Below are 45,241 nucleotides of genomic sequence, written 5' to 3'. Positions count from 1 at the left end.
CACTTCTGCCGGAGGCGCCTACACCGACGAGACCGAGGAACTGCGGTGGAGCATCAACCTCGGTGAGCCCGTCACCACCGCCGAAGCCCTCGCCGTCATCGCTGCCAGGAGGTCCAACCGATGAACACCCCTACGAATGAAACGCCTGACGAGATTCCGGACGACAGCAGCCTGGAGTCCTACTACCTCACCGACCAGGCGGGGCATATGCAGGAACTGACCTGGGGAGAGCTCAAGCGGCTGGCCGCTGACCAGCCGGACGCTGCCAAGGTCGTCCTGTCCTCTGACCCCGAAGGCAATCGCTTCGTCCCGCTCGGCATGGTGAGCCCGAACGCCCACTTCGTGCCCAGCCCGGACGGCTGGGACAACGAGGTGATCGGGAAGGCCCGCCCCGGCAGCACGCCCTGCCTGCTGCTGTGGCCGCTGTGATCGACCCGCTGGTGTACGGCGACCCCGCCGCCTTCGTCCTCGACCACGAGCTGCCGGCCGACGACGAGCTGGCCATCCCGTGCCAGCCCGGCTGCGGCGCCGACGAGGGCGAGCCCTGCAGGCAGCCCTGCCCACCCCCGACCCGATCCCGTGAGGACGCATGACCACCACCACCCTCCCGTCGCTTGCCGACATCTACTCCGGCGCAGCCGAGATCCTGCGCACTCTCGGCTGGGTCCAGGAGGTCTATGTCGCCGACATCTACCCGCCCGAGCGGCCCACCGAGGAGTGCCCGGTGTGCCTGATCGAGGCCATCTTCCGCGCCGCTGGGCTGCCGCCGAAGTCGTGGCCGGACGGTCACGACGACTCCGAGGACCAGGAGGCGCGCTGGAACCTGGCCGAGGCTGCGGCGGAGGCCCTGGCCGCCCGGCTGGGCTACGACCGCGACAAGACGCCCGACGCCGACAAGCCCGACAAGCCGTACTGGCTGGTCGCCTGGAACGACGCCGAGGCTCGCACGCTCGCCGAGGTCCTGGCCGCGCTCGACGAGGCCGCCCGCGAGGCGGCCGACCCAGAAGCTTCTGCTCCCGCCGAGGAGCAGGGGAACCACCCAACCCCCTCTGAAAGGGAAACAGCATGACGATCCTCGTCAACCACAAACTCGCCGACGACGTCCGCGCCCTGGCCGACCGGCTCGGCGAGGTCCGCTTCCGCAGCGTCACCCGCAGGGCGTTTCCCGGTCTGGTCCACTTCCGGATCCACCCGATGGCCAGTACCCTCACGGCGGCCGAGATCTACCTCGACACCGATGACGGGCAGCTCCTCGGCACCGTCCTGCCCAAGGAAGGCAAGGAGGCATGGGGCGAGGCCGACGCCCTGACCCTGCTCGCCACCCTCCTGCCGGAGGAGGCCGCACCGGTCAAGCCGAAGACCACGCCGGCGAAGTCCACACCGGCCAAGGCCAAGGACCCGGCCAAGCCCGCCCAGGCGAAGACACGCCGCACGACTGGCCGCACCTCCTAAACCCACCCAGTTCGCCGCCTAGGTAAGTGCTTACACTTACCTAGGCGGCGCCCCTCAAGGAGATCCCATGGACTTCACCGAAATGTGCCGTGAGCGCACAGGCCACACCCCCGAGGCGCTGGCCGAAGCCCTGCGAGCCCACGGCCCCATCAGCGCGCTGATGGGCTCTGCCTTCCTGTCCGCCTACTGGCACTGGCAGGGCATAGACCTGGAATACGGTCGTGCCCTCGCAGCCGCCCGCCGCGCCCTGCACGAGCAGGGCGACGCTGGGAAAGGTGAGATGCGCGCCAGCAACCTGAACGGCGTGCTGCAGAACTACGGCCTCCGCGTGGACATCCTGTCCGCCCGCTGCGAGGACGCCCGCAACCGGCTGACCGGCATGCTGTCCCAGGCCGCCGAGACGCTGACGCTGCCCGAGGTGAACGCGTCGGCCCGCAAGGAGCTGGCAGAGCTGGTCGCGGCCTTCCGCGCCGCGCACCAAGACGTCCGCGACAGCGAGCACGACGACGCGCACGCCCTGGCCGACGCCGTCGAAGCTTTGCTGCTGGGCGAACGGACATGAGGCACAAGCACGTAATCCAGATGTCGGGCGGCGCCGGGTCCTTCCTCGCGGCGGAGCGGGTCAAGGCGCAGCACGGCACCCACGACATGGTGCTGCTGTTCGCCGACACCGGGACCGAGGACCCGGACCTGTACCGCTTCCTGGACGACGCCTGCGCTCACCTCGGCGTGCCCCTGACGGTCGTCAAGGACGGCCGGACGCCCTGGCAGGTGTTCTTCGATGAGCACTTCCTGGGCAACAGCCGGCTCGCACCCTGCTCGAAGCGGCTCAAGCAGATCCCCTGCAGGAAGTGGCTGGAAGCCCACTGCGACCCGGCCACCACCACGGTGTACGTCGGCATCGACGCGTCCGAGAAGCGACGACTGCCCGGCGTGATCAAGGGATGGGAGGGCTGGCGCGTCGAGTTCCCGATGTGCGACGAGCCCCACCTGACGAAGGCGGAGATGCTCGACGAACTCCGCAAGCTCGACATCGCCGTGCCGCTCCTGTACCGGGTCGGCCTGGAACACAACAACTGCGCTGGCCTCTGCGTCCGTGCCGGCCAGCGCCAGTGGCTCCTCACCCTCCAGGCTTTCCCGGACCGCTACGCCTTCGCCGAGCGCCAGGAGCAGGAGTTCCGAGCGCAGTTCGGCAGGGACGTCGCGATTCTGACCGAGACACGGCGCGGCGTGAAGCGGCCCCTGACGCTGGCCGAGCTGCGCCGCCGCTTCGAGGACGGGACCGTGCGCGTGCCGGTGCCCGTGCCGACCTCGGCCACCTGACCAAGACCACCTGACCACACCACCACGGCGGCGGCCGGTCGGCCGCCGCCCATCCCCTCATGAAAGGCACGACGTGTCCCCTGAAGACCTGCGCCACCTGGCATTCGCCCGCAAGCTGGGCAGCGCAACCAAGTACCCGTCCATCCCGACCTACCACCAGGAAGGCCCGCGCGGCATGCTCCTGGAGGAGCTGCTGACGCCGTTCCCGGAGGGCAGCGTGGTGCGGCTGGAGGAGAAGCTGAACGGTTGGAACTGCCGCGTCGTCCTCGGCCGGGGCTGGTGGGCCATCGGCAGCCGGAAGGACTGGGTGGCTGTCTCCGCCGAGGACAGCTACAGCTCGGAGGGCGGCCTCGTAGAGGCGCTGAAGCCCGCCGTCAAACGCATCGACTATGACGCCCTGCTCGCCGAGGTCTGCGAGGATGTCCCCTCGAGCTGGGATCCGATCGTCACCCTGTATGTCGAGGTGTACGGACGCGAGGGGTCGGTGAAGGGCTGGCAGAGCTACGGCGACGGCAGCAAGGCCGGTGTGCGCCTGTTCGACGTGGCGCTGACCGACCCGCTGATCCTCGGCTGGGACATCGAGCGCATCGCCTCCTGGCGGCAGAACGGCGGGCAGGTGTTCATGCCGAGCCCGGTCGTGGACTGTGTCGCGAAGGTCACGAAGATCCGGCGGGTGCCGCTCCTGGCGACGATCGACACCAGAAAGCTGCCGACCACGGTCGACGACATGGCGTTCATGCTCAGGTACTACGGCACGACCCTGGCGCGCGTCACCAGCGGCGGCTCCCTCGTGGCGGAGGGCGTCATCATGCGGACCCTGACCCGCAGCATCATCGCCAAGGCGCACCTGGCCCGCTACGAGCGGACCCAGCGCCTGCGCGCCGAGGACAAGCGGCTCGCCGCGAAGAAGGCGGCCAGGGCATGAGCCTCGATCCCGTCGACGTCGTTCGGGCTGCGCTCATAGCGGAGAGCTCGTCGTGGAGCTCAAGCACGGAGTTCGACGACGCCGGCAACGCCGAGATCGTTTACCAGCTCGATCCGGACGAGGCCGCTTCGAAAGTGGTGGCGGAGCTCCGCCGGACGGGCCATCTTCCTGCTTAACCCCCTTGTGCTGGGCGCGAGTCGTAACGGGGGCGGCTCGCGCCCAGCAGTCGCGGCAGGCGTTAGGGCGGTGCGTGCCAGCACTACGCCAACAGTAAATGATCTTGATAGTTGAGTATGATCCGGAGTATGAGCGGAGACAGGAAAGCCCGGATCAGCATCACCGTGGACCCCGACGTCGTCGAATACGCCGAACACCTGGTCGCCATCGGCAAAGCCGCCAGCGTGGCCGCCGTCTTCAATGACGCCATCGCAACCAAGCGCCTCGCAGACCAGCGCGCACTCGCGCTGCTCCGCGAACGAGCCCGAAACGCCGACCGAGCCAAGGTCCAGCGCATGATGGCGCACGTGAACCGCCAACTCGCCGAGCACGGCTTCCCGAAGGCCGCCGGTGAGTGATTTCACACCTACGCCGCACATCCTTGACACGAGCGTCCTGGCTGACGTCGCTCGCGGTGACGCCGACCTGATCGGGTTCCTGCAGGACTTCGACCGGGCAGGCCAGGCCCTGGTCATTCCGTCGCTGGCAGCCGCGGGAGCCCTGCTGCACAGCCAGGGCCTCCCTGACGCGCAGGCGCTGCTCACCGGCCTGGCCGCGTTCGAGCGCGCCACTGTGGCGCCACTGGACGGCGTCCACCAGGCGGCCAAGCTCGCCGAAGTCATGGCGGTCACAGGGCTCGACGTTCACGACGCGCACGTGGCCGCCATCGCCGACGTGGCCGTCTGCCCCATCCTCACCCTGCAGGGCGACAAGTGGCAGGGACCAGCTCGTGCTCTGGAGCAGCCCCTCCACGTGATCGAAATCTCTGACCCACCCGAGTAGTGCCCGGGCCACTCGCGCCTGGGCGAAGGAGACACAGCATGACCTCCCCTGAACCTCAGGACGCGGCCGAGTGGCCGTACTACATTGATGACCCGCTGGTCGACCGCGCCGCGCACCGGCTCGAGCTCCACTCCGACTTCGAAGGCGGGCTCGGGTACTGCTTCGGCACGTGTTCGTGTGGCGAGTTCACCACCCCGACATGGGACGAGCACGCTGTGTCCGAGGCGTACGACCGGCACATGGGCCAGGTCCAGTACAGCGCACACGCCGCCGCCGCAGAGAAGGGCTCCCAGCAGTGACAGAGGAGCAGCAGCATCCGTACCGCGTGGCTGACGACGAAGGCGAGGGCTGGCTGCAGCACCCGCCGTTCGGCGACCGGGACGAGTACTACGACACCTACCCGCGCCGCGACCTCGGCGAGCTGTCATACGAGCAGCTCGCCGAGCAGCGCGGCCCGCTCCGCGAGGTGGGACTTCCCACGGATGAGGATGTGGCGCGGCTGGAGGAGGCGCTCACCACGGCCGGTCGCAAGGCGGCCACCACGGTCGCCGTGGCGCTGCTGAACGTCGCGATGGCCGCGGCCGAGCGGAATCGCGAGAAGTACGGCCACGGCCAGAGCAACCTCCTGACGGCCGGCCGCCCTGGCTCGTGGGAAGCCTCCACCCTCAATAGCGTCACCTGGAGCCTCGGACCGAACATCAAGGCAACCCGAGTCCACCCGGAAGCGCTCCAGACGATCGAGGAAGTTCTGCGCGGCTGGGTACTCGACCGGCCCGTGGTCGTCGAGGTCGCCGAGAACCTCGCAGCCGTGATCAGCCGCGTGGCTGACGACCACGGCGGCTGGGAGGCTATCGCGGACCGGTGGCTCGTCGCGCACGAAGGCGCCGAGACCGTACGCAACTGGATGTGCTCCCGGGCGTTCCGCACCCTCACCGAGTACGACGCCGTGTTCCTGGCCGAACGCAATCCCGAGAGCCTTCGCCAGCAGGTCGCCGAGGAACAGAAGTGGTGGCTTGAGGACGAGGGCCGCCGCACGAAGAGCAACCCGGCCGGGTTCGCCAACTTCTCCCGCATCATGAGCACGCACGTGCCCCTCACCCCGGAGAAGGCATCAGCCGACGAGGGCACATAAGGCGCACCACTGAAGGCGGCTCCACCTATCCCGGTGGGGCCGCTGCTTTTTGCCCGCCGCTGGTGTATCGTCGCCACTGCTGATGCTCCAGCCCCCGCTATCGCGGGGATCCCGAGCCGTCCCGCCCACGCAGGGACCGGCGCCGATCGGGGTAGCGGTGCTAACGACGAGCGGCGATCCTCCCCCTTCCCATACTGCACGAGCGCGTACGTGTCTCTCGACCCGGGCGGGGCCAGAGCGTGGGCAGAGCCGCCGCCGGATGAGGACGAGACATGGCCGACCGTGACCTCCAGCGCGTCGCCCGCCGTCGCCAGAACGCCACCGGCGAGGACTACCAGGTGGCCCTGAACACCACCCGAGCAGCCTGGCAGCGCCTCGACAACCAGCTCCGCTACACACTCTCCGACGACGTGACAGCGTTCATGCGAGGCGAGGGCTGGCGCGGCATCACTCTCGACGACGTCGAGGACATGCGCACCTGGCTCGCCCACCGCAAGCCCACCTACGAGTGTGACTGGTGCGACGGCGACGGCGACGTCCGCCGCGAGGACACCAGCCTCCAGCTCATCGTTGCCGCATACGATCCGGACCTGAGTCCGGTCACCGCCATGCTCGGCTCCCGCCGCTATCACGCCCGCTGCCGGCCGTCCAAGGTCACGTGGGCCGACAAGGTGGACATTCCGCGTGGGCCTCGAGCCGCTGCGCTGCCGGCGAGCGCCCGGCCGGAGATCGAGGCCGAGATCGCCGTCACCGCGCAGGCGGTCTGGGTGCCGGCGTTGCTGGACTTCGAACCGCAGGACGCCCCCTATGCCGCCAGCGAACCTGCGCTGCTGATCAGCGTGGAGGTGGCCGACGACCGGGGGCAAGGAGCCGGACCGTGGCTGACGGAGCTGGAGCTGGCACTGTGGCGGCCGAGCGGTTTCGACGAGATCATGGCTAACAAGACAGCCGAATCCGGCTGGTCGGTGCGTGTTGTTGACGGCTACCCCTCATCGGCCGCGCCGCAGTGGGTGGCGGTCCGGATGAGCGCGCCAGAGGACGGGGCGATGCCGGATCACCTGTACCTCGGGGCCCTCGATATCCAGGAGGAATGGAGGATGGCCCTGGACGGCCGCAAGCGGCTGCTGGTGGTGGTCGGCCCCCTGCAGGTAGGCGGGGCGGCGCCGGAGATCCCGGGACAGCCCGACGCGGATCAGCTCGCGGAACTCCTCGAAGAGGGCGTGCTGCTGGCGGCGTACATGCCGGTGGAGCTGGACGCACGAGGCGGCACGCCGGAGCCGGAGTCCCGGTGAGATACGGCCTCACGGCATTCAGGCCCGGGTACACCCGCAGCCCACGTCGGCGGCACTACTACTGGGGTGACGGCACCTCGAAGTGCGGGAAGCGTCTGGTCGAGAAGACCGAGGACATGTCGATCCCGCTGTGCCGCCTGTGCGACGTCTCGATGCGCCGTCTGGAACGAGAGCAGGACCGGCGGGCCGCCTGACATGCCGAGGGCGCGTGCCGTGCGGCACGCGCCCTTCAGTAAATGATCTTGTCACACGCGTGTGACAAGATCATTTACTGAGGCTTCGGCTCAAGCGCGCGACGGGCCCGCAGTTCCGCCAACTGTTCCTCATCAACGTCGGACGCGAGCTCGTTCAACGCGGCCCGGTACGTCTCGACCACGTCTTGCATATCCAGCACCAGACCGGCCGCGCCCTCCGGGTAGTGCTGCGCGACCTGCGCCAGCTTCCTGCGGTCGCCATCGGTGCGAAGCTTGAACTGCTGCGCCGCCTTCACCGCCGCATCCGCTGCGCTCTGGTACCGCCTGAACGCCGACTGGACCCGGGCCGGGGCCACGACGCCGGTCAGTACCTTCCCGTCGTCCTTTTCGGCGCCCAGCCCGAGCATCGCCTGCGCCGTCTTCAGCCCGCGCTCACTCGTGTCGCCGGTCTCGACAGCCTTCTCCCAGATAGCCCTCGCCTTATCCGGGCCGACCGCCTGGTCCTTGATCAGGCCAGCCATGACAGCCGCCTGCCGATACGACCAGTCCACTTCCAGGTCCGGCCACGTGTTCACGACCAGGCCGAGGTCCATCATCCGATACAGGTGCTGGCGGGCGTAGTCCCAGCGCTCCTTGGCGTGCGCCTCCAAGTTCGCCACCAGGCCCTCGGCCCTGATCTGGAGCAGTGCCATGCCGATCGTCGCGCCGACGTAATTCCGCATCCGCTTCGCGACGTCGTCAACGACGTTTCGGGCCTCATCGATGATGTTCTCGTAGTCGGCGAGCCGGTCCTTGGGATGAGTCTTCGACGACACGGCGAACTGCGGAGCTGCCGCGAACACCGCCTTGCGTGCGTTCTCGGCGATGGCTGGAAGGTCGGCCTCCGTGAACGCCGGCGTGGTGTCCGGGCTCTCGAAAGTCTCCTGAGACGTGCCGGGCGCCTCGTCCAGGTCCTGATGCTGTTTTGCTTCCTCCCATGTGGTGTGGGCGAGCGGCGAGACCGGCGGCGTATGGTCCTCGACCGCGCCTCTCCTACCGATAGTGCGCCTCTTCTTTTCCTGAGGGGGCCGACGCCGCTGTGGTTGCTCCGTCATGCCGCCACCTCAACTCGGTACTTCATGAGCAGCTCGTCGCCGATGTCTTCGTACTCGGCGAGGTCATCCAGCGGCTTGGTGGACTTCCCCGACTTGCGGTACCACTTCCAGTTCGACGCCTGCGCCGTGAACACGCCGAACCCCATTTCGGCGATCTCGTCGCGTGCTTCCGGCCCCTCATTGGAGTTGGGCACCTTCGTGAGGAGCACGCGGACATCGATCTCCCGGGACAGGTTTCTCGCTGCCTCCTCGGCCGCCTCGAAGGACGGCTCCAGCCGCTCCATCTCCAGCTCCGTGGGCGCGCACGCGATGACCAGCTCGTGAGCCTCCTTCACCGCGGCCTTGAAGATCTCCGCACTCTCGCCGCCGGTGTCGACGACGATGACGTCGTACTTACCGGATTCGATGTTGTCCTGGATGCAGTCGTCGATGTGCTTGGAGGGGAACGAAACCAGGTCGAACGGCCAGCTCCAGTCTGGGTCTTCCTTCCGCATCTCCCTCCACACGTAGCGGTACCACGAGTAGGCCGACTGAGAGAGCGGGTCGCCGTCGATCAGCAGCACCCGGAGGCCGTAGACGATGTAGAAGAACGCGGCGAGGAAGAAGGCGGAGGTCGTCTTGGCGGCCCCGCCCTTCAGGTTGCCCACCATCACTACGAACGTTCTGGGAAGCCGGAGTACTGGCTTGCCTGGCCATTCCGGCGTCGGCCGGTGGATGGAGAACCCATCGTCGGGCAGAGCTGGTGCGGTGTCGGGCGTGAGGCCGGCGGCATCGGCAAGGGTCATGCCGACCACCCGCCCGCGTCGGATCTCGTCATTCGTCTATCTCCTGCAGTGTCGTGCGCGCCGGGGGCGGCACGCGACACCAATCCTAGAGACACAACGCGGAAAAGGCCCGAAACAAGAGCTTCCGAGGCGCGGAGAGCCACGGATCGGTGCCCGAGAACGCCTCGCATGGAATGAGCCCCAGACCGTAGCCTGATGGTGTCGAGGCATCAGGAGGTATGGGGCTTATGGACAACGGTACCAACGATCCCGCTCCGGTGGTATTGACCGTCGGGCAGCGCATTCGCTACTGGCGCGAGCGCCGCGGTATGAGCCAGGAGACGCTGGCCGGGCTGATCGGCCGATCGACCTCGTGGGTCAGGCACGCGGAGGCCGACCGGCGGCCGGCTGACTCTCTGTCGGTGCTGCTCCGTATCGCCGATGTGCTTCGGATCCGCAATCTCACTGATCTCATTGGCGTGCAGTCTCCGCCGGTGAGGATGTTCGTCGGCCCTGGCCATCCTGCTCTGGCGGCAGTGAGAGCTGCGATCAATACCTCGCCGCTGCTGATTCCGCGCGGCGAGGTTCAGCCCTTGGCCACTCTCCGGGCCAGGCTTGACGCGGCCTGGCGTACCCGGCACACCTCGCCGGACCACCGGACCGCGCTGGGGATGATCCTCCCGGACCTGATTCGCGACGCGCAGCTCGCCGCCGCCATGTATGGCGGCGCGGACCGGCGCCGCGCCCAGGCCCTCCTGGCGGAGACCTACGGGCTCGTGCAGATGTTCGTCGCCTACCAGCCTGCGGCGGACCTTCTGTGGCGTGTGGCCGACCGGGCGCTGCTGGCCGCCCAGGAGTCAGAAGACCCGATGGCGCTGTCGTGCGCCGTCTGGTTCCTCGCCCAAGCTCACCGGGACACCGGGGACTACGACGCCGCCCGGGACATCAACGAGCAGGGCATGCAGGCCATTCAGCCGCACCTCGACGACAACCCCACTGTCGGGCTGAGGGCCATGTGGGGAGCGCTGGCCTTCGAGCTGGCCTACACTGCGGCCCGCCTCGGCGATGTAGGAGAGGCGTGGCGGCAGTGGAGCGAGGCGCAGCGCGTTGCGGAAGGGCTTCCCGCGGACTACTACCAGCCGTGGACCTCGTTCTCCCGCGTCATCATGAAAGCTCACGCCGTGACGGTCGCGGTCGAGCTTCATCAGGGCGGAGAGTCGGCACGCCAGGCTTCCAGCGCGGAAAGCATCCCCATCCCTTCGCAGCCCCGGCGCGGCCGGCACCTGATCGAGGTCGCACGCGCTCATCACCTGCAGCGCGACTTCGACGCAGTGCTAGGCGCCCTGCAGCTCGCGCAGCAGACTGCTCCCGAGACCATCAAATACAACGGGTATGCGAAGAGGATGACGTACGAACTGGTGACCGATGGCCCCTCTTACCTGCGCGTTCCGGCACATCAGCTCGCTGACGGAATCGGCCTTATGGTGTGACCGAAAGTAGGCGTCACAAATGTGTCCCTTGCTCGGCTAGCAGCGACTTACAGTCGCCGCATGACACCGACAGTGGCGATGAGTCAGCTGCGAGCTGCACTGGCCATGCGTGGAGTCAGTACCCGCGATGACGACGTGCGGGAGCTGCGCGGCGGCTACAACAGCATCCTGAACCTGCAGGGCCTCGTTATTACCTGCGGGCCCGAATGGATCCGGTGGTTTCTTGCTGCCGACAGGTTGTGGGGATGGCACAGGGCGACCGACCCGGTCGGCGCTGCTCACCGGCTGGCGCGCACCCTGTCGGAGCGTGCCAGCGGCTCTGTCGCCCCCCGGCTTTGTGTCGGCGTCAGTCGTGTTCCCGTGGCGTCGCCAACCAGGACACGAGGCCGGCGATGAGCACTCCCAACCCAGACACACAGATCGATCCCCCACCTGGAGAGCGGTGGGACGCGGCCGAGACGTCGCCCGCAGCTACGTACGCCGCGCTGCGCGGCAGCAAGGGCGCCCTGCCTGCCGCCCGAGCCGCCGGTGACCAGCTGAACGAGGCGCTCGGCAGGGTCGATCTCGTCACCCTGGAGAACGCCCACGCCCTCGGCCGCGCCGTCCGGTACGCCGCCGAGCGGGGCTTCACGCAGTTCGCGGACCTCGGAGGCGGCATCCCCCTCCAGGAGGCGGACAGCTGGAAGATGCCGGACCTCTGCAGCATCGCCATGGAGATCCACCCCGGCCGCCTGCGATGGCTGTTGGTGGACTCCGACGAGCTCGCCCTCACGTACGGGCGCGCGTTCATCGGCAAGCACCCCAACGTCCGGGTCGAGCAGGCTGACCTTCGCCACACCACCAACACCGTGGACCTGCTCCACCAGCACCTGAACATGACGCAGCCGGTCGTCTGCGTCCTGGGCGCGGTGCTGCACTTCATGACCGACCGGGAGGTCACCTCCCTGCTGGCCGCCCTGCACGAGCACCTCGCGGCAGGCAGCCTGGTCATCGTCACGCACGTGACCAGCACCGGCCTGCCATCAGAGCAGGTGGCTCACGGCCGAGCGGTCTACGAGCGCATCCACAAGGTGCGCATCTACCCCCGCACCATCAAAGAGATCACCGACATGGCCGGCCCGTTCAAGCTCCTCGGCCTAGGAGTCGTCCGGACCGTCGACTTCATGCCGCCGCAAGGCCCAGAGCCCGTGGACGCGCCGCACTTCCTCATGTGGATGGCAGAGCGGGCCGCCAACGATCCCCAACGGAGACAACCGTGAACGAGCGATTGACCTGGGAGCAAGCACCGGCCGTCCTCGTGAAGGCCGTAGAGAGCAAGCTCGGCCCGATCAGGAAGGCCGACACCGTCCTCGGACGCCGGCCCGGATTGGCCGCCCGCGTCTACGGCGCGGACGACGACGCCTTCATCAAGGCCATCCCGCTCGGCACGCCGGCCGCCTGGTTCTATCAGCGCGAGCAGCAGGCCACCACGCTGATGCAGTCCTGGAGTCCCGCGCCGATCCTCATGTGGGAGTTGATGACAGACGACTGGCTCCTCCTCGCCATCGAACTCGTCAACGACCACGCCCGCCACGTGGACCTGCGGCCCGGCAGCGCCGACATCGACCCGACGCTGAACGCCTTGCATGAGCTGAGCATCCCGCTTCCCGAGCCGCGCCCGCAGACGGCGGCCGAGTGGTACCGCGCGAAGTGGGCGAAGGCAGAGCACATGCTGAACCTGTCGGCCGATAAGGTGCCCAGCCGCAACCTGTACGAGCAGGCGGTCGAAGGCTTCGACTTCAAGCGGCTGGAGACCGAAGCGCCAACCCTCATCCACGCAGACCTCAGCCGCCGCAACCTGCTCATCAAAGACCGCCGGGTCGTCGCCGTCGACTGGTCGACGTGGTGCATCGGCGCGTGGTGGATCATGCCCGCCACGATGGCCCCGGCCTTCATCGCCGAAGGGCACCAGCCCTGGGAGGTGGACGTGCTGCTGGGCGGCGTCTCCACGCTGTGGCGCTCGGTCCCGGCCGCGGAGGTGGCCGGGCTGGCGGCGGTACAGGGCCTGCTCCACCTGGAGCGGGCGATGTTCGGTCCTGCCGAACGCCAGGCGGACTTCCGGCTTCTCGCAGAGGCCAGCCGGAAGTGGATGACCTACCGGCTCGGCTGACAAGGAACAGATGACGTGGCGTGGCATCCAGCGCTCGACGCAGCCGACACCGCTGCGCTGCCACGCCGCCGATGGGCGGCCCGGTGTCGACTTCCCCGCCGCCCCGCACCGATGACGCAGGCCGGGGGCGGGCGTACGCGGATCCCCCTCGGCCTGCGTCATCGCCAACCAACGAACCTGGTACGACAAGGAGCGATCATGGGCACTCCGGATGCTGACGCGCTGGCCGACGCCACGGGGAGGGCGTTCGTGAAGGAGTGGGGACCCCGGATGCGCCTGTGGTATCTCATGTACTCCCCTCACCGGCGCAGATGCGTGGCGTTCTTCCAGGGCGTCTGTCCGCCGCCGGGCCTCATCGTCGAAGACTCGAACCCGCAAGTGCTGCTGCAGCGCATGGATCAGGAGGTCCGCTCGTTGCAGCGGCACGCAGCGGTGCCTGCTGGAGGCCCTCCATACCAGGGGACATCATGAACGGCCTGTTCTACGCTGCGATGGCCAATCCGGCCCTGCGGCGCCTGCTCGGATATGGCCCAGCGTCCATCCGGAGGCCGGCCACTCCTGACTCCGATCCGCCCGCCGGCGACGACGGCGCAGACGAACCAGCGGCAGGGGAGGACTCTTGAACCGGGATGGCCGCGATCACTCCAACGAGCCTCCGCGCTTGCGCCGTTCATGAAGCCAGGGCGTCGCTGGGCCGCGCAGGGTCAGGGGATTGCGCGGCCCAACGGTGTCGCTGTCCACGCGCTGCTGGCGACCGTCTCTCTGCGCCGGCAGCCCGTCCGTCCCAGGGTTCCCCCGTGCCCTGGGGCGTAAGGGCCGCGGAGCTGACCCCTCCGCCTCACCCCGCACCGGGGTAGCTCCGCGGCCCTCCACCCCCGTCCTGGACAGCCCCCGACCGGCAGCCCCAGGCACCTCCCGCGTTCCGCGCCACCCCCGGCGGAACCGCCAGCGAAGGGCAGGCGTGATGGTGACTCCCGACGGCGGCTACTACGGCCACGCGCTCGGCCTGGACGGGCCGCCGAGGTTCCGCTGGCTGGCGGCCTTGTTGCGGTGGCTCGACGTGGACACCGCTGAGACCGCGCTCAAGCAGCGCCCGCACCAGTCGCGGCAGCGTCTCCGGCGCGCGAACGCCGCAGCTCGCTGCGTCAGTCGGAGACGCGCGAGGGGAGCCGCAGGTGATTGAAGAAGGCGTCCAGTGCGTCCGCCGTCCATGACGACATGGTGACCTGCCGCGCGTCGTCGTCGAGGTCGCCGTTGAGGTCCTCGATATCTCGCCTGATCTGGTCCATAAGGTCGGGGTCGCGCATCTGAACGCTGATGCGCGGCGTGGTGTCCCCCTCCACGTAGGGAACGTCGTCGATCACAGCGTTAATCTGGCTGGCGCGCAGCGGCTTCGGATACAGGCCGATGCCGAGCCGTCCCATCGCTGCCTTCGTGACGGCGTCCTTGACGCCGTACCCGGTGATCGCGCAGTACAGCGACAGCCTCCACTGGGTGTCGAAGCTGATCACGGACGACAGCGTCTCGTGGCCGACCTTGCGGGCTCGTTTCTTACGTTCGTGCGGCGTCTTGGCTGAGGCGGCGCTCGGCGTCCGGGAGGCCGGCGTGCTGCCGGGGCTCTTGGTGGCCTGGGCCAGGCTGAGACCGGCCTCCGTGGGATCGGGCTCGTGAAACAACACCATGGGGTCGGTGCTCATGCGCCTGCCTTCAGTGAACTCGCGGTCGATGCACTAGTTTCCCTCAATGCGCTCGATTCGCAAAGTGCTTGCACTTATCCCCAGGTCAAGGACCCATGCGAGACCTTCAGCCCGTACGCTTAGCCCTGGCGTGCCAGGAGGGGGAACTGGAGATGCCGGAAACACCAACGGGGGAGCAGCCGCTGTGCGTGGCTACGTGGTGCGGGGGAGACATGGGGCCGCGGCCGGCCTCCACCGGCCTGCTGTGCCGGTGGCACGCTGAACGGCTGGCGCGCGACGTCGCCGTGACGCCGCTGCTGACGCGCTGGCTCGGCATGCACACCGCGGCCGCGGGCGGCGGCCACGCCGAGCCGGTGTCCGGCAGCCGCGAGCGGGGCACGCCGGTCCGGCTGGACGTCATGTCGATGCTGCTGCCCGGCGCCGTTCATGCGCCGGCCGGCGACGAGGACCAGACCGGCCCGCCGTCGATCCCGTCGACCCTCGCGGCCTGGGCATGGCAGGTGTGCGAGGAGCGCGGACTGGCCGGGCCGAGCCGGTGGGACGACGTCGAGGAGCTGGAGCGCTGGCTGACCCCGCACCTCGGCTGGTGCGCCGGCCGCCCGTGGATTGATCAGATGTGCGAGGACCTGTCCGCGCTGCGGCGGTGGGCGCACAGCCTGGTGCCGTGGAAGATCCACCGCGCGGACAAACCGGTGCCGTGCCCGGACCCGGCCTGCGACATGATGGCGCTCGTCCAGGTCGCCGGTGAGCCCTACGTGGAGTGCGACGAGAGCGTGGGCGGCTGCGGCAAGCTGCTGACCATCAGCGAGTACGCCGCCTACGTGGCCGTGCTCGCCAGCCACCACGCCGCGGCCTGAACATGGGAATCGGCCAGGCCCCCGGGCGCGGCGGGGCCTGACCGACGACCTAGGAGGTCACGCCGCCGGCGGGGCCAGCAGCTGCGGAACCCACAGCTGAGACAGCATGTGCGTGCCCAGCGACTGCAGCGACGCGGCGACCTCCGGCGAGATGGAGTGCTCCGGCACGCGGATGGTCGTCACGCCGTCACCGGTCACTTCAGGCCTGACGAGGCGGTGCTGCAGCGGCATGCCACGCCTGCGCTCGATCCGGAACTCACCGATGTCCGGAGCGATGCCCAGGGGAGTGACCACGCCGGCCAGCTTCTCCAGCACTTCGACGCTGACGTGACCGATCATGTCGATGAGCTGCTTGTCCATCTGCCGCTCATCGATGAGGCCACGCACCGTGGTGCCCTCCACCAGCGCGAACACCGGGCCCATGCCAGGAGGGATCAGATGGGGGTCCACCCCCAGATACCTACAATCGATCATTGCCACCTCAGCTCAGCCAGTGTTTCGTTGCGTAGTGCACGAGCTGCGGCCGGGTCTTCACACCGGCCAGCGCGCACATTCGAGTGACCCGCCGCTGGACCGTGCTGCGGGAGCAGCGCAACGACCGGGCGATGCTGTCGAGCTTCTCCCCTGCGATCACCAGCTGCAGAGCCACCAAATCCTCAGGTTCCAGCTCGCGGGGCACCGCCGAGGCGTGAGACGTTTCGAGGTCCAGCGGCGTCGCCGCCTCCCAGTCCGCCTCGAACTGGGCGAGGAGCCCAATCAAGATCGCCGGCGAGGTCGTGCGCAGCATCGGCAGCGGGGTCCGGGGCTCCTCGGGCGTCAGCGCGATCCGCCGGTCGCTGATGACCAGCTTGGTCGGCACCGCCTCAGCGATGCGGATGCGGGCGCCCCAGGCGGCGGCGTTGCGGATGCTGGCCAGCCCCCCCGGGCTGGCCAGGATGCCGCGCTCGTAGATCATGCGGCGCAGGGGAAGCGTCGAGGGGTCGTGGTCCGGCGGCGGAGGGGTGAAAGGAGGCAAATGCTCGAACGGGGTGGTGAAGACCTGCATCCACTCCACCTGCGTGCGCCGGTCCAGCTTCTCGTAGACCTTGCGGAGTTCCTCGCGGGTCGTGATGCGCTCGACGATGGGGGAGCTGGTGTAGGCGGGGTTGGCCTTCCAGCGGTCCTGCATGGTCTCGACGTGGATCTCCAGCGCCTCCACCCGGCTGCGGGCCGCCTCCAGGAGCGGTCCAAAGGCGCGCTCGGGCGCCCGGGCTGCCGGCGGCTTGCCGATGACGAACCCTGCCTCGCGTAGTTCCGCGAGCGTGTCGTCCACGTCGGGGCCGAGTTTCTTCCGCAGGTCCGCGACGGGGGTGGGGCCGTTGTCGACCAGGTAGCCGTACAGCTCCGATGCTGCGGCGTCGAGACCCATGCGCTTCACGTGCTGTCCTCTTCGGCGTTGTCTTTCGGTCGGAGGGGAACGGAGAGCCTTAGACACCACCGCCGACCGAGTTGTTCGTATCGGACTTGGCCGGCACCGTGGTGACGGTCACCGTGGACGTCGTCTCGGTCACGGTCTTGGTGATGACCTTGGACCCGTCAGGCTTGGTGACGGTCTGCACGGACTCCGTCTTGGTGGTGGTGACCGTGGGGGCGGACGTCGTTGGGTCCGCCAGCGGCGGTGTCGTCGGGTCGTCCGCCGGAGGGGTGGACGGTGCCGGGGTGGGGTTCGTGGTCGACGTCGCGGTGGGGGTGGGGGAGGGGGTGGCCTCGGGCTCGTCTGCGTGCGCCGCGGTGGTCATGCCGGCCAGCAGGACGGCGGTCAGGACGAGGGCGGGCAGGCGCAGGCGCCGGATCGTGGGCAACAGGACTCTCCTGGTGTTCTGGACGTGAAAGGAGACCTCGATTCGCGGCAAAGTGGACACACCCCCGCAACGGCCGCGAAGCGAAGTCGAGAGACTGTTGTAAAGGACGGGGTTATGGTCTGTCCACTATCTGAGCCATGACGGCTTTGACCAATAAGAGTCATGACCGAATGTGGTCAGAAGCGGTCGCTGTCGGGCGATAACGATCGGATACCGAGCGGGTTTGCATCAGGGAACCAGGTAATCCTGAACGACCGGATAGGCGTCTGTGGCGCTGCGTGAGAGGGCTGGCATGCCCGCTGATCACTGGATTATGGCCTCCGCCAGGGAAGCGCGATCGGCGTTTCGGGCATTGCGCCGGGCCTGAAGCAGGAACAGGCGGCCCCACGCCGGTGAGGCCGCCTGACTCGCGACTCAGGACGAGCTATGTAGCTGTGCGTAAATGTATTTAAGTAGTGCCGTAATTACTGCCCGTTCAAGATTCAATCACCAGTGGGCGTCCGGTGGCGCTTCATCAGCTCGGCGAACGACTCGAGGTTCGCCATCGCCAGGTCGCGCTCCGCCGGCGTCAGGTCGGACATCATCTTCAGGAAGTCCTGAGCCGTGCGGCGCAGCCGGTCGCGCTCTCGCGGCGGCATGTCCTGGGAGACGGAGATCAGCAGCCGGGCGGTGTTCTCGCCGTGGACCTCCAAGACCTCACGGTAGGCGGTACGCAACGTCCGGAGCTCCTCGGCCGCGTCCTTCCGCCCGGCCGCCTCCAGTTCCTCGGGGGTGCCGTTGCACACTACGCCGACAGCGGCGAGCCGCCAGGCCGGTGCGAGCGAGGCCGGTCGGCCGGCGAGCATGTTGCGCAGGGTGGACTCTGGTATCCGGAAGTCGTGCTCGGTGCTCATCAGGCGCTCGCTCAGGTCGGACAGGGCGCTGGCCGCCCGCCGCACGGTGAGGCTGGCTCGTTCGATCCACTGGCGGAGTAGTAAGGACTCGGGGGGCAGGTGGGCGGTGTCCTGCGGCGGAGTGTGGTGCATGGGGAAGGTCTCCTCGCGGGGTGTGTGTGTACCTCCCATCGTTCCCGTTGCGCACGTGTTGCGCAACGAGAACGACTGATCTTGTGAGCGTTTTCCCAGGAAATCGCGCTTTTCACATCTTGACCGTTTGTCAACAACGCCCGTTGGCCCTTGTTTTGCGCGCAAAGCCCCCGGTAATCTTTGCAATGTGATCTTTGCAATTGATGATCATGATCTTGGGAAACTTGATCATCGAGCCCTGGCGGACCTCGCCCAGCGCGTCAACACCCTGCTCGCCGCCCGCATCGAGGCAGCCGAGACGGACTTCGACGCCCTCGACACGCTCGGCGTCGTCGAGGCGGCGCGCATCATGCGCATCACCGCCCAGGCCGTACGCAAGCTATGCCGCGAGAAGCGGCTACCGCACTACCGCCACCCCGAGCGGGGCGGCTACTTCATCCCCCGCAGCGCGGCCCTCGCCTACCGCGAAGCCCGCCTGCCCGAGTACGTCGCGGCGGCCACCACCCACACCGCCGCATAACCCCGAAGGACAGCCATGATCACCACGCTCAACCCCGAGACCAGAACGCTAACCACGGCCCACAACCAGATCACCATCGCCTACGCCGACAAGACCCGCCAGGGCCGCCCCGGCGTGATCCTCGCGCACGTCCCCGACGACGGCAGCGCCACCCGCTACACCGTCCACACCCACCACGCGCTCGGCTGGATCCAGATCAGCAGCAGCGCCATCCTGGAGCCGGGCGCCGCCAAGACGCTGCTCAAGAGCGACTATGAGGTAAGTGCTACCACTCACTTTCAAGCCTGGCAGCCGATGCTCGACCTGCTCAACCTCGCGCTCCCCACGACCGCGAAGCAGGTCGCATGACCACACCGGCTCCCGCACCGGCCCTCGACCACACGTTCGTCGACCGGCTGCTCGACCGGATCGCCCTGCACGTCATCTCCGAGCAGATCAACGGCGAGACCTCCTGCGAGGCCGTGCTCCGCGATCTGCTCCGGATGGTACGGCTGCACCAGGAGCCCGACGTCCGCCTGGGACCGCTGTTCACATGGGCCGAGGAAGAAGCCGCCCGGCGCGTCCGCGACCAGCGCACCCAACACCCGCACGGAATCTACGGATGACCAGCACAGCCATCGCCATCACCGCGCCCGGCGTCTACGACATCGACGCCGAGGCGTACCACGCCGACCCGGTGCCGGGCGGCAGCCTGTCCTCCAGCGGAGCCCGCAAGCTCATGCCGCCAGGCTGCCCCGCCCTGTTCCAGTACGAGCGCGACCACCCGCCAGCCCCCAAGCGCGAGTTCGACCTCGGCCACGCCGCCCACCTGATGGTGCTCGGCATCGGCCCCAAGCTCGTCGTGCTCGAGCACGACGACTACCGCACCAAAGACGCCCAAGACGAGCGCGACGAGGCCCACGCCGCAGGAGCCGTCCCGCTCCTGCGATGGGAGTACGCCAAGGTCAAGGAAATGGCCGCCGCGCTGCGCAAGCACCCGCTCGCCAGCGCGCTGCTCCAGCCCGGTCAGGGCGCGGCCGAAAAGACACTCGTCTGGCGCGACCAGGAGACCGGCGTCTGGCGCAGGGCCCGCCCCGACTGGCTGCCGCACCCACGCACCGGCCGGCTGATCGTGCCCGACTACAAGACCACGTCCCAGCCCGACCCCCGCAGCGCCCTGCGAGCCATCTTCCGCTACGGCTACCACCAGCAGGGCGCGTGGTACCTCGACGGGCTCCGAGCCCTCGGCCTCGCCGACGAACGGGCCGCCTTCGCCCTGATCTTCCAGGGAGTGAAGCCGCCCTACCTGGTGCACGTACAGCAGCTCGACGCCGACTCCGAGCGTCTCGGCCGCATCCGCAACCGCCGCGCGCTCGAGATCTACGCCGAGTGCGTCGCCACCGGCACCTGGCCCGGCTACGGCGACGACGCGACCATCACCCGCCCGCCCGCGTGGGTGGAAACCCAGCTCTACGAGGAGATCTAGTGGCAAAGACCCAAGCCGTCGAACACTCCGCGCCGCCCCTGCCCATGGGCGGCGTGATGAGCCAGGCCACCACCATCGAAGCGTCCCGCGCGGTCGCCGAGGTCGCAGGCGCGATCAGGGTGGCCCAGGAGGTGCCCCGCAACATGCAGGTCGCCACCACCATGATGCGCGAGGCGACTTCTCAGATGGGCCTGGCCGAGCGGGCCTTCTACAAGTACCCGCGCGGCGGCCAGTCGGTCACCGGCGCCAGTATCCACCTGGCGCGGGAGCTGGCCAGATGCTTCGGCAATGTCGACTACGGCATCGTCGAGCTGTCGCGCGACGAGGAGAGGGGCCGCAGCGAGGTCAAGGCGTGGGCGTGGGACATGCAGACCAACGCCCGCACCAGCAACACCTTCATCGCGCCGCACATGCGTGACGTCCGTGGCGGCGCGCAGAAGATCACCGACCTGCGCGACGTCTACGAGAACAACGCCAACCTCGGCGCGAGACGGCTCCGCGAAATGATCTTCGCGATTCTGCCGTCCTGGTTCGTCGAGGAGGCCAAGGAACGCTGCGCCGCCACCCTCGCCCACGGCGGCGGAGTCCCGCTGGCCAAGCGCATCGCCGACGCCATCGCCGGATTCAACGCGATAGGCGTCACCGTCGACCGGCTCGAGAAGAAGGTCGGCCGCCCCAACGCCCAGTGGACCGACTTCGACGTCGCCAACCTCGGCGTCACCTACAAGAGCATCCAGCGCGGCGAGGTCACCATCGCCGCAGAGTTCCCCGACCAGCCGGTCACCGCCGATGAGGTCCTGCAGGGCGCCGCCACGCCGCCCCCACCCGCTGTCGAACCGCCCACGACCAGCCCCGCCACCGGGACCGCCGCTGGGCCCGCGGCCGACGCCGCCGGCGACGACGGCTGGCCCGAGGTCGCCAAGCCCGGCAGCGGACGCGCCAGGAACGCCTGACCCCTGATCTCCGCCTGGTGTCCGCCGTGCTGCGGCGGCGGCCACCAGGCGGCCCCACCTGCTGAACCTGAAGGAGAACGCCATGACCAAGCCCGCCGAGCAGCCCTCCGCCAACCCCGCGACGATGCCCGACGAGGTGATCGACGCCAACCGCCAGCAGTACGTGGCCTGCATGGGCAGAGCGGCAGAACACGACCGCCAAGCCCACGAGGCCGTCAAGCGCCTGAACGTGAAGATGGCCGAGAGCGCCCGGGTGCGCGAAGCCCTCGCCAAGATCGAATCCGACATCGCGGCGACCGAGGACTACCGGCGCGACCAGGCGGAGGCCGCACGCCAGCAACGCGACCTCGCCGCAGGCTACGGCCGCGTGGTCACCACCTTCGGCGGCGAACTCCCCCCTACCCCGATCGCCACCGGCGACCCGCTCGACCCGAACACCCCCATCCCCAGCACCCTCCACGGCCAGCGACCGACGCTCGTGCCGGTCAGCAACGCCGGATGAGCCTCCTCGCCCCCATCACGCTCCGCCTGCGGGCACTCGCCCGCAGGCGGCACCGCCGACCGAAGCACCGGAAGGACACCCGTTGAACAAGGCCCAGTTCACCGCCGCCTACGCCCAGCGCCGAGGCCGCGACCCCAAGGACGCCAAGCAGGACGTCCAGGCGTTCCTCGACCAGCTCGTCGAAAGCCTCGCCGACGGCCATCGCGTCACCTTCAAGGGCTACTTCGCCCTCCGCACGCAGAAGCGCCGCGCCACCAGGACCCACAGCTTCGGCATCCGCCAGGTCGACGTGCCCGAACAGATCACCGTGAAGTGGCGGACCGGCACCAATCTGCGCGCGGCCGTCCAGCAGCTTCTCGCCGACAGGCAGGAGGCCGCCTGATGGAATACCGGTTCGCCACCACCATCCACATGGAGATCACCGCAGCCTGGGACCAGGGGCTGGAGTCGTTCCGCGCCTCCGGCCAGACCCGAGGCGGCGAGCTGAAGTTCGAGATCGGCGGCCCCCGCCACTACCCGACCTTTCCCGCCTTCCAGGCCGCGCTGCGACGCAAGGGCATCACGGTCGCCAGCGTCGACGCCAACCGGCTCCTGGAGGACCAGGCAGCCGCGCAGGCCGCCGCCGCACGCGAGGCCGCCCTCCGCGACACCAACGCCGCATAGACCAGAAAGAACCCATGTACGACACCCCCCACTCCTGGCGCCCCGCCGACGCGCCAGGCGACGACACCCCCACCCCCTGGGAGCCGCTCTGGAACTTCCTGTGCTTCGTCGGCGGAGCGGCCATCCCCTGCCTGCTGGTCGCGATCCTCTGGTTCGCCACCCGAAACATCTGAGGTAAGTGCTCGCACTCACGCTGGGCGGCTGCCCACCCACAGCCGCCCGGCCAGCATCACCCCGAGAGGACCCACGCCCCATGCACACCTGCGCCAGCCCCGCCTGCCGCAAATCGATCCAGCCAGGCCAGCGCCGCCGACCAGGCCCTGACGGACAGACCATCTGCAACCCCTGCTACATCCGCTGGCACAAGGCGGGCCGCCCCGCCGACGTGCCGCCCCCGCCCGAGATGTCCACCGGCCACGCCCGGGGCCTGCAGCGCCATGCCGAAGCCGCCGCCCGCGCCGAGCAGGCGCGCACGCTCGCGCTGGTGTACAGCCCGGAGGAGATCGCCGCCGAGATGGGTCTCACGGTGACCACCGTCAACGGATACCTGCGGTCGCGGCCGGAGATGGCGTGCTGATCAGGCACCACGGGATCGACAGCTTCGGCGTGTTCGATCAGTTCTCCGGCGGTGGCGGCGCCACCTACGCCTGCCACCAGGTGCCGCACATCGACCCGCACGAGGCGTTCGGCGCGAACCACAGCCTCCCCGCGATCGAGACGTGGCTGGCCAACAACCCGCTGGCCCGCTGGTGGCACGGCGACATCCAAGCCCCCGACGCCGTGGGCAACTTCCCCTACCGGCCGATCATGTGGAGCTCGCCCGCCTGTCCCGCCTGGACGAACGCCAACGGGGAGAAGGTCTACTTCGACCGCGAGAACCAGCTCGCCTTGTGGGTGCGCCCCGAGGAGCTGACCCAGGCCCAGGCGGAACGCATCCGCAGCCGCGCCCTCATGGAAGAGGTCATCCGCTATCTGAGGCACTGCATCGAGGTCTACGGCCGGCCGGTGCTCGCCGGATGCGTCGAGAACGTGTGGCAGGTCAGCAAGTGGGCGTACTGGCGGCGCTGGCTCGACGAGCTGCGCAAGCTCGGCTACGTCGTCAAGGTGATCGCGCTCAACTCGATGCACGCCGAGCCGCGCGCCACCCTCAGGGCGCCCCAGTCCCGCAACCGCGCCTACATCGCGATCATCCACGAAAGCGTCGGCCGCACCCCCTACTGGGACAAATGGCTGCGCCCGAAGGCGTACTGCCCCCGCCACGACGGCTGGATCCGCGCCCTGCAGGTCTTCAAGCGGCCGGGCGTCGAGATGGGCGTCTACGGCATCAAGACCGGCCAGTACGTCTACCGCTGCCCGCTGCACGCCTGCCGCGGGCAGATCGTCGAACCGCCGGTGCTGCCCGCCAGCACCTGCATCGACCCTGACGACCCGGGCACGCCGATCGGCGACCGGCCCAGAACCGACGATCGGCCGTACGGGCTGGAGGAGTCGACGCTCGACCGGATCGTCGCCGGGATCACCAAACGCTGGACGAACGGCCAGACGCCGCCATTGATCCTGCCCATGCGCGGCGGCGGCGACAAGCTCCGCTCCCGCCTGGCCGACGTCGACCCCGCGCACACCGTCTCGGCCGGAGGCTTCCACCACGGCCTGGTGTCCGGGCTGCTCGTGCCGTACTACGGCAACGGCAACGCCATCACCGTCGACGACCCCATCGGCACCATCCCGACCCGTGACCGGTGGAGCCTCGTTAACCTCGCCCCCGGCCTCACCGTCCACCTCGACCAGGTCCTGTTCCGGATGCTCAAGGTGCCCGAGCTGCAGCGGGCGATGAGCTTCCCGGCCGACTACATCCTCACCCCGACCAGCCAGGCCGGGCAGCTCCGCCTGCTCGGCAACGCGGTCACACCCCCGGCGGCCGAGGTCATCATGTGCGCCCTCATGGAGGCGCTTGTCGGCACCGACATCAGCCGGTACGCCCTCGGCCTCGCCGCATAACCCCTCACGAAAGGAACACCGCCATGTCCACCACCCTCCCCGCGGCCGCCCTGCGCGGCCGGGACCTGTACGACCGCGTTCTGCAGGAACTCGACCGCGAGCAGACCCTCGGCTACGACCACAAGTTCTGGAACCAGAACTCCTGGCGCTCGCTCCACCCCAGCCAGTTCTCCCACTACGACCAGCGGGCCTGGAACCCCGGCCGGGGACGGAACGGCACCATGATGTGCTTCGGCGCGCTCGCTTGCGACCTCGCCGGTGGGCGCTGGCTGGTCGACGTCACCGACAGCGGGCCCACCGTCAACGGCAAGCAGCTGGACCTGCTCCACTTCCGGTGGGCAGACCTGGAGCTGCTGCACGCCGAGCCCGACGACCACCCCAGCCACATCACCACCCTGTACGACCACCGGGTCATCGACGTTGAGTACCGCGCCCACCGCCTCCTCCAGGTCAAGCACCTGACGCCCTTCTACGAGCGGCGCGACCTCGACCTGCTGCGCGCCAAGCGCGACGAAATCTACAGCTGACCACCCCTGACCAGCGGGAGCCGTACCCCGTACGGCTCCCGCTCCCATACCCGGAAGGGACGCCATGGACTACTACGAGCAACTCAGGCGCATCGACCGCCAGCGCCGCAGAACCAACGCCGTCCTGCTGGGCACCGGCGTGGCGATCGTCGCGGGCCTCATCACGGTCGCCCACCTAACCGACGACGACGTCGAGGAGGTCACCGCCGTCTGCGTAACCCCCAGCCCCGCCCTGGACGGCTCCTACCAGATCGTGGACGACCGCTTCTGCGAAGGCGGCAGCCACCACACCTACATCTACTACTACGGCGGCACCACGACGAGCGGCTCCGTACGAGGCGGCACAACGGTCCGCCCGTCCCACGCCCAGATCGTCACCCGCTCCGGCAAGGTCGTCCAGCGCGGCGGCTTCGGCGGCCGGGGACGGAGCGGCAGCTGATGGCCTCGATCCGCTTCTTCGGCATGACGCACCAGACCTGGCAGAGCGACGTCCTGCAGGAGGTCTGCCAGGACCCGCGGCTGCCCGACATGCTGCGCTGGCTCGCCGACGCCGGCCTCGAGGTGGCGCTGAGCCGCTACAAGGGCCACCACACCGTGATCCTGCGCAGCCCCACCATGCAGCCCGGCAAGGCGTTCCGTGCCGCCACCTGGTACGACGCCGCCGCCCGCGCCCTGCTCTACGTCACCACCCCGGCCACCTGAAGGGACACGATGCGCCAGTCCACCATCACCGAAGCGCCGTACGACTCGCACGGCAACCTCTGCCACTACCCCTCCGGAGTGGCCGAGATGAGGAAGATCGAGAAGTTCCTCGCCATCCTCACCCTCGACGGCAAGTACGGCAGCGCCTGGTACTTCACCGGCGACGACGGCCGCAAATGGCCTATGTTCGACTGCCACTTCCAGGAGCTGGTCCAGGCGGTCACCCTCGTCAAGGGCGTCACCCCTCGCGCCGTGTGGACCATCCGCAAGATGGGCCGCAACTACGGCATCCGATTCGTGCGCGAGGCCACGGCATGACCAAGCACGAGATCAAGCTCCGCGTCCTGGCCAACCCCGACACCCTCGGCGGCTGGCTGCTCGCGTCATGCACCTGCGGCACCTGGCGCACCTCGCAGGTCTTCACCAGCCGCGCCACGCTCCCCGACGCCGTCAACACCGCAAAGACCCTGGCCCAACGGCACCACCTCATCGCCGACCACACGATCACGATTACGAACGACCCTCACCCCGTGCAGGGCGGCAACGTCTGGGGCTCCTGCTCCTGCCTCGGCTGGGGCACCGTCCAGGGCTACGTCCGCAATCTCGGCCAAGGCGTCGCCGAGCGGCTCGTACGCCACCACGCAGACGAACACCTGAAGGAGATCGCGAACCGATGACTGCGACAAGCGCCGACGCACTCGCCCGCGAGAACGCCGCCCTCAGAGGCGGGCTCTTGGGCCCGCGCGTCTCCGCCAGCGAAGCGCTCGCCGAGGTCAAGGAGCGGCAGAGCCGATGACCGCGCCCACCAACCGCTTCGGCGTGCTCAGGACCAGCCTGGTCACTGTGTGGTTCATCCACCTCTACCTCGCCGCGCAAGCAACGGTCGAAGGCTGGGACGCCGCCGTCCTGCCCCTCTTCATGCTCGCCGTCATCACCGGCGCGCTGGGCACGACCATCCACCCCGACCCCGCCCTCAACCATGAGGAGGACGCCGATGCCCACTGACCGGTCGCCGGGGCGGCCGAGATGAGCCGCAGCGACATCGACAAGGTCATCGCCGCCGCCAAAAACCTCAAGCTCGACATCCAGCGGTGCGGCGGCTCCCGCATCACCGTCCGGAACCCGCGCACCCGCCACAAGCACAACCTGTCGGTCGGCACCGCCGGTAGCTCCCTGGACAACGCCCTGACCACCGTGCGGCAGCTCAGCCGCGGCACCTCGCCCGCCCCACCACCCACGACCGAAGGAACCGACATGCCACGCGAGACCTGGTGGCCGCCCCGCGAGCTGCTGATGCGGGCACGCCGCGCCGGCGTCGTCGTCTGGCTCAACGGCGGTGTTCTGCAGACCTCGGCCGGCCCTGACGCTGACTACCTGGTCCGGCGCTTGCACGACCGCGCCGACGAGATCATCCCCCTGCTCACCCCCAACGCACCCACGACCCCGCCCGCCGAGGAAGAAGCCACGACCATGCCCACGATCGGCGAAACCGCCAAGATCACCCACGCCGCCAAGAAGCGGCCTGGCGCCCCCGCCAGCCGCCGATGGGACGTGCCCGAGCACGCCCGGCTCGTCTGGGACTTTGTCCGTGAGGAGGCCCGAGAACAGGGCAACCGGGCGTTCGTCTGCGACGGCCGCCAGGGTGTGCTGTGGGAAGGCAGTCTCCGCACCGTCTGCGCCGAGCTCAACCGCCACCAGCGCGACGACGTCTCCCGCTACCTCGCCCAAACGCTGAACATGCGTTGCCACAGCCAGAACGCCAAGCCGCTCCCGCGCTGGTGGGTCGCCGACGAGTGGAACAGCGGAGACCTCACCGTCACCGCGGCGGCACCAGCACCCAGCCCCGCCGAGGAGGCCCGGCCTGCGCGACCGCAGGACACGCCGCCGGCACCCTCGGGCAGCGCGCTGGAGGTGCTCACGATGTGGACCGAGCGCACGGCCCGGCTCACCAAGGAGCGCGACGAGGCGCTCGAGCGCGCCCGCAAGGCCGAGCAGCGGCTGACCGAGGCGGAGAAGGCACGCGACGAGGCGATCGCCGAACGCGACGAGCTGCGCGCCTACAAGGAGAACATCGACGCGGCGTTCGCGCAGATCAAGAGCACCCTGCAATGACCCCCGAAACCAGCACCAATCCCCGCACCACTCACCCAATGGAGACCGCCATGCCGACCACCAAGGTCATCAACATCAGCAACCACCGGATCGAGCACCCGACGCTGGCCGACGTGTGGACCCAGTACGTTCACATCACCCCAGCCCTGGCCGAAAAGATGCTCGAGGTCAACACGCGCAACCGCAACCTGCGCGAGCGCACCCGCGACGCCTACGCCCGCGACATGCACGCCGACAACTGGCTGTTCAACGGCGACACCTTGTGCTTCGGCCGCGACGGCGACGTGCTGGACGCCGTCCTCCTCGACGGCCAGCACCGGCTGAACGGCGTGATCGCCAGCGGCGCCAGCATGTGGATGCTGGTGGTGTACGGGCTGGAGGTCGCCACCCAGGAAACGATGGACAACAACGTCGTCCGCCAGGTCGCCGACCACCTCCGCATCAACGGCGTCCCCAACGGCAACCACGTGGCCGCGCTCGCCCGCAAGGTGATGCTGTGGGAGTTCGGCGTCTACACCCTCAAGGGCAGCATCAAGTGGACGACCACCGAGCTGCTCGACCTGATCGACGAAGACGACCGGATCGTCACCAGCGCCGCCTGGGCGAACAGCAACGCCCGTTACATCGACGCGCCCGCCTCGATCGTGTCGCTCGCCCACTGGCTGCTCCACCAGCGAGACGCCGAGCAGGCCCACTGGTTCATGCACCGGCTGGCAGATGGCGTGATGCTGGAGGAGGACCACCCGGTGCGCAGGCTGCGGCAGCGGCTCGGCAAGGACGCCCGCCTCAGCGACGCCGAGGTGCTCGCGCTCATCATCTCCGCCTGGAACGCCTACCGGGCGGGGGAGAGCCGCAAGCGGCTGCAGCTCCCGAACCCGATCACCAACGACACGATGCCGAGGCCGGCGTGATCCCGGCGAGCGGGCTGGCGAACCACCATGACGAGGCGGAGGAGAAGGACTTGATGACCAGGAAGCCGAGCCCGGAGGGGCTGACGGCGGCGGAGAACACGCTCGGCGGCGCGCTGCGGACGGGCTCGCCCCTCCGGCTCGCCGAGTACGTGCGAATCGCGCTCGAGGCGGCCCAGCCGTACGAGGACGAGGCCCGCAACCAGGAGCTCGCGGACCGGCTCGAAGGGCAAGGGCTTCGGGTAAGTGCTTCTACGCATTTCCACCCTGTCGCAGATGGGCTGGCAACGGCCATCCAGGAAGCGATGAACAAGGAGATCGACGCTGGGGAGATCCCGATCGGGACGCTGCTCGCGCAGGTCGCCTATCTGACGATCGCGCAGATGCTGCGTGAGGGTCGTCTGTAGCAAGACGGGCAGGGGCGTCCTAGTCTCATAGGGCGCCCCTCGCCCTATTTGTACGACCCGGAGGGGGCTGGGTGGCGGAAAGTCTGGTGGGGGAGGTCGCGGCCTGGCTGGGCACGCCGATCGCTCAGGGCCTCACTGACAAGGAGCGCGTCGTGCTGTTCGTGGTGGCGGAGCGCTGCCATCGGAGGACGCGCCGGATGTTGTGGCACCGCGGCGACCGGTTCGCGGACGGCAGCCCGATGACGCTGTCGGACCTGATATGCGAGCGGGCTGGCATGACGGCGCGGACGCTCACGGACGTGTGCCAGCGGCTCGCCGGCAGGGGGGTCGAGGTGCGGGTGGAGATCGGGCGGGACTCGCTCGGGCGGCCGGTGTTCGCGCACCGGGGGCGGGCGGTGGACTACTGGCTGCCGCCGCTGCCGCCGTCCGTGAGGCTCCCCGACCGACGCTGAAAGGGTACGGCCGCCGCCGTACCCTTTCGCCGCTTGCGGGGGCTGTGGATAACCCGTGTTGATCTTGGTCGCTCGCCCGTAATGGGTACGGTCTCCACGGAGAATGGGTACGCCCCAGACCGTAGCCAAACCCCCGAATGGGTACGGTCAGGACCGTACCCCCACTCCCTTACGGTCTTTCCCTTCAACAACATCCTGCGTCTCATCCCACCGACCACCTACAGGTGGAAGGCCGCCACCAGCGCGCGCCGGGCATGTGGACAAGCAAGGCATCATGATCCGCATGAACCTCATCTCCAACCTCCTCGGGCTCGCCACGGCGTACGCCATCGGCTTCTACGCCACCGTCCGAGCCGCCCACGCCCTCGACACCCGCCACCACTTCCTGCGCAAGGACGACGACTGGACCCTCGCCAGCGTCTGGCCGGCCACCCTCCTCGTCGTCGTCATCGCCGGGCCCGCCGTCATGCTCTACCGGCTCGCCACCCGCGACCTACGCTGACCCGCACCCCGACAGCCACCCCGGCAGACTGATCTACGCTGACGCCATGACCGAGAAAGACGAGATCGTCCCCCAATACGACCTCCTCGTCCAGCTCGCCGTCGCCACCCGCCGGAGCTGGACCGAGGACGACGTACGCGCCGCCATCGCAGGCGCCCAAGCCACCGGCCGCGGCTGGCGCGGCATCCTCGCCGCCCTCCAGGTGTGCATGAACGACCCCAAAGCCAAACCGCGCGACATCAGCCCCCTCGCCGCACGCCGCGCCGCCAGACGCACGCCGGCCGACCCCGACCTCGCCCACCGCCAAGCCCAGCTCGCCCGCGAGCAATGGCCCAACCTACGCGCCCGCCGCGACCCCAACCAGTAAGTGGTTGCACTCATGAACCGGCCGGGAAGCCCCCCAGGCGCCCCGCTAGGGGGTCTCTCGCGCGTAAACACCGGCCCGCCGGATAAAGGGGCCCCGGGCGGGGGGTAAACCGGCGAGAGGGGCCTTTACGGGCCGTCTGGCCCAACGAAGATCATTAACCAGCGTCAGAGGACGCCCCAGACGCCCCCCTAGCCTCCACCCGCCGCAACCACTTCCGCACCGTATCCACCGTCACACGCCACGGACCAGCAGCCCGCTCCGCCAACGCCTCCCGCTCCACCCGGCCACGCGGCGCCCCCTCCGACCGCTCACGCAACCGCAACACCAGCGGCTCCAACTCCTCCAACACCCGCCGCTCCTCATCGCGGATCCGGCCCAGCTCATCCACCAGCGCCCCGAACCGCTCCAACTCGCCAGCCGTGCCGGCCGACTCCGACAACTCCACCGCCGCCGCCCAACGCGGACGCGCCTGCTGCTTAGCCATCCCCAGATCGTATGGGAAACACATCCCGTAGCGACAGGAAACCAGTCACATCAAAAGGGCCTCAAGGCTTCCCCACAAGGTCGGCGAACGGGAAAGCCCTTTCCAGCGGCGATGGGGCAGTCCACCCTCCGCGATTGATTCATCACAGTGAGTATCTGACGGCCTGGTGATCATGTTATGAGACCGTGACCAGATCATAGGAAAGATGTCCCATGATCATGGGATGCTTTTCCCATGACGAGAACACGACAGAGAGCCCCCGCCATAGCGGCGCTTGTCATGGCGCTGCTCATGACGGGGGCACCCGTGACCGCCGCCGCCATGGCGGATGACCCCACGCCGATACCCGAGACCACGGTTACCGAGACGGTCACGGCCACGCCGCCCACGGTCACGCAGACAGTCACGGAGACCCCGGCACCGCAGACGGTCACAGCCACCCCGCCGCCGCCCGCGACGGTCACAGCCACGCCGCCCGCGACGCCCGGCCCAACCGTCACCGTCACGACCCCAGGGCCGACCACGACCCGGACGGTTGAGGCCACGGTCACCACGACCGCCCCGGCCCCGGCTCCACAGGTGCCCGCCGCCATCCCAGACGGGCAGGCCATGAGCACCGCCAACCCGTGGCTATGGATGTTCCCCACGCCGACGCCCACCCCACCGGGAGCGGCCACCCCCGTGAAGACACCCGACGTAGCCGCGCCGGAACCGGAGGACCCGCCCCCGGCTCAGCAGGTAGCCGCAACCGAGCGTGACCCGCTCTTGCTGCCCCTGGTCGGAGCCGTGATCCTCCTGCTAGCCCTAGCCCTCTTTCCCAAGGGCCGCCGCCTATACCGGTGGATTCACCGGATAGCCCGCAGGGCAGCCCCGGCCAAGCCCACCACCCAGACCAACACCACCCAGACCGACGACACCGAAACCGTCGTAATCCCGAAGGAGAACACCACCGATGAGCACCAGCCGCAGCAGGAAGACGACGCCGCCGCCCGCCGAGCCGAGCGAGCAGCCCACGCCGCCCGCCGAGACGGTCACCCCCGCCGCCCCGCCCGCTGACGAGACCATGACTGACGCGCCCGTCCCCGCCGACCTCATCAAGGCCGCCGCCGCCAACGCGCTGGAGATGTTGAAGGGGCACACCGACAACAGCGCCTACCACCTCGCGACCAAGAACGCGCCGGAGTGGGCCCCGTCCATGGGCGAGTACATCGGTGCCCAGGTGGACGGAACGAAGCTCTACACGGGCCCCGTCCGCCCCGAGCTGGAGGGCGAGCCCGGCAAGTGGGAGACCACCAACCTCTTGCCCAAGACCGCGCCCGCCGACGTGCGAGCGAAGTACGCCACCCTTCCCCGCCTGGAGGCAGCCGCCCGGCACGCGCAAGGATGCGCCGCCATGGGGCTGGAGACCAGCGACCCCGCCATGACGTTCCAGCCCGACCGGACCGCCCTCTACGAGATCAGCGTCTCAGAGTCGCCCATCGCGACCGCCCGACGTCTCGCGGGCAAGGCCGCCGTATCCATCAGCGGCGTTGCCACCGCCGACGGCTTGACCCGCAAGCAGAAGTCCGAGCTTGACACGCTCATGAGGGCAGTGCTCAAGAAGGCCGAGAAGGCGCACAACGGCGGAACGGCATGGCACGCCCTGTTGTTGGCCGCCGCCGAGGAGTACGGCGACAAGGCCGCCGTTGCGATCCTCGCGAGCGTGGAGCGGATCACGAAGGGTCGCGCCGACAGCGGCAAGTGGATCGCCGCGTTCGCGAAGGTCCTCCGACGTGGCGAGGAGAAGCCCGCTGCCGAGGCGAATCCGGAGGAGACCGCGCCCGCCGACAACGCCGCCGACCAGAAGTAGCCGCCCATCGGAGCTAGGTAAGTGCTTCCACTTACCTAGCTCCACTCCCGGAGAGGACCACCGCCATGGATGACCGTGTCCACTGCTTGACCTATGCCGAACTTGCCCTACTCAACGCGTTCGCAGCCGGGGAGATCACACTCGCTGACGTTGAGCGCGAGGTCAGGCGCATGGACGAGCAGGGAGACGAGTACCCGCATGCCTAGGACCGCGCACATGCCCGATCTCGCCACCACTTACCGGATCACCGCCAACGCGATCCAGGACGGGCTACGCGGTCGCGGGATTCACTTCCCGGTGGCCGCCGTCTACAAGGGTGACCCCGGCATCATGTACGTCCCCGCCGCCTACGCCGCCGCCAGGACCAGCGCCGCCCGGTTGCGCGACGGACAGCACCGCGCACAGGCCATGCAACTACTCATCACCGCCCGTCACGCTTGTGACGCCACCCTGCTTACCCGAGGAGAAGCCGAGGAGTTCCGACTGTTCGCCGCCTACCGATTCGCGGCCCGCGCGCTCTCGTGGTTCCTAGTGATCTACCCGGATAGCCCGATGAGCATCCAGCACGACATCTATAGCGACCTGATCAGATAGTCCGACGCGAGCGCCCGTTCCCCAGCCGCCGGGGGACGGGCGCTTTCGCGTGCGTGGACCGGCAAGAGCGATTTCTAGAACGGCGTTCGGAGATGGACCGGCATGAACGGGATTTTAGAATCGCATTCCAGGAATGAGCCGGCGGTGCGTTATGTCCGATATGCCTATTATGTCCAATTTTGCGCTGATTAGGAGTTCACTCTGTTCACGCGCCCTGATTGGTCGGCGCTAGCGCACCGACGTGTAGGGGGTACCCCCCTACCACCCCCTCAGGGCGAATGGAGTTGGGGTCGCCTTCTCGGCGAACCTAAATGATCTTGTTCCGTGCATGGGGTGGCAGGAGGCATGCTGGTGGGCATGCGGATCAATGGGTGGGTTGATGTGCAGGGCGCGGCGGAGCGTGTGCGGGTGTCGGAGGACGCGGTGCGGCGCTGGTTGCGCGCGGGGGAGTTCGAGCGGGTGTTGGAGCCGGTGCGTGGCCGCCGGTTTGTGACGGTGGCGGAGCTGCTGGTGGTGGAGCGGCGGATGCGGGCTCGCCGGTGTAATCGTGGGGGCCGCGCGCCTGGCGTTAGCTGATTCCCTGCCTTTTGAAAACGCACCAGTACCAGGTGGTGAAGTTCCTGCCGAGGCTGCTTTCGTGGTACTCCAGGTGGACAAGTTCCCAGCTTTGCTGGCCCAGTTCGTTGAGCTGCTCCTCCACGTGTGGGCCGTCCAGCCTGGCGGTCTTGTACTCCCAGAAGCTCGGGTTGATCACGGTCACTCCTTCACGAGGCGGACGCCGGCGGGGATGATCGGGTCGATGGCGCGCACGGTGGCGGCGGCGAGGAGGGCGCGCTGCCGGTCGTCCATGAGGTGGAACTTGAAGCGGTCCTCGCCGAGTGCGATGGCGTAGTCGAGGATGGCGCGCTCGGTGGTGGAGCTCTTGTCGAACGCGCCGTTGTCGAACGCGTCGCGGGCGCCGCGCCAGTTGATGTACGCGCGGTCGTTGTTCTCGTACACGCACATGGCGGTGAACGTCTCGTTGTCGAGCCACCGGCTGTGGTCGTCGGCGATGAGGAGTTCGAGGGCGGCTTGCCGGTGTGGCTCGTGGTCGGCTGCTCCGGCGCGGAGGCGGTCGGCGAGGGCGTTCGTGGCGAGGTGGCGAGTGATCTTGCCCCAGTCGGCCCTGGCGTTGGGTTGCGGGTCGTGGTCCATGTCGCGATTGTTTCACCGCGCTGCGCGCCGGGATGGCGTTTCCGGGCGCGCGTTCATGATCGTTAATTCTATGTGTCAATGTCCCTTATCACATAAGATCATTATGGTAAGATGATCAAAGATCAACACTCAAAGTTGATCATGATCGGGGCCACGGCCGAGCGGGATGACGACCCCCGGCCACCGCGCCCCCTCTCGCGAAAGGAAGACGATGGGAAACGCTCCCAAAGTAAGTGAAGCCACTTACCGCCGCCCGATCTGGGCGACCCGCCACAACAACCGCGTCGAGCCGTTCTACGCGAGCGAGGCCGCCGCCTGGGCGCGCGGCCGGGAACTCGGCGGCGACTCCGTTACGCTCCTCCGCCACGAGGGCACCAGCTGGGTCGAGCACGAGACCGGCGAGCGCCCGGCGACGGACTGGCCCCAGCTCTGGACCCTCACCTATGAGGGCGGCCGGGGCATGGACGAGCACACCTTCGCCAGCGCGGCCGAGGCCATCGGCACGCTGGTGGCCGAGGCTCGTGAGGGCTGGCACCAGCTTAAGGACCTCGGCCGCGACTACCTCCCAGCCGAGCCTCCCGCCGACGACGTCGAGGCGATCGTGGTCTTCCACACCGCGCTCGACATCAGGTTCTCCCTCGACGTGAAGAAGGCTCGTATGACGCGCGACGAGCTGCACGCCTGGCAGGACAGCAGGAAGGTCGGCGACCAGGTCTGGTGGGCCTCGGACAACATGACCGGCTACGGCCCAGGTGTCATCGCCGGGCGCCGCTCCGAGACGATAGGCCAGGGGAACGAAGCCTGGGAGCACGTGCAGTACCAGATCAGCGCAGACGCCTGGGCCGAGCCAGACCGGCTGATCCCGGAAATCTGGGTGGACGCGCAGGACATCCGCCCCTTCTCCGAGACCACGTACGAGCTGAGCGGCGAGGAACAGGCCGAGCTGGACCGGCTCACCGCCAGCATGCTTGCCCAGGATGGTGGGGCGTGACCAAACCCCTCGTCCCTGCCGACGCTGACGACCCGCACGAGATCATCGTCATGGTCGTGCCAGCGCTGCCCCCCGACGTCATCTCGGAACACTTCACCCTGGACACCGGCAGTGACAGCACTCTCATCGGTCCTGGCCAGGGGACACCGCCAGGACCGGAAGAGATCGCGACCGAGCTGGCCAGGCTCGTCCGCTCCCATCCGGGCCACATCTTCACCATGACGCTCAGAAACACGATCACGGGTCGCCTGATTACCCGAGGTATGGAGTAATCCCCTTGCCTGGCCGGTCAGCCGGACCGGCCAGGCCGCCCCACCCCACCCCCCACCCCCCTGTGGGGCGACCCCCCCACCGGATTTGCGGTCGGCTTCCCACTGCTCGCAAAACCCCCAAACGATCTAGAAGGACGCACATGACTCCCCACGGCTTCGCCTACCAGACGTTACGGATCGACGCCATGCCTTACGAGGTGGCCGCCTACCTCGACGCCAGCCCTCGCTGGGAGATCATCCCCGACCCGGATGAGAAGCTGGACCACCTCGCCGCCACCCACACCACTGGCAACCTCGTCCACGTCCCCTACACCACCCACGAGACCGCTGAGCGCGAGCAGCTCCTGGCGGCCGTGATGCACATCGCCGCGCACGAGGTGGCCTGGGCTCCCGACGCCACCGACCGCGACCGCGCCGCCGTGATCGTCTACCTCACCGGCATCATGCAGGAACTGCGCCCCGAGCCCCCGACCCGGCGGCGTCGGCCCAGCGAGCGCGCCGAGGGCAGCACTGTCAGCGAGGACCGCGCCACGGCGGGCGTCAGCGACTACCCGCTGCACCTGGCGCTCGCCTACATTCGCGCCCTGACTCGTATGGAGCCCACGCCCGCGGAGCGTGAGGCCGCCGAGCGGCGCAGCTACCCCGCCATGATGGCTTGCTACACCTGCGCGTACGACGGGATCGAAGTCGAACGCCCTGTGGCCGCTCTCGGCGACATCGTCAATCCGGCCGACCCGACGCAGACGTACCGCCTGGCCTGCGGCCACACCACCTTCTGATGCATCTCGCCTGGGCCGGTGCTGATCGGCCCAGGCCACACCCACCCATCCGCCGGCCTCTGGTGATGACGCGCCAGCGTCCGGAACCTCTCGCGAAAGGCAACACGATGACCGATACCCCTGAGACGCCTGCCCGCCCGTTCAGGTCGTCGGGATGCGCCCTCGACGCGGACGGCTGGTGCCGCATCCACCAGTGGGACTGCGCGGACTACGGCATGGACCGCGTCGTTGATGAGGGTGAGCGAGACTTCCTCACCACGGAGGAGCTCGCCGCAAGGCTCGGGATCGACCTCGACACCGAGGGAGACGACGCCTGATGGGCCGCTACCTGAGCAGGCCCTTCCCCGGGCTCGACTACTACGAGATCTTCTCCACCGTGGTCATGGGCACGGTGTTCGAGGGCACCCGCGCCGAGCTGGAGGAGTTCTACGCCGCCCCCGACCATCGCGGCGGCCCGCTCGACCCCGACACCGTGGCGCAGCTGATCGCCGAGGCCGACGCCAAGGCCGGGACGGAGGAGTCCTGATGGGCTGGCAGTCCCCGGTGTGGGTCATGCCTGACGAGTACGAGGCGACGCATGGCTACCTCGCCCTCTACAGCCACAAGGGCGAGGACGGCGACCGTTGGGCGTCGCCTTCGCTGGAGGTCGGCGACTGGGCGTTTTCCCTCGACGACGACGGCACCCGGCGGTTCGTGGAGCTGCTCAACGGGCTGCTGGCGGAGGTGCTGTTCGAGCCGGTCACGTTCCACCTGGACGGCGACCTGGCCGACCTCGGACGAGGCGGCGGCCCGCTGGAGGTCCGGGTGGAGCTGGCGCACGAAGGCGTCCAGGTCGACCTGTTCCAGCTCGGCCAGCACACGGGGGCGGGTGCGACGATCCCGACTGGCCTGGTCGCGGAGGTTGCCGCGGCGGCCTCGAAGGCGCTGAACAGATGAAGGAGCGGCTCGGCCGGCGGCTGGACCGGCCGGGCCCTCCCCCCACCCCCCTGTGGGGAGGCCCCCGGGGTCGGATTTCCGGGCCTTCCCTCAGTGGGCTGGCCTTATTCATCGGATGAGCGGAGGAATTGGGATGGACCTGGACGACCTGTTCCCGCCGAAGGGGAACTTCGAGGCGCGGATGGACGCGCTCGCTATGGTGGCGGACACGGAGGTGCGGAACCTCCTGGAACGGGCGGTGTTTGCACTGAAGATCGGTGCGCCGACGCTCGTGGAGATCTTCTTGGACGAGGCGGAGGAGCTGGTAGCGGATGGCCAGTGACCTGGCGGTCGCGGCCGAGGTGCTGTCCGGAGAGGTCATCGCGCCTGGCGGTGGCCCGCCCGTCCCCGTTCGAGGCACGCCGGCGGCGAGCGATCCCGACGAGTTGAAGGCGTTGATGCGTTCGGTCGGCATGGACGAGCTGGCCGTTGCGGGAGTGGACGGCTGGCTCGCCTCGGAGCGGCGCACCTCACCTTCGACCAAGCGCGGTTACGTCAAGGACGCGTCGTGGTGGTGGGTGTGGGTCGCCGCGCGGGGCCTGGACCCCAAGGATGTCGCGCCCATGGAGGCGGATCTCTACATGGAGGCGCTGCGGGAGTCGGGTTTGTCTCCCGCGACCAGGCAGCGGCGGTTTTCGGCAGTGAACACGCTGCTGAAGTACCTCGTGGGGCGAGTGGGCGCTATCAAGCGGAACCCGTTCGAAGGCATGGAGGCGCCGAGAGGGTCTAAGCAGTCGAAGACGCGCGGCCTGTCGAAGGCGCAGCTTGACGCGATGCTGGCGTGGGCGAAGAGAGACGCGCAGACCAGGCGGCAGAGGTACGAGGAGGGGCGCGGCTCACGGTCCTGGGCGGCGTCGTCGGCGCGCACGTACGCGATGTTGTGTCTGCTGGTCGTGACGGCTGCGCGCGTCGGCGGTGTCACCCAGGTCGAGCTGGGCGGCCTCGGCTGGGACGACGGGCACCGGGTGATCGACCTGCCGGTGAAGGGGCCGGATGGGGCGTGGCTGCGGTTCCCCGTGCCGCCGTACGCGTGGGCGGCGATCAACGCCTATCTGGATTTCCGGGGGTACGAGGCGGGGCCGCTGTTCCAGACAGATTCGGGCAAGCCGGTGTCACAGCAGGCCATGTTCGGCACCATCCAGCGGATCGGGCGCCAGGCCGGCGTGCCGCACTGGAACAAGATCTCCACGCACGCCCTGCGGGGCGCGGTGGCCACGCATGCGCTGCGCTCGGGGATGCCCTTGCACAAGGTCCAGGAGCTGCTCGGCCACGCGGACCCGCGGACCACGATCCGGTACCTGCGCAAGCTCGGGCTGCTGGACGAGTCGCTGGTCTACAAGCTGGCGGAGGACTTCGCGGTGGGTGAGGCCGAGCTGCTCGAGCCGTACGAGGAGGACGAGGAGTTGTAGTCCCAGCGAACTCCCAGCATCTCCCAGCGTTGGGAGTTGGGCCCCGAGCCGCCAGGTTCGGGGCCTTACTGCTGATAGATGCCCTCGCGCTTGTTGTCGAGGTGGGTGGAGTGGGCAGCCAGGAGGGCGGCGGCTTCGAGGGCGAGGAGCAGGTACTGCTGGGCGTCGGTGAGGTTGAGATGGTCGGGGAAGAAATAGTTGCGGGCGAGGGTGCCGAGCGCCCAGACGGCGACCACCATGGCGGCGATCGGCCGGAACGCCTTCAGCTCGGCGATGTCCTCGGGCGCGATCCGGACTTTCATCGGGGCTCCTTTCACGGCGGTTTGAGCGCGTGGTGTGTGCCGAGTTGCACGATTTAGGGAACCGTGCGTACTCTATACGCCAGATTGGGTCACGTGCGCTTCGGGGGGTAAGCGCGGCGAGGCCCTTTCTGCTTTCCGGGGTTGGCTGCGGTTCGCCCGGCGACGGGCGCGCTCAGGTGTAGATGGCCAACAGCGGGTGGGGCGGCAATCACCCGCACATGATCACACGACGGCGGCGCCGTAGGCCGCGCCAGGCCCCTTTTCCCTCGGAGGTGTCATGATCGCCCGCCTGCTCGACCGTCTGTGGGGGCCCGTGGAAACCCGGCGCGAGCTGCACGACGGCCCCACGTACGGCTGGATCCACACCAACGACGGCGTCACGCAGGTCCTGCTCACCCTGTACCGGGTGACGAGCCGCCGGCCCCGCGGAGGGCGCCGCCAGGTGACGTCGTGGGAGGTGGAGTGGGAGACCGACCTGGCCACCGAGACGTTCGCGCCGATCAAGGGCGACGCGCTGCCGGTCAGCGAGGACGCGGTCCGCTGGGGCACCTGGGACATCCTGGCCTGCGTGTTGCTGCGGCACGAGATGTCGCTCAACCCTGCCCGGTATGGCCTGCCCGAGGCCGCGTGAGGACCCTCATCATCGCCCTGAACGCCCGTGACGCGGAACGGATCCGCCACGACCTCGGCCTGCGGCGCGAAGAGGCGCTCTACGTGCGTGACGCGATGGACCTGCGGGGCCTCGGCCCCTGCGAGGTCGTCTACAGCAGCCGCGCCCACCTGCGGTCCGACTTCCGGCAGCTGATGGCCATGCTCCAGGCCCGGCTGACGTCGTGGAACGCCAGCCAATACTCATATCAGCTTCCGGAGGTCACCGCTGATGAACGTCCGCGAGAGGATCGCCGCCGCCTTCCACGCGGCGTACGAGGGCCTGTCCGGGATGTACGGCTACCGCACCCGCGCTGACAGCGCCGTGCCGTGGGCCGACGTGCCGGCCGCGAACAAGGACCTGATGATCGCCACGGTGGGGCAGCTGCTGCAGCAAGGCGTGATCCGGCCCGGCGACCCGATCGGCGCGCGGACGGTGTACGTCAGCATCGGCAACAGCGACGACAAGCTGCCCCAGGCGGAGTGGGCCGACTTCGTGACCCAGGTCGGCTACCTCATGCACAAGTACTGCCGTGTGATGCACGGCTTCTGGCTGTCGCCCTCGGACTGGCGCTGGCAGAACGCCTGCTGGTGCATCGAGGTGACCCCGGCCACGGCGGCGCAGCTGCGTGCGCAGCTGTCCGACCTGTGCCGGCGCTTCCGCCAAGACAGCATCGCCTGGGCCGAGGCCACCACGGATTTCATCAACCCCGAGTAAGTGCAACCACTTACTTCCGCATCGGGCGGCTTCGCTCGAGGTCGCACGCCGCCTGCAAGATCTTGGCGGCCCGGCCTGTCCGTTCGAGCTGCTCGTTCGGCATGGCCTGAAGCGTCTCGGCGAGCGTCTGGTAGTCGCCGTTGTAGGCGAGCCCGAGCGCCCCTTGTGCCCTCCACCCTGTGACGACCTTGTTGAGGGCTTTCCCCAAGTTCTCGATCGCCGCCTGGATCGCCTGGGCGGACGGGTCGATCGTCCCCGGCTGCTGCTGATCAGTCATACCGCTCATTCTGGCCCCTCCCGGAGGTTCCTTTGGCGCGCAAGAAGGCGCAACAGCCACCCCAGACGGTGCTGCAGTCCTACGCGACGATCCCGATCGACCTGCTGGAGCCCCACCCGGACAACCCGCACAAGGGCGACAGCGACGTGATCGCCGAGTCGATCGGCGCGAACGGCTTCTACGGCGCCGTCATCGCCCAGGCCAGCACGAAGAGGATCATCGCCGGTCACCACCGCGTGGAGGCCGCTCGTAAGGAAGGGCTCGCCGAGGTGCCGGTGCTGCTGCTCGACGTCGACGACACGACCGCCAAGCGGATCATGCTGGCGGACAACCGCACGGCCGAGTACGGGCACTACGACGACGCCGAGCTGGCGGCGGTGCTGTCCACGCTGGACGACCTGCAGGGCACCGGCTGGACGCCGGACGACTTCGCTGACCTGGACGCGGCCCTCGCCATCGACGCCAGCATGCTGGAGGAGCCGCTCGCTCCCCCGCGGCCGCGGGTGCCCGACCCGCTGACCAGCGAGCCAAACCGGCCGGCCGACCCGGGCGCGGAGTTCGACGACTCGTTCGCTGACGGCCCGCAAGAGAGCGAGGACGACGACGAGGAAGGCAGCGTCGGCGGCGGCGTGGTCGCGGCTGGCATCCAGCGCGCGTGGGCGGTCATCGTCTCGTGCGAGTCGCAGGAGCAGCGCGACGAGCTGGCCGCGCGGCTCGAGGACGAGGGCCTGACGGTCCGCTCGATCGGCTGACGGTGGGGGCCTGGTATGAGCCGCCGCCGCCGGACTGGACGGTGGAGCTGCCGCCCGGCCTGACGCTGCTCAACAGCAATCAGCGGCCCCACCCGATGGTGCGGGCCAAGGTGACACGTGCGCTGCGCGAGGCCGGTCGGCGTTCCGCCGCGGTGGCGGGCATCCCGCACCTGACACGGGCGTACGTGATTTGCGAGCTGCGGCCGACCGACCGGCGGCGCCGCGACCCGGGCAACTGGTATCCGGCCGCGAAGGGCGTCGTGGACGGCCTGGTGGACGCCGGTGTGCTCGACGACGACGACCACACGCGCCTGATCGGCCCCGACATGCGGCTCGGCGAGGTCGTGCGCGGCAGCCAGCTCGTCCTGCACATCTGGGGCATCGCGGGAGGTGGTGACCCGTGACGGTCAGTAGGGCCCGCCAGATCGAGATTGCTGAACGGCGCACGAAGGCCACGCAGATGCGGCTGGCCGGCATGAGTCTGCAGATGATCGCCGACCAGCTCGGCTACACCAGCGCCGGCGCGGTCTCCAAGGACCTGACCCGGGCGATGCGCGCGGCGTCGAAGGCCCAGCAGCTCAACAGCGAGGAGCTGCTGCAGATCGAGATCGACCGGCTGGACCGCATGATGGCGGGCCTGTGGTCCAAGGCCATCACCGGCGACACCAAGGCCGTCGAGGTCGTCGAGAAGATCATCTACCGCAGGTGTCAGCTGCTCGGCCTGGACCTCATCAACCGCAACGGTGTCCAGGACGGCGACGTGGTCAGCCTGCTGGGCGCGCTTTTCCAGCAGATCCAGGGCCGCCACCAGGAGATCACGGTGGACGCCGAGGTCGTGCACGAGCTGGAGCCGGAGCCCGATGAGGAGGCCGCCGCGTGACGCCAGCCCCGTACTGGAGCCGAGGCGGCCTGACGCTGTACCACGGCGACTCCCGCGAGATCCTGCCGCAGCTCGGCGTACAGGCCGACCTGGTGCTCACCGACCCGCCGTACGGCGACACGGACCTGGCGTGGGACGTGTGGCCGGAGGGCTGGGTCGCCGCCGCGGCGACCGTCAGCTCGAGCATGTGGTGCTTCGGGTCGATGCGCATGTTCCTCAAGCACACGGCCGAGTTCGAGGCCGCGGGCTGGAAGTTCAGCCAGGACCTGATCTGGCAGAAGAACACCGGCACCAACCCGATGGTCGATCGCTTCCGGCGGATCCACGAGCACGCGCTGCACTTCTATCGCGGCCGGTGGGACGGCATCCGGCACGCCACCCCGCGCGTCCTGCGGCAGGGCCCGTCGATCGGTGTCGCCCGCCAGCGCGGTGGCCGCGCCGGGCACCTCGGCTACTACGGGCCGAGCGTGTACGTCGACGACGGTACCCGGCTGCACTCCAGTGTGATCTACCACCCCAACCTGCTCGGCAAGGGCATCCACGTCACCCAGAAGCCCGTTAAGGTGCTGCAGCCGCTGCTCATGTACGGCTGCCCGCCCGGGGGGCTGGTGGTCGACCCGTTCGCCGGCAGCGCGACCACGCTGTGGACCGCCGCCCAGCTCGGCCGCCGCGCGATCGGGATCGAGGGCAGCGAGGAGATCCTGCAGCGCGCCGTGGCGGCGCTCGAGGCCGCCCGATGGTGACGCAGCTGCGGATCGGGTCGCTGTTCACCGGCATCGGCGCGCTCGACCTGGCGGTGGAGGCCGTCTACGGCGGCCGGGTCGTGTGGCAGTCCGAGGTCGACGTCGACGCCTGCCGGGTGCTGAGCGAGCGGTTCCCCGGCGTGCCCAATCTGGGAGACATCACCGCCATCGACTGGGCCGACGTGCCCGAGATCGACGTCCTGTGCGGCGGTTTTCCCTGCACCGACACCTCCCAAGCAGGCAAGAAGGAGGGCATCGGTGGCGCGAGATCGGGACTGTGGACGTACATGGCCGCGGCCGTTCGCGCGCTACGACCCCGCCTTGTCGTGGTGGAGAACGTGGCTGGCCTCCGGCACCGGGGCCTCGACCAGGTACTGCGGGACCTGGCCGAAGTCGGGTTTGATGCTAGCTGGACGAGTTTACGAGCTTCCGACGTCGGCGCCCCCCACGCGCGCGAGCGTATCTTCCTCCTCGCCTGGCCTGCTGCCGACACCCCGAGCGACGGATGGCAGCAAGGGCGGGCCGAACCAGCGGGGCAGCAAGGGCGACCTGATGCTGCCCTCGGCGGTGGTGCGGCTGCTGCCGACACCGACCGCCGCTCTGGCGGAGGGCGGCCAGATGACCAGGGGCGGGGATCGCTCCGGGGAGCTGCTGCTGGGCGGGATCGCCCGCAGGGCGCTCCTAGCGACCCCGACCTCGAATCTTGGGACGAGGGGCGGATCGCAGCCGCCGGCGAAGCGGCGGGCGGGTGGCCACTCGGTTTCCCTCGCTGACCAGGTCGAACACCAGGGCCCTGCTGCCGACGCCCACGGTCCAGTCGTACGGCGGGCCGAGTCTGGGCAGCAGGGGCGGCGGCCTGGATCTGCAGACGGCGATCATGCTGCTGCACGGGTGGACTGGGGCAAGTACGCGACGGCGATCGCCGTCTGGGAGGCCCTGAACGGGCCGGCCCCGGCGCCGGTCGAGCCGGGCGCGCGGACCGGGCTGCGGCTCTCGCCGCGGTTCGTGGAGTGGATGCAGGGCCTGCGCAGCGGCTGGGCGACCTCCCTGGAGGGCATGAGCCGCCGGGGCGTCTTCCGGCTGCTGGGCAACACCGTGGTGCCGCAGCAGTCGGTCGCCGCGCTGCAGCTGCTCGACGCGCGCCGCCGGAAGGCGGTGAGCCGGTGACCCCGACGCCGGCGGCCTCCTCGGCCGAGGGCCGCAAGATGGGCCCGGTCGTCTCGCTGTCCCGCGCGCAGGAGAACAGCATCGCGAATTCTACCGCTCGCATCAATTTGTGGTCCGGTAGTGTGCGCTCGGGAAAACGATAGCCAGTCTGCTGCGTTGGCTCATGTATGTGGCCACGGCACCGCGCGGCGGCAGTCTGGTGATTGTCGGAAAAACAGCCGACACCATTTACAGAAATGTTTTCGAGCCGCTTATGGATCCCTCTTTGACGGGGCCGGTGGCTCGGAGGGTTTTTCACACGCGCGGTGCTCCCACAGCGAATATTTTGGGCCGCCGGATCGAGATCGTGTCCGCCGCCGACGTCCGCTCGGAGTCACGCCTACGTGGTATGACCTGCGCGGGCGCGTACGTGGACGAGGCGTCGCTGATACCGGAAGGGTTCTGGGACCAGCTGCTGGCCCGTCTTTCCGTCCCGGGCGCGCAGCTATTTGCGACGACGAACCCGGACGCGCCTAATCACTGGCTTCGTAAGCGTTTCATCCTGCGCGTGAACGAGCTGGACATGCGTTACTTTCATTTCACGTTGGATGACAACCCGGCGCTGGATCCGGTTTATGTCGCCAACCTGAAATCGGAATATACGGGCCTGTGGTACAGGCGATTCATCCTCGGCGAATGGTGCATGGCCGAGGGCGCGATTTACGACATGTGGGATCCCGACCGCATGATCATCGACGCGCTTCCGCAGATCGAGAAGTGGATCGGGGTCGGCGTCGACTACGGCACCGTCAACCCCCTGTCCGCGATCTTGGCCGGTGTGTCCACGCCGGACCAGCTCGGGCAGCGCCGCCTCATCCTGGCCAGCGAGTGGCGCTGGGACAGCAAGGCCGAACGC

The 45,241-nt window shown here is 68.8% G+C and carries 75 protein-coding genes (1 of these 75 only partly in view); 64 read left to right on the top strand and 11 right to left on the bottom strand.

Annotation, left to right across the window (positions count from 1 at the left end):
* Positions 1-120 precede the first annotated feature (120 nt).
* The 14 genes from AB0K18_RS43235 to AB0K18_RS43170 all read left to right on the top strand — a co-directional run bounded on the left by AB0K18_RS43235 (position 121) and on the right by AB0K18_RS43170 (position 7,317).
* Entirely contained in the window at positions 121-429 is a 309-nt protein-coding gene (locus tag AB0K18_RS43235; protein WP_364926811.1) for a hypothetical protein, read from the top strand.
* Positions 417-593, top strand: a complete 177-nt coding sequence (locus AB0K18_RS43230; protein ID WP_364926809.1) for a hypothetical protein — start codon at positions 417-419, stop codon at positions 591-593. Before AB0K18_RS43235 ends, AB0K18_RS43230 begins: the two co-directional genes overlap by 13 nt.
* Positions 590-1,069 (top strand): hypothetical protein, encoded by a 480-nt coding sequence (locus tag AB0K18_RS43225; protein WP_364926807.1) that lies wholly within the window; start codon positions 590-592, stop codon positions 1,067-1,069. The genes AB0K18_RS43230 and AB0K18_RS43225 overlap by 4 nt, the downstream gene beginning before the upstream one ends.
* Entirely contained in the window at positions 1,066-1,452 is a 387-nt protein-coding gene (locus AB0K18_RS43220) for a hypothetical protein (protein WP_364926805.1), read from the top strand. Before AB0K18_RS43225 ends, AB0K18_RS43220 begins: the two co-directional genes overlap by 4 nt.
* Positions 1,453-1,519: 67 nt before the next feature.
* Positions 1,520-2,014, top strand: a complete 495-nt coding sequence (locus AB0K18_RS43215; protein ID WP_364926803.1) for a hypothetical protein — start codon at positions 1,520-1,522, stop codon at positions 2,012-2,014.
* Positions 2,011-2,775: a hypothetical protein gene (locus AB0K18_RS43210; RefSeq protein WP_364926801.1), complete on the top strand. Its 765-nt coding sequence runs from the start codon at positions 2,011-2,013 to the stop codon at positions 2,773-2,775. Before AB0K18_RS43215 ends, AB0K18_RS43210 begins: the two co-directional genes overlap by 4 nt.
* Before the next feature lie 73 nt (positions 2,776-2,848).
* Positions 2,849-3,700: an RNA ligase family protein gene (locus tag AB0K18_RS43205; RefSeq protein ID WP_364926799.1), complete on the top strand. Its 852-nt coding sequence runs from the start codon at positions 2,849-2,851 to the stop codon at positions 3,698-3,700.
* Positions 3,697-3,876, top strand: a complete 180-nt coding sequence (locus tag AB0K18_RS43200; RefSeq protein WP_364926797.1) for a hypothetical protein — start codon at positions 3,697-3,699, stop codon at positions 3,874-3,876. Before AB0K18_RS43205 ends, AB0K18_RS43200 begins: the two co-directional genes overlap by 4 nt.
* 129 nt (positions 3,877-4,005) lie before the next feature.
* Positions 4,006-4,275, top strand: coding sequence for a hypothetical protein (locus tag AB0K18_RS43195; protein WP_364926795.1), 270 nt, complete (start codon positions 4,006-4,008; stop codon positions 4,273-4,275).
* On the top strand, positions 4,268-4,699 hold the full coding sequence (locus AB0K18_RS43190; protein WP_364926793.1) for a hypothetical protein: 432 nt from the start codon (positions 4,268-4,270) through the stop codon (positions 4,697-4,699). The genes AB0K18_RS43195 and AB0K18_RS43190 overlap by 8 nt, the downstream gene beginning before the upstream one ends.
* Positions 4,700-4,737: 38 nt before the next feature.
* On the top strand, positions 4,738-4,998 hold the full coding sequence (locus AB0K18_RS43185; protein WP_364926791.1) for a hypothetical protein: 261 nt from the start codon (positions 4,738-4,740) through the stop codon (positions 4,996-4,998).
* Between the two features lie 26 nt (positions 4,999-5,024).
* Positions 5,025-5,831: a hypothetical protein gene (locus AB0K18_RS43180; RefSeq protein WP_364926789.1), complete on the top strand. Its 807-nt coding sequence runs from the start codon at positions 5,025-5,027 to the stop codon at positions 5,829-5,831.
* Between the two features lie 272 nt (positions 5,832-6,103).
* Positions 6,104-7,123, top strand: coding sequence for a hypothetical protein (locus tag AB0K18_RS43175; protein WP_364926787.1), 1,020 nt, complete (start codon positions 6,104-6,106; stop codon positions 7,121-7,123).
* Positions 7,120-7,317 carry a hypothetical protein gene (locus AB0K18_RS43170; protein WP_364926786.1) on the top strand — a complete coding sequence of 66 codons (198 nt, stop codon included), beginning with the start codon at positions 7,120-7,122 and terminating at the stop codon, positions 7,315-7,317. The genes AB0K18_RS43175 and AB0K18_RS43170 overlap by 4 nt, the downstream gene beginning before the upstream one ends.
* Before the next feature lie 74 nt (positions 7,318-7,391).
* Here AB0K18_RS43170 and AB0K18_RS43165 read toward each other — a convergent pair whose 3' ends face one another.
* Together AB0K18_RS43165 and AB0K18_RS43160 are read right to left on the bottom strand one after the other, a co-directional pair.
* A complete protein-coding gene (locus AB0K18_RS43165; protein WP_364926784.1) occupies positions 7,392-8,411 on the bottom strand; it encodes a hypothetical protein in 1,020 nt (339 codons plus the stop codon).
* Positions 8,408-9,196 carry a ParA family protein gene (locus AB0K18_RS43160; protein WP_364926782.1) on the bottom strand — a complete coding sequence of 263 codons (789 nt, stop codon included), beginning with the start codon at positions 9,194-9,196 and terminating at the stop codon, positions 8,408-8,410. Before AB0K18_RS43160 ends, AB0K18_RS43165 begins: the two co-directional genes overlap by 4 nt.
* A 227-nt stretch (positions 9,197-9,423) precedes the next feature.
* Here AB0K18_RS43160 and AB0K18_RS43155 point away from each other — a divergent pair, with 227 nt between their 5' ends.
* Genes AB0K18_RS43155 through AB0K18_RS43140 form a run of 4 tightly spaced genes read left to right on the top strand, consistent with a single transcriptional unit; the run spans position 9,424 to position 12,814 of the window.
* On the top strand, positions 9,424-10,665 hold the full coding sequence (locus AB0K18_RS43155) for a helix-turn-helix domain-containing protein (protein WP_364926780.1): 1,242 nt from the start codon (positions 9,424-9,426) through the stop codon (positions 10,663-10,665).
* 60 nt (positions 10,666-10,725) lie between these two features.
* On the top strand, positions 10,726-11,061 hold the full coding sequence (locus AB0K18_RS43150; RefSeq protein WP_364926778.1) for a hypothetical protein: 336 nt from the start codon (positions 10,726-10,728) through the stop codon (positions 11,059-11,061).
* Complete coding sequence (locus AB0K18_RS43145; protein WP_364926776.1) at positions 11,058-11,924, top strand: SAM-dependent methyltransferase; 867 nt, start codon at positions 11,058-11,060, stop codon at positions 11,922-11,924. Before AB0K18_RS43150 ends, AB0K18_RS43145 begins: the two co-directional genes overlap by 4 nt.
* Entirely contained in the window at positions 11,921-12,814 is an 894-nt protein-coding gene (locus tag AB0K18_RS43140) for a phosphotransferase (protein WP_364926775.1), read from the top strand. Before AB0K18_RS43145 ends, AB0K18_RS43140 begins: the two co-directional genes overlap by 4 nt.
* A 1,145-nt stretch (positions 12,815-13,959) precedes the next feature.
* Here AB0K18_RS43140 and AB0K18_RS43135 read toward each other — a convergent pair.
* Positions 13,960-14,511, bottom strand: coding sequence for a hypothetical protein (locus AB0K18_RS43135; RefSeq protein WP_364926773.1), 552 nt, complete (start codon positions 14,509-14,511; stop codon positions 13,960-13,962).
* A gap of 212 nt (positions 14,512-14,723) precedes the next feature.
* Between AB0K18_RS43135 and AB0K18_RS43130 the strand changes: the two genes are divergently transcribed.
* Positions 14,724-15,368, top strand: coding sequence for a hypothetical protein (locus AB0K18_RS43130; protein WP_364926771.1), 645 nt, complete (start codon positions 14,724-14,726; stop codon positions 15,366-15,368).
* Between the two features lie 57 nt (positions 15,369-15,425).
* On the opposite strand, the gene AB0K18_RS43125 is transcribed toward AB0K18_RS43130, so the two are convergent.
* The 4 genes from AB0K18_RS43125 to AB0K18_RS43110 all read right to left on the bottom strand — a co-directional run bounded on the left by AB0K18_RS43125 (position 15,426) and on the right by AB0K18_RS43110 (position 18,234).
* Positions 15,426-15,848, bottom strand: coding sequence for a hypothetical protein (locus AB0K18_RS43125; protein WP_364926769.1), 423 nt, complete (start codon positions 15,846-15,848; stop codon positions 15,426-15,428).
* Position 15,849: 1 nt separating this feature from the next.
* Entirely contained in the window at positions 15,850-16,785 is a 936-nt protein-coding gene (locus tag AB0K18_RS43120; RefSeq protein ID WP_364926767.1) for a hypothetical protein, read from the bottom strand.
* 49 nt (positions 16,786-16,834) lie between these two features.
* Positions 16,835-17,209, bottom strand: coding sequence for a hypothetical protein (locus tag AB0K18_RS43115; RefSeq protein ID WP_364926765.1), 375 nt, complete (start codon positions 17,207-17,209; stop codon positions 16,835-16,837).
* Positions 17,210-17,691: 482 nt separating this feature from the next.
* On the bottom strand, positions 17,692-18,234 hold the full coding sequence (locus AB0K18_RS43110) for a hypothetical protein (protein WP_364926763.1): 543 nt from the start codon (positions 18,232-18,234) through the stop codon (positions 17,692-17,694).
* Positions 18,235-18,421: 187 nt separating this feature from the next.
* Here AB0K18_RS43110 and AB0K18_RS43105 point away from each other — a divergent pair, with 187 nt between their 5' ends.
* From AB0K18_RS43105 to AB0K18_RS42970, 28 genes are all read left to right on the top strand, one after another.
* Positions 18,422-18,754, top strand: coding sequence for a helix-turn-helix domain-containing protein (locus tag AB0K18_RS43105; RefSeq protein ID WP_364926761.1), 333 nt, complete (start codon positions 18,422-18,424; stop codon positions 18,752-18,754).
* Positions 18,755-18,769: 15 nt separating this feature from the next.
* Positions 18,770-19,102: a hypothetical protein gene (locus AB0K18_RS43100; RefSeq protein ID WP_364926760.1), complete on the top strand. Its 333-nt coding sequence runs from the start codon at positions 18,770-18,772 to the stop codon at positions 19,100-19,102.
* Positions 19,099-19,359, top strand: a complete 261-nt coding sequence (locus AB0K18_RS43095) for a hypothetical protein (protein ID WP_364926758.1) — start codon at positions 19,099-19,101, stop codon at positions 19,357-19,359. Before AB0K18_RS43100 ends, AB0K18_RS43095 begins: the two co-directional genes overlap by 4 nt.
* Positions 19,356-20,219: a PD-(D/E)XK nuclease-like domain-containing protein gene (locus AB0K18_RS43090; RefSeq protein ID WP_364926757.1), complete on the top strand. Its 864-nt coding sequence runs from the start codon at positions 19,356-19,358 to the stop codon at positions 20,217-20,219. The genes AB0K18_RS43095 and AB0K18_RS43090 overlap by 4 nt, the downstream gene beginning before the upstream one ends.
* Entirely contained in the window at positions 20,219-21,172 is a 954-nt protein-coding gene (locus tag AB0K18_RS43085; RefSeq protein WP_364926755.1) for a hypothetical protein, read from the top strand. The genes AB0K18_RS43090 and AB0K18_RS43085 overlap by 1 nt, the downstream gene beginning before the upstream one ends.
* An 82-nt stretch (positions 21,173-21,254) precedes the next feature.
* Positions 21,255-21,674 carry a hypothetical protein gene (locus tag AB0K18_RS43080; RefSeq protein WP_364926753.1) on the top strand — a complete coding sequence of 140 codons (420 nt, stop codon included), beginning with the start codon at positions 21,255-21,257 and terminating at the stop codon, positions 21,672-21,674.
* Between the two features lie 82 nt (positions 21,675-21,756).
* Positions 21,757-22,056 (top strand): HU family DNA-binding protein, encoded by a 300-nt coding sequence (locus AB0K18_RS43075; RefSeq protein ID WP_364926751.1) that lies wholly within the window; start codon positions 21,757-21,759, stop codon positions 22,054-22,056.
* On the top strand, positions 22,056-22,337 hold the full coding sequence (locus AB0K18_RS43070; RefSeq protein ID WP_364926750.1) for a hypothetical protein: 282 nt from the start codon (positions 22,056-22,058) through the stop codon (positions 22,335-22,337). The genes AB0K18_RS43075 and AB0K18_RS43070 overlap by 1 nt, the downstream gene beginning before the upstream one ends.
* A 14-nt stretch (positions 22,338-22,351) precedes the next feature.
* Positions 22,352-22,510: a hypothetical protein gene (locus AB0K18_RS43065; RefSeq protein WP_364926748.1), complete on the top strand. Its 159-nt coding sequence runs from the start codon at positions 22,352-22,354 to the stop codon at positions 22,508-22,510.
* An 80-nt stretch (positions 22,511-22,590) separates the two neighbouring features.
* Positions 22,591-22,914 carry a hypothetical protein gene (locus tag AB0K18_RS43060; protein WP_364926746.1) on the top strand — a complete coding sequence of 108 codons (324 nt, stop codon included), beginning with the start codon at positions 22,591-22,593 and terminating at the stop codon, positions 22,912-22,914.
* Positions 22,908-24,335, top strand: coding sequence for a DNA methyltransferase (locus tag AB0K18_RS43055; protein ID WP_364926744.1), 1,428 nt, complete (start codon positions 22,908-22,910; stop codon positions 24,333-24,335). Before AB0K18_RS43060 ends, AB0K18_RS43055 begins: the two co-directional genes overlap by 7 nt.
* 23 nt (positions 24,336-24,358) lie before the next feature.
* Positions 24,359-24,862: a hypothetical protein gene (locus tag AB0K18_RS43050; RefSeq protein ID WP_364926742.1), complete on the top strand. Its 504-nt coding sequence runs from the start codon at positions 24,359-24,361 to the stop codon at positions 24,860-24,862.
* 64 nt (positions 24,863-24,926) lie between these two features.
* A complete protein-coding gene (locus tag AB0K18_RS43045; protein WP_364926740.1) occupies positions 24,927-25,301 on the top strand; it encodes a hypothetical protein in 375 nt (124 codons plus the stop codon).
* Positions 25,301-25,564 carry a hypothetical protein gene (locus AB0K18_RS43040; protein ID WP_364926738.1) on the top strand — a complete coding sequence of 88 codons (264 nt, stop codon included), beginning with the start codon at positions 25,301-25,303 and terminating at the stop codon, positions 25,562-25,564. Before AB0K18_RS43045 ends, AB0K18_RS43040 begins: the two co-directional genes overlap by 1 nt.
* A 9-nt stretch (positions 25,565-25,573) precedes the next feature.
* Positions 25,574-25,882 (top strand): hypothetical protein, encoded by a 309-nt coding sequence (locus AB0K18_RS43035; protein WP_364926736.1) that lies wholly within the window; start codon positions 25,574-25,576, stop codon positions 25,880-25,882.
* Positions 25,879-26,241: a hypothetical protein gene (locus AB0K18_RS43030; RefSeq protein WP_364926735.1), complete on the top strand. Its 363-nt coding sequence runs from the start codon at positions 25,879-25,881 to the stop codon at positions 26,239-26,241. Before AB0K18_RS43035 ends, AB0K18_RS43030 begins: the two co-directional genes overlap by 4 nt.
* On the top strand, positions 26,238-26,360 hold the full coding sequence (locus AB0K18_RS43025) for a hypothetical protein (RefSeq protein WP_364926733.1): 123 nt from the start codon (positions 26,238-26,240) through the stop codon (positions 26,358-26,360). The genes AB0K18_RS43030 and AB0K18_RS43025 overlap by 4 nt, the downstream gene beginning before the upstream one ends.
* A complete protein-coding gene (locus tag AB0K18_RS43020; protein WP_364926732.1) occupies positions 26,357-26,569 on the top strand; it encodes a hypothetical protein in 213 nt (70 codons plus the stop codon). Before AB0K18_RS43025 ends, AB0K18_RS43020 begins: the two co-directional genes overlap by 4 nt.
* A gap of 21 nt (positions 26,570-26,590) precedes the next feature.
* Positions 26,591-27,676: a hypothetical protein gene (locus tag AB0K18_RS43015; protein ID WP_364926731.1), complete on the top strand. Its 1,086-nt coding sequence runs from the start codon at positions 26,591-26,593 to the stop codon at positions 27,674-27,676.
* 50 nt (positions 27,677-27,726) lie between these two features.
* Entirely contained in the window at positions 27,727-28,587 is an 861-nt protein-coding gene (locus AB0K18_RS43010; protein WP_364926729.1) for a hypothetical protein, read from the top strand.
* Entirely contained in the window at positions 28,584-28,991 is a 408-nt protein-coding gene (locus AB0K18_RS43005) for a hypothetical protein (RefSeq protein WP_364926727.1), read from the top strand. The genes AB0K18_RS43010 and AB0K18_RS43005 overlap by 4 nt, the downstream gene beginning before the upstream one ends.
* Positions 28,992-29,062: 71 nt before the next feature.
* Complete coding sequence (locus tag AB0K18_RS43000) at positions 29,063-29,443, top strand: hypothetical protein (protein ID WP_364926725.1); 381 nt, start codon at positions 29,063-29,065, stop codon at positions 29,441-29,443.
* A 283-nt stretch (positions 29,444-29,726) separates the two neighbouring features.
* A complete protein-coding gene (locus AB0K18_RS42995; protein WP_364926724.1) occupies positions 29,727-29,945 on the top strand; it encodes a hypothetical protein in 219 nt (72 codons plus the stop codon).
* A gap of 46 nt (positions 29,946-29,991) precedes the next feature.
* Positions 29,992-30,312 carry a hypothetical protein gene (locus AB0K18_RS42990; RefSeq protein WP_364926722.1) on the top strand — a complete coding sequence of 107 codons (321 nt, stop codon included), beginning with the start codon at positions 29,992-29,994 and terminating at the stop codon, positions 30,310-30,312.
* 718 nt (positions 30,313-31,030) lie between these two features.
* Positions 31,031-31,852: a hypothetical protein gene (locus tag AB0K18_RS42985; RefSeq protein ID WP_364926720.1), complete on the top strand. Its 822-nt coding sequence runs from the start codon at positions 31,031-31,033 to the stop codon at positions 31,850-31,852.
* A complete protein-coding gene (locus AB0K18_RS42980; RefSeq protein ID WP_364926719.1) occupies positions 31,749-32,645 on the top strand; it encodes a hypothetical protein in 897 nt (298 codons plus the stop codon). The genes AB0K18_RS42985 and AB0K18_RS42980 overlap by 104 nt, the downstream gene beginning before the upstream one ends.
* A gap of 216 nt (positions 32,646-32,861) precedes the next feature.
* Positions 32,862-33,239 (top strand): hypothetical protein, encoded by a 378-nt coding sequence (locus tag AB0K18_RS42975; protein WP_364926717.1) that lies wholly within the window; start codon positions 32,862-32,864, stop codon positions 33,237-33,239.
* 345 nt (positions 33,240-33,584) lie between these two features.
* Positions 33,585-33,815 carry a hypothetical protein gene (locus AB0K18_RS42970; protein ID WP_364926715.1) on the top strand — a complete coding sequence of 77 codons (231 nt, stop codon included), beginning with the start codon at positions 33,585-33,587 and terminating at the stop codon, positions 33,813-33,815.
* Here the strand turns inward: AB0K18_RS42970 and AB0K18_RS42965 are convergent.
* Both AB0K18_RS42965 and AB0K18_RS42960 read right to left on the bottom strand, forming a co-directional pair.
* Positions 33,808-33,993: a hypothetical protein gene (locus tag AB0K18_RS42965; RefSeq protein ID WP_364926713.1), complete on the bottom strand. Its 186-nt coding sequence runs from the start codon at positions 33,991-33,993 to the stop codon at positions 33,808-33,810. The two genes, AB0K18_RS42970 and AB0K18_RS42965, sit on opposite strands and share 8 nt — an antisense overlap.
* A gap of 2 nt (positions 33,994-33,995) precedes the next feature.
* Positions 33,996-34,433, bottom strand: coding sequence for a hypothetical protein (locus AB0K18_RS42960; RefSeq protein WP_364926711.1), 438 nt, complete (start codon positions 34,431-34,433; stop codon positions 33,996-33,998).
* 211 nt (positions 34,434-34,644) lie between these two features.
* On the opposite strand from AB0K18_RS42960, the gene AB0K18_RS42955 reads away from it, so the two are divergent.
* From AB0K18_RS42955 to AB0K18_RS42920, 8 genes are all read left to right on the top strand, one after another.
* Positions 34,645-35,424 carry a hypothetical protein gene (locus tag AB0K18_RS42955; RefSeq protein ID WP_364926710.1) on the top strand — a complete coding sequence of 260 codons (780 nt, stop codon included), beginning with the start codon at positions 34,645-34,647 and terminating at the stop codon, positions 35,422-35,424.
* Positions 35,421-35,696 (top strand): hypothetical protein, encoded by a 276-nt coding sequence (locus AB0K18_RS42950; RefSeq protein WP_364926709.1) that lies wholly within the window; start codon positions 35,421-35,423, stop codon positions 35,694-35,696. Before AB0K18_RS42955 ends, AB0K18_RS42950 begins: the two co-directional genes overlap by 4 nt.
* A 140-nt stretch (positions 35,697-35,836) precedes the next feature.
* The gene (locus AB0K18_RS42945; RefSeq protein ID WP_364926708.1) at positions 35,837-36,475 is read left to right on the top strand and encodes a hypothetical protein; all 639 of its coding nucleotides are present in this window, start codon (positions 35,837-35,839) and stop codon (positions 36,473-36,475) included.
* A 107-nt stretch (positions 36,476-36,582) separates the two neighbouring features.
* Positions 36,583-36,792: a hypothetical protein gene (locus AB0K18_RS42940; protein WP_364926707.1), complete on the top strand. Its 210-nt coding sequence runs from the start codon at positions 36,583-36,585 to the stop codon at positions 36,790-36,792.
* Positions 36,792-37,001: a hypothetical protein gene (locus tag AB0K18_RS42935; protein WP_364926705.1), complete on the top strand. Its 210-nt coding sequence runs from the start codon at positions 36,792-36,794 to the stop codon at positions 36,999-37,001. The genes AB0K18_RS42940 and AB0K18_RS42935 overlap by 1 nt, the downstream gene beginning before the upstream one ends.
* Positions 37,001-37,411, top strand: a complete 411-nt coding sequence (locus tag AB0K18_RS42930) for a hypothetical protein (protein WP_364926703.1) — start codon at positions 37,001-37,003, stop codon at positions 37,409-37,411. Before AB0K18_RS42935 ends, AB0K18_RS42930 begins: the two co-directional genes overlap by 1 nt.
* A gap of 133 nt (positions 37,412-37,544) precedes the next feature.
* Entirely contained in the window at positions 37,545-37,733 is a 189-nt protein-coding gene (locus AB0K18_RS42925; protein ID WP_364926701.1) for a hypothetical protein, read from the top strand.
* The gene (locus AB0K18_RS42920; protein WP_364926699.1) at positions 37,723-38,859 is read left to right on the top strand and encodes a tyrosine-type recombinase/integrase; all 1,137 of its coding nucleotides are present in this window, start codon (positions 37,723-37,725) and stop codon (positions 38,857-38,859) included. The genes AB0K18_RS42925 and AB0K18_RS42920 overlap by 11 nt, the downstream gene beginning before the upstream one ends.
* Positions 38,860-38,924: 65 nt before the next feature.
* On the opposite strand, the gene AB0K18_RS42915 is transcribed toward AB0K18_RS42920, so the two are convergent.
* Entirely contained in the window at positions 38,925-39,161 is a 237-nt protein-coding gene (locus AB0K18_RS42915; RefSeq protein WP_364926697.1) for a hypothetical protein, read from the bottom strand.
* A 277-nt stretch (positions 39,162-39,438) separates the two neighbouring features.
* On the opposite strand from AB0K18_RS42915, the gene AB0K18_RS42910 reads away from it, so the two are divergent.
* Together AB0K18_RS42910 and AB0K18_RS42905 are read left to right on the top strand one after the other, a co-directional pair.
* Positions 39,439-39,792, top strand: coding sequence for a hypothetical protein (locus AB0K18_RS42910; protein WP_364926695.1), 354 nt, complete (start codon positions 39,439-39,441; stop codon positions 39,790-39,792).
* 249 nt (positions 39,793-40,041) lie between these two features.
* Positions 40,042-40,527, top strand: a complete 486-nt coding sequence (locus AB0K18_RS42905) for a hypothetical protein (RefSeq protein ID WP_364926693.1) — start codon at positions 40,042-40,044, stop codon at positions 40,525-40,527.
* A 10-nt stretch (positions 40,528-40,537) separates the two neighbouring features.
* Here AB0K18_RS42905 and AB0K18_RS42900 read toward each other — a convergent pair whose 3' ends face one another.
* Complete coding sequence (locus tag AB0K18_RS42900) at positions 40,538-40,804, bottom strand: hypothetical protein (protein ID WP_364926691.1); 267 nt, start codon at positions 40,802-40,804, stop codon at positions 40,538-40,540.
* Positions 40,805-40,836: 32 nt separating this feature from the next.
* Between AB0K18_RS42900 and AB0K18_RS42895 the strand changes: the two genes are divergently transcribed.
* From AB0K18_RS42895 to AB0K18_RS42865, 7 genes are all read left to right on the top strand, one after another.
* Complete coding sequence (locus AB0K18_RS42895; RefSeq protein ID WP_364926689.1) at positions 40,837-41,556, top strand: ParB N-terminal domain-containing protein; 720 nt, start codon at positions 40,837-40,839, stop codon at positions 41,554-41,556.
* A 2-nt stretch (positions 41,557-41,558) separates the two neighbouring features.
* Positions 41,559-41,960: a hypothetical protein gene (locus tag AB0K18_RS42890; protein ID WP_364926687.1), complete on the top strand. Its 402-nt coding sequence runs from the start codon at positions 41,559-41,561 to the stop codon at positions 41,958-41,960.
* A complete protein-coding gene (locus AB0K18_RS42885; protein WP_364926685.1) occupies positions 41,957-42,436 on the top strand; it encodes a hypothetical protein in 480 nt (159 codons plus the stop codon). Before AB0K18_RS42890 ends, AB0K18_RS42885 begins: the two co-directional genes overlap by 4 nt.
* Positions 42,433-43,179 carry a site-specific DNA-methyltransferase gene (locus tag AB0K18_RS42880; protein WP_364926683.1) on the top strand — a complete coding sequence of 249 codons (747 nt, stop codon included), beginning with the start codon at positions 42,433-42,435 and terminating at the stop codon, positions 43,177-43,179. Before AB0K18_RS42885 ends, AB0K18_RS42880 begins: the two co-directional genes overlap by 4 nt.
* Positions 43,173-43,952: a DNA (cytosine-5-)-methyltransferase gene (gene dcm, locus AB0K18_RS42875; RefSeq protein ID WP_364926681.1), complete on the top strand. Its 780-nt coding sequence runs from the start codon at positions 43,173-43,175 to the stop codon at positions 43,950-43,952. The genes AB0K18_RS42880 and dcm overlap by 7 nt, the downstream gene beginning before the upstream one ends.
* Before the next feature lie 118 nt (positions 43,953-44,070).
* Positions 44,071-44,346, top strand: coding sequence for a hypothetical protein (locus AB0K18_RS42870; protein ID WP_364926679.1), 276 nt, complete (start codon positions 44,071-44,073; stop codon positions 44,344-44,346).
* 139 nt (positions 44,347-44,485) lie between these two features.
* A protein-coding gene (locus AB0K18_RS42865; protein ID WP_364926813.1) for a phage terminase large subunit crosses the window boundary here: on the top strand, positions 44,486-45,241 show its 5' portion. Its footprint extends 429 nt past the window's final position; the window shows 756 of its 1,185 coding nt (coding positions 1-756); it begins with the start codon at positions 44,486-44,488; its stop codon lies off the right edge, out of view.

Origin of the sequence: Nonomuraea sp. NPDC049421 (genome assembly GCF_040677005.1) — a bacterium.
In the GTDB taxonomy this organism is placed as follows: domain Bacteria; phylum Actinomycetota; class Actinomycetes; order Streptosporangiales; family Streptosporangiaceae; genus Nonomuraea; species Nonomuraea salmonea.
This window is presented reverse-complemented; position numbering and strand designations above follow the sequence as displayed.

Coding starts and splice junctions, on each gene's coding strand:
- AB0K18_RS42955 (WP_364926710.1), top strand. CDS start 34,645: ATGGGAAACGCTCCCAAAGTAAGTGAAGCCACTTACCGCCGCCCGATC.
- AB0K18_RS43135 (WP_364926773.1), bottom strand. CDS start 14,511: ATGAGCACCGACCCCATGGTGTTGTTTCACGAGCCCGATCCCACGGAG.
- AB0K18_RS42900 (WP_364926691.1), bottom strand. CDS start 40,804: ATGACTGATCAGCAGCAGCCGGGGACGATCGACCCGTCCGCCCAGGCG.
- AB0K18_RS43015 (WP_364926731.1), top strand. CDS start 26,591: ATGAGCCGCAGCGACATCGACAAGGTCATCGCCGCCGCCAAAAACCTC.
- AB0K18_RS43020 (WP_364926732.1), top strand. CDS start 26,357: ATGACCGCGCCCACCAACCGCTTCGGCGTGCTCAGGACCAGCCTGGTC.
- AB0K18_RS42960 (WP_364926711.1), bottom strand. CDS start 34,433: ATGGACCACGACCCGCAACCCAACGCCAGGGCCGACTGGGGCAAGATC.
- AB0K18_RS42975 (WP_364926717.1), top strand. CDS start 32,862: ATGCCCGATCTCGCCACCACTTACCGGATCACCGCCAACGCGATCCAG.
- AB0K18_RS42910 (WP_364926695.1), top strand. CDS start 39,439: ATGATCGCCCGCCTGCTCGACCGTCTGTGGGGGCCCGTGGAAACCCGG.
- AB0K18_RS43220 (WP_364926805.1), top strand. CDS start 1,066: ATGACGATCCTCGTCAACCACAAACTCGCCGACGACGTCCGCGCCCTG.
- AB0K18_RS42925 (WP_364926701.1), top strand. CDS start 37,545: ATGGACCTGGACGACCTGTTCCCGCCGAAGGGGAACTTCGAGGCGCGG.
- AB0K18_RS43100 (WP_364926760.1), top strand. CDS start 18,770: ATGATCACCACGCTCAACCCCGAGACCAGAACGCTAACCACGGCCCAC.
- AB0K18_RS43025 (WP_364926733.1), top strand. CDS start 26,238: ATGACTGCGACAAGCGCCGACGCACTCGCCCGCGAGAACGCCGCCCTC.
- AB0K18_RS42905 (WP_364926693.1), top strand. CDS start 40,042: ATGAACGTCCGCGAGAGGATCGCCGCCGCCTTCCACGCGGCGTACGAG.
- AB0K18_RS42945 (WP_364926708.1), top strand. CDS start 35,837: ATGACTCCCCACGGCTTCGCCTACCAGACGTTACGGATCGACGCCATG.
- AB0K18_RS42935 (WP_364926705.1), top strand. CDS start 36,792: ATGGGCCGCTACCTGAGCAGGCCCTTCCCCGGGCTCGACTACTACGAG.
- AB0K18_RS43050 (WP_364926742.1), top strand. CDS start 24,359: ATGTCCACCACCCTCCCCGCGGCCGCCCTGCGCGGCCGGGACCTGTAC.
- AB0K18_RS43150 (WP_364926778.1), top strand. CDS start 10,726: ATGACACCGACAGTGGCGATGAGTCAGCTGCGAGCTGCACTGGCCATG.
- AB0K18_RS43160 (WP_364926782.1), bottom strand. CDS start 9,196: ATGACCCTTGCCGATGCCGCCGGCCTCACGCCCGACACCGCACCAGCT.
- AB0K18_RS43065 (WP_364926748.1), top strand. CDS start 22,352: ATGTACGACACCCCCCACTCCTGGCGCCCCGCCGACGCGCCAGGCGAC.
- AB0K18_RS43030 (WP_364926735.1), top strand. CDS start 25,879: ATGACCAAGCACGAGATCAAGCTCCGCGTCCTGGCCAACCCCGACACC.
- AB0K18_RS43215 (WP_364926803.1), top strand. CDS start 1,520: ATGGACTTCACCGAAATGTGCCGTGAGCGCACAGGCCACACCCCCGAG.
- dcm (WP_364926681.1), top strand. CDS start 43,173: ATGGTGACGCAGCTGCGGATCGGGTCGCTGTTCACCGGCATCGGCGCG.
- AB0K18_RS43200 (WP_364926797.1), top strand. CDS start 3,697: ATGAGCCTCGATCCCGTCGACGTCGTTCGGGCTGCGCTCATAGCGGAG.
- AB0K18_RS42995 (WP_364926724.1), top strand. CDS start 29,727: ATGAACCTCATCTCCAACCTCCTCGGGCTCGCCACGGCGTACGCCATC.
- AB0K18_RS43090 (WP_364926757.1), top strand. CDS start 19,356: ATGACCAGCACAGCCATCGCCATCACCGCGCCCGGCGTCTACGACATC.
- AB0K18_RS43155 (WP_364926780.1), top strand. CDS start 9,424: ATGGACAACGGTACCAACGATCCCGCTCCGGTGGTATTGACCGTCGGG.
- AB0K18_RS43080 (WP_364926753.1), top strand. CDS start 21,255: ATGACCAAGCCCGCCGAGCAGCCCTCCGCCAACCCCGCGACGATGCCC.
- AB0K18_RS43165 (WP_364926784.1), bottom strand. CDS start 8,411: ATGACGGAGCAACCACAGCGGCGTCGGCCCCCTCAGGAAAAGAAGAGG.
- AB0K18_RS42915 (WP_364926697.1), bottom strand. CDS start 39,161: ATGAAAGTCCGGATCGCGCCCGAGGACATCGCCGAGCTGAAGGCGTTC.
- AB0K18_RS42940 (WP_364926707.1), top strand. CDS start 36,583: ATGACCGATACCCCTGAGACGCCTGCCCGCCCGTTCAGGTCGTCGGGA.
- AB0K18_RS43195 (WP_364926795.1), top strand. CDS start 4,006: ATGAGCGGAGACAGGAAAGCCCGGATCAGCATCACCGTGGACCCCGAC.
- AB0K18_RS43175 (WP_364926787.1), top strand. CDS start 6,104: ATGGCCGACCGTGACCTCCAGCGCGTCGCCCGCCGTCGCCAGAACGCC.
- AB0K18_RS43040 (WP_364926738.1), top strand. CDS start 25,301: ATGGCCTCGATCCGCTTCTTCGGCATGACGCACCAGACCTGGCAGAGC.
- AB0K18_RS43035 (WP_364926736.1), top strand. CDS start 25,574: ATGCGCCAGTCCACCATCACCGAAGCGCCGTACGACTCGCACGGCAAC.
- AB0K18_RS42985 (WP_364926720.1), top strand. CDS start 31,031: ATGACGAGAACACGACAGAGAGCCCCCGCCATAGCGGCGCTTGTCATG.
- AB0K18_RS43145 (WP_364926776.1), top strand. CDS start 11,058: ATGAGCACTCCCAACCCAGACACACAGATCGATCCCCCACCTGGAGAG.
- AB0K18_RS43235 (WP_364926811.1), top strand. CDS start 121: ATGAACACCCCTACGAATGAAACGCCTGACGAGATTCCGGACGACAGC.
- AB0K18_RS42990 (WP_364926722.1), top strand. CDS start 29,992: ATGACCGAGAAAGACGAGATCGTCCCCCAATACGACCTCCTCGTCCAG.
- AB0K18_RS43110 (WP_364926763.1), bottom strand. CDS start 18,234: ATGCACCACACTCCGCCGCAGGACACCGCCCACCTGCCCCCCGAGTCC.
- AB0K18_RS43210 (WP_364926801.1), top strand. CDS start 2,011: ATGAGGCACAAGCACGTAATCCAGATGTCGGGCGGCGCCGGGTCCTTC.
- AB0K18_RS43070 (WP_364926750.1), top strand. CDS start 22,056: ATGGAATACCGGTTCGCCACCACCATCCACATGGAGATCACCGCAGCC.
- AB0K18_RS43060 (WP_364926746.1), top strand. CDS start 22,591: ATGCACACCTGCGCCAGCCCCGCCTGCCGCAAATCGATCCAGCCAGGC.
- AB0K18_RS42920 (WP_364926699.1), top strand. CDS start 37,723: ATGGCCAGTGACCTGGCGGTCGCGGCCGAGGTGCTGTCCGGAGAGGTC.
- AB0K18_RS43130 (WP_364926771.1), top strand. CDS start 14,724: ATGGGGCCGCGGCCGGCCTCCACCGGCCTGCTGTGCCGGTGGCACGCT.
- AB0K18_RS43185 (WP_364926791.1), top strand. CDS start 4,738: ATGACCTCCCCTGAACCTCAGGACGCGGCCGAGTGGCCGTACTACATT.
- AB0K18_RS42930 (WP_364926703.1), top strand. CDS start 37,001: ATGGGCTGGCAGTCCCCGGTGTGGGTCATGCCTGACGAGTACGAGGCG.
- AB0K18_RS43010 (WP_364926729.1), top strand. CDS start 27,727: ATGCCGACCACCAAGGTCATCAACATCAGCAACCACCGGATCGAGCAC.
- AB0K18_RS43095 (WP_364926758.1), top strand. CDS start 19,099: ATGACCACACCGGCTCCCGCACCGGCCCTCGACCACACGTTCGTCGAC.
- AB0K18_RS43225 (WP_364926807.1), top strand. CDS start 590: ATGACCACCACCACCCTCCCGTCGCTTGCCGACATCTACTCCGGCGCA.
- AB0K18_RS43045 (WP_364926740.1), top strand. CDS start 24,927: ATGGACTACTACGAGCAACTCAGGCGCATCGACCGCCAGCGCCGCAGA.
- AB0K18_RS42980 (WP_364926719.1), top strand. CDS start 31,749: ATGAGCACCAGCCGCAGCAGGAAGACGACGCCGCCGCCCGCCGAGCCG.
- AB0K18_RS42970 (WP_364926715.1), top strand. CDS start 33,585: ATGCTGGTGGGCATGCGGATCAATGGGTGGGTTGATGTGCAGGGCGCG.